Origin of the sequence: Hyphomicrobium album, from assembly GCF_009708035.1 — a bacterium.
Taxonomy (GTDB): Bacteria; Pseudomonadota; Alphaproteobacteria; order Rhizobiales; family Hyphomicrobiaceae; genus Hyphomicrobium_A; species Hyphomicrobium_A album.
This window is the reverse complement of record NZ_WMBQ01000001.1, coordinates 555,106-610,858: the sequence shown is the minus strand read 5'-3', so window position 1 is coordinate 610,858 and position 55,753 is coordinate 555,106. Positions and strand designations below refer to the sequence as shown.

Sequence of the window (55,753 nt, the reverse complement as noted above, 5' to 3'; positions counted from 1 at the left end):
GGCGCTCGCTATCGCGGCGCCGGCGCAGGCGGACGGATGGCAGCCGGGCGAGTACGGCCGGTGGGTACCCGGCACGCCCATGACCGATGGGCAGAACGTCAGCGACTGGAGCGGCATTTACGTCGGCGGCAAGCTCGGCGGCATCTGGAGCGACGTGCACTGGGAACAGGATCTCAGCGGCTTCAATACGGGCGGCGCGGTGCCTCCCGGCACGCAGACGAATTTTGGCCCGAGCAGTTTCGCCGGCGGCGTCATCACCGGCGGCAACCTGCAGATGGGCAATTGGATATTCGGCGCCGAGTTCTCGTTCTCGGGAACCGGCCTGTCGGAATCGGTCGCGAGCCCGTTCTTTCCCGCAACCGACACGTTCACCACCGACATCGACTGGCTGATGACGGTCGAGGGCCGCATTGGCTACGCGTGGGATCGCGTGATGGTGTTCGGCAAGGGCGGCTGGGCCGGCGGCAATGCTACGTTGACAATGGCGACCACGCGTGTGGCGGGCGGCCTGGTCGCGACGGACGAGGAGTTCGTCGACGGCTGGACGATCGGCGGCGGCATCGAGTACGCGGCCTGGCCGAGCGTCATCCTCGGCGTCGAGTACGACTACACCTACTTGAGCCTCAGCACCTCGCCGGATTGCCCGCTGTGCGCTGCAGGCATTCCGATCACCGCGCCCGGCCAGGTGTCTGGCGGCGCCAACATCAACGCGGTGATGGCGCGCGCGAGCTACCTGTTCAAGCCCGAGGACTGACGGGCGGACCATCTTGCGCCAGCGCGCCTGAGCCGACGCCACCCCATTGCCCGAGTATGGTCATGGCGACCACCGTCGCCACGACGAGGTCGGTGCTGCCGAGCGGCGGAACCGCGAAGAAGTACGACTGCATGATCTCGGTCGCCACGACCACGGCGGTGAGCGTCAGGCCTATGATTGCCGCGGGTATGGGGCTCATCTGACCGGTGCGGGCGAACGAGCGCAGCGACAGCGCGCTCACCAGGACGACGAGCACGGCCAGCACGATGAAGCGGAGCGGGCCGGACGTCATGAGCGTGACGGCGCCGTCGGCGCTCAGTGTCGCGATCAGGCCAATGGGGAAGAGCAGCCAGGGCAGCAGCGAATAGCTGAGCAACGGCGTCCATATACACGTCGAGGCCACGGCTTCGGCGCCCCGCGCGGCCATCAACAGCCGGACAACGCCGCCCACCGTCAAGACGGCGATCGCGAGTCCGGCGAGGATGAGTTCAAAGGAGTATTCGCCGCTCCGGTACAACACCGCCATACCGGCGATGGTTCGCGGCAGCTCCGCCAGCGCCGGGGCGAGGAACATGATCCAGATACCGCTGCCGAGCCCGGCACGATCGATGATGTTGGCGAATGCGATGACCAACGCCGTGCCGGCCATCAGCGTGGCGATGGCGACGGCGCGAAACGTGGTGCCTGGCTCGGGGACCAGCGCCGTCACCTGCTCCAGCGCCGAGGCGATGCCTGCGCTTTGCACGAGCGCCATGACGAGCGCGAGGCCGACGGCCACGTAGCCATAACGGCGCTGATTGCGCGGCGCGGCGCGCTCCCAGGTGCGCAGCTCCGGCGCGGCCAGCTTGACGAGCTCGAGAAGGATGAGGGCGCTGATGAGCGGCATGATGCCGAGCGCGAGCACCGACACGCGCGCCGTCGCCGTTCCGCCACCCTCGTACAGGAGCCCGATCTTCTGTGTGTCGAGGCCGGGTAGCGGCAGTTGACAGCCGACGCAGTAGGCGAGCAGCACGAGGAGCGTGACGCCGAGGCGCCCGTAGAGGCCCCGATCAGGTGTATGCATGCGGCGTTCCCCCGTCCTCGCGTGATGACCTTAGCATCACTTGGAGGACGACGGCTCGGCAAGTGCTGTTCCGCTGGTTACAGGGCGGCGGCTAGGCCTTGCCGAACACGCGCTTGAAGATCGTGTCGACCTGCTTGAAGTGGTAGCCGAGGTCGAACATAGCCTCGAGCTCGGCCGGCTTCAGCTTCGCCGTCACGTCCTTGTCGGCCTTGAGCTCGGCGAGGAAGTCCTTGCCCTGTTCCCAAGTCTTCATGGCGTTTCGCTGCACCAGCGCGTAGGCGTCCTCGCGCGAGGCGCCGGCCTGGGTGAGCGCAAGCAGCACGCGCTGTGAATTATGCAGGCCGCCGAGCTTGTCGAGGTTCTTCTGCATGTTCTCGGGATAGACGACGAGCTTGTCGATGACGCCCGTGAGGCGCGCCAGCGCGAAGTCGAGCGTGACGGTGGCGTCCGGCCCGATCATGCGCTCCACCGAGGAGTGCGAGATGTCGCGCTCGTGCCAGAGGGCGACATTCTCCATCGCCGGGATCGAATAGGCGCGGACCATGCGGGCAAGGCCGGTGAGGTTCTCGCTCAATACGGGATTGCGCTTGTGCGGCATGGCCGAGGAGCCCTTCTGGCCGGCGGAGAAGAACTCCTCCGCTTCCAACACCTCGGTGCGCTGCAGGTGGCGGATCTCGGTGGCGAGGCGCTCGATCGACGAGGCGACGACGGCCAGCGTGGCGAAATACATCGCGTGCCGGTCGCGGGGGATGACCTGCGTCGAGATCGGCTCCGGCTCGAGGCCCATCTTCTCGGCGACATAAACTTCGACGCGCGGGTCGATGTTGGCGAAGGTGCCGACGGCGCCCGATAGCGCACAGGTTGCCACCTCCCTGCGTGCCGCGACGATCCGCTGCTTGGCGCGGTCGAACTCGGCATAGGCGTAGGCGAGCTTCAAGCCGAAGGTCACCGGTTCGGCGTGGATGCCGTGGCTGCGGCCGATGGTCGGCGTCGTCTTGTGCTCGAAGGCGCGGCGCTTCAGCGCGGCCAGCAAGTGATCCAGATCAATGATCAAAAGGTCGGCGGCGCGCACGAGTTGCACGTTGAGGCAGGTATCGAGCACGTCGGAGGACGTCATGCCCTGGTGCACGAAGCGCGCCTCGGGGCCGACGATCTCGGCGAGGTGAGTGAGGAAAGCGATGACGTCGTGCTTGGTCTCGCGCTCGATGGCGTCGATGCGGGCGATGTCGAACTTGGCGTTGCGGCCCTTGTCCCAGATCTTTTTCGCCGCGTGATGCGGGATGACGCCGAGCTCGGCCATGGCGGAGGCGGCGTGCGCCTCGATCTCGAACCAGATGCGGAACCGCGTTTCGGGGTCCCAGATCGAAGTCATCTCGGGACGGCTGTAGCGCGGAATCATTGGGCGGCCTCGCGGAAGGGAAGGGGTGGCCTAGCAGACGCGGGCCATGTGCTTCAATTGCTGTCGGGAACAATGTTGCGAACGCCAATACTTGGTTGGTTCATTCGGGCGTAGTGAAAACGCAGAAAAAGTCCACACCGGCGTGTTTTCGCTGCAACGCACAATAGTCATTTGACGTCGAAATAGATGGCTCCACCTTCCAATCAAGATGTCGCCACAATTATTACAGGATTACGCTGCGCTGCATCAGTCGTGACTGTGGACAGATTGTCACGTTATCCAATGATATCGATGCTCTACTCTTGAAATAGCAGGAGTGAAACGAAAAGTTACTTAGAGAAAGCCAATTGAGTCTTATACCTCCACGTCGACGCCTGGGGTCACCGGGCGCCTCAAACAACAGGAAACACGAGGGCAAAAGCCGATTATGTCTTCCCAAATGCAAGGAGAGATTGCCCAGCTCAATATCGAGTTGGAGCAGACCGACGACCCCCGCGAGGGCTACGCTAAGGTTCAGGCCAAGATCCGTAGCTATCGCCAGGCGGGAACACGGGTGCCGGACGATCTCGCGCTGATCGAGAAGCGACTGGTTGCCGAGTGCATGGCCGCTTCGCAGGGCCGCGACTGACATTCACTTCAGCCGTCCCCCGGGTAGACCCAATTGCGGGCGCCGGGCGGCTCACGACTACCCCGACATGAATCGGCGGCGCGCGCTTGAGGGCACGCACCGCCGCAATTGTTTCCGGAGGCCGGCCGTCAGTTCTGCACGTAGGTGATGCGGCCGTCCGGCTGCTTGATCCACGTGTACATGACGTAGGCGACCTGCTTGATGTCGCCCTTGTCGTCGAACGCGATGTCGCCGATGACGGTGTTGAACACGACGCCGGTGCGCATGTAGGCGGCGACCGTCTTCGGATCCGTCGATTTCGTCGCCTCGATCGCCTGTTTCAGGATCTGCACTGCGGCGTAGCTGTAGAGCGTATAGGCCTCGGGCTTGTACTTGCGCGCCTCGAACCGGTCGATGATCTCCTTCGCCTCCGGGCGCTTCTGCGGATCGGGACCGAAGGTCATGAGCGTGCCCTCGGCGCCAGGCCCGGCGATGGCGGCGAACTCGTCGCTGGCGATGCCGTCGCCCGACATGAACACGGCATTGAGGCCCTGGTCGCGCATCTGCCGCAGCACCAGGCCGCCAGCGGTATGCACGCCGCCCCAGTAGAGCACCTCGACGCCGGCGTTCTTGAGCTTCGAGACCAGCGCGGTGAAGTCCTTCTCACCGGCGCCGACACCCTCGTAGAGGATCTCGGTGACGCCACCGTTGTTCATCGCCTTCTTGGTCTCGTCGGCGAGGCCCTTTCCGTAGGTCGTCTTGTCGTGGACGATGGCGACCTTCTTGTCCTTCAAGTTGTCGGCGATGTACTTGCCGGCGACGCCGCCCTGCTGGTCGTCGCGACCGCAGGTGCGGAACACGTTCCACAGCTTGCGCTCGGTGATCATCGGGTTCGTGGACGACGGCGTGATCATCAGGATGCCGTTGTCGACGTAGACTTCCGACGCCGGCATGGAGACGCCGGAGTTGAAGTGGCCGACGACGAAGCGCACGCCCTCGCCGAGGAAGTTGTTGGCGACGGATACGCCCTGGCGCGGATCGGCGGCGTCGTCGCCGACCGTCAGCTCGATCTGCTGGCCGTTGATGCCGCCCGCTGCGTTGATGTCGGCGACGGCCTGCTCGACACCGTTCTTCAACTGCGCGCCGAACGCGGCGTCGGTACCGGTCATGGGGCCCGCGACGCCCATCTTCAACCGTTCAGGACCGCTGTCGCAGCCGGTGAATAGGGCGGCGAATGCGATCGCCAATGCGGCGTAAACGGCTGCTGATTTCATGAGGTCCTCTTGAGATCACGACGGGCGCCTGACGCGCCGCGGAGACGGCGCGCATGTTCGTCCGAATTGGCTGAAATGTCATCCCCGCGGGTAGCTAGGCAACTCCTGGCGCCGGCGCCACCACAGCACACCGACGCGTTCGTAGGCCCATGGGTATTGCTCCACCATCTGGCGCACTCGGGTGATGCGATAGCCCCAGGCGCAGGCGGTGGCGACGACGATGTAATCGATGATGAAATTTCCCAGTGAAAGCAATGGCTCCTGAAACAGAGCGTAGTGGAAGAAGCGGACGGCGAAGGTGATCAGCAGGGCGGCGCCGAAAATCTGCCACGGTGGTCGCCAGGTCGAGGCAATGGCGCCCCCGGTGGCGCGCGCGGCCGATCCACCCATCAGCACCGTGACGAGGAAGAAGATCCAAAGGCCGTTGCTGCCGGTTTCGTAGATGCCCATGCTTCGGTCCCTGGCTCCTAGTGCCGCCCGCCTTCGAGGTACGCGGCGCGTACCTCGGGGCTCGCCAGAAGCTCTTGCCCGGTGCCACTCAGCGTGATCGCGCCATTGACCATGACATAGGCGCGGTGGGCAAGGCGCAGGGCGTGGAAGGCATTTTGCTCGACGAGGAACACGGTGAGGCCCTCGCGCGCATTGAGGTCGGCGATCACCTCGAAAATCTGCTTCACCACCAGCGGCGCCAGCCCGAGCGAGGGCTCGTCCAGAAGCAGCAGCTTCGGCCGGCTCATGATCGCCCGGCCGATAGCCAGCATCTGTTGCTCGCCACCCGAGAGCGTTCCGCCGCGCTGGTGCAGGCGTTCGCGCAGGCGCGGGAAGATCGCGGTCACGTGCGCGAGCTCGCGCTCGTAGTCGCGGTTGCCGGCGAACTCGGCGCCCATGCGCAGGTTCTCCTCCACCGTCATGCGCCCGAAGATGCGGCGTCCCTCGGGCGACTGGGCGAGACCGAGGCGGGCGATCTCGTGCGTCGGCATATCGGTGATGTCGCGGCCGTCGAAATGGATGCGGCCGTCGCGCGCGCGCGGGTTGCCGAAGATGGTCATCATCAGCGTCGACTTGCCGGCGCCGTTGGCGCCGATGAGCGTCACGATCTGGCCGGCAGGGACGTCGAGGCTCACGCCGTGCAGGGCGGTGATGTTGCCATAGCAGGCGGTGATCCCCTGCAGCGAGAGCAATGGAGTGTTCATAGGCCGACCTCCGCCTCGACGCGGGCGACGTCCTTGTCCTCGACGCCGAGGTAGGCGGCGATGACGCGCGGGTCGTTCCTCACGCTCTCGGGCGTACCGTCGGAGATGCGTATGCCGTACTCCAGCACGACGACGTGGTCGGAGACCTGCATCACCACAGACATGTCGTGCTCGATCAGCACGATCGACGTCGCGTGCTCGTCGCGAATGCCGCGCAACAGGCCGGTCAGCGCCGCGCTTTCGCGCGGGTTGAGGCCCGCGGCGGGCTCATCGAGGCACAAGAGCACCGGAGCGGTGCACATGGCGCGCGCGATCTCGAGGCGCCGCTGGTCGCCATAGGGCAGCGCGCCGGCCGCGTCGTCGGCGCGGCTCGTCAGGCCGATACGGTCGAGCCAGTAGCGGGCAACGTCGACCGCCGCCTTTTCCGCCTGCGCGTAGCTGGGCGCGCCGATGAGACCGAGCAGCGACCATCCCGACGCCCGCATCAGCGGATTGTGCTGGGCGATGATGAGGTTCTCCAGAACGGTCATGCCGGGGAACAGACGGATGTTCTGGAAGGTGCGGGCGACACGCGCGCGCCGCGCAATCTCGAAGTCCGGCATGCGCTCGAGCAGGAACAGCCCGTCGCTGCCCATGCGGTCGTCGCGGCACACGTAGCGGCGGCTCGAGGCGGTGAGGTCGGCGACGGCTTGCGCATCGATGGGACTGCCGGTCGACAGCGCCATCAGGCCGCTGGTCGGTTTGTAAAAGCCGGTGATGCAGTTGAAGACGGTCGTCTTGCCGGCGCCGTTGGGGCCGATGAGCGCGGTGATGTCGCCGCGGCCGACGGAGAAGGAGAGATCGCGCACGGCGACGAGCCCGCCGAAACGCATCGTCAGGCCCTCGACGACGAGCAGCGGGTCGCGCAACCAGCGCATCAGCCGTGCCCTTCCTTGACGTGCGCGCCCGAGACGGCCTTCGCCTCGTTGAGCGCGATCGACGGCTCGCGCGAGGCGATGAGGCCACGCGGCCGCCAGATCATCATAACGACCATGGCGAGACCGAAGATGAGCATGCGGTATTGGCCGGGATCGAAGTCGGGGCCGAAGATCGACTTCAGCCAGTCGAGCTCGCGCAGAAGCTCGATGCCGCCGATCACGGCGACCGCGGCGACGGCCACGCCAAACAGCGAGCCCATGCCGCCGAGCACGACGATGGCGAGGATCGTCGCCGACTCCATGAACTCGAACGAGCGCGGGTTGACGAAGCCCTGGCGCGCGCCGAAGAAGGCCCCCGCAAGCCCGCCGAACATGGCGCCCATGGCGAACGCCGTGAGCTTGGTGTTGACCGTGTTGATGCCGAGCGAGCGGCAGGCGATCTCGTCCTCGCGCAGCGCTTCCCAGGCCCGGCCGATCGGCAGCCGCCGCATCCGCTGGGTGACGAAGGCGACGAGCAACGCCAGCGCCAAGATCACGTAATAGAGGAAGATCGACCGGTGCACGGTGGGTGAGCCGGGCAGATGGAAGATGTCGGCGAAGGTCGTCTCGCCGGTGCGCGAGGTGAAGGGCAAGCCGAAGAAGGTGATGCGGGGTGTCTGGATGCCGACGTTGCCGTTGGTGAGCTGCACCCAGTTGATGAGGACGAGGCGGATGATCTCGCCGAACGCCAAGGTGACGATGGCGAGGTAGTCGCCGCGCAGCCGCAGCACCGGGAAGCCCAGCATCGTCCCCCAGAACGCCGCGAGGATGCCGGCGATGGGGAGGCAGATCCAAAACGCCCACGGCCCGAGGACGGGAACCGTGGCTGGTATCACGTACGCCGCGATGATCGCGTAGGCGTAGGCGCCGACCGCATAGAAGGCGACGTAGCCGAGGTCGAGGAGGCCGGCGAGGCCGACGACGATGTTCAGCCCCCAGGCGAGCATCACGTAGATGAGGATCTGCACGCCGAAGTTATCGATCCACTTCACCGCGCCGCCCTGGCCGGTGAACAGGAGCGCCAGAAAGGGGAACATGAGCAGCAGGCCGAGGCCGGCGCGCGGCAGCCAGGCCTTGTGGTGCTCGGACAGATCGAGCGGCGGGAACAGGACGCGCCTGGCACGCTTCGGGTGGGCGTAGAGCCGCCACAGCAACCGCCCGGCGAAGACGAGGGCGACGGTGATCGCGACGAGCAGCGGCCGCGCATCGATCACCGTCTGGTGCGAGATGTCTTGATCGGTGCGGAAGAAGATGAGCGGGAAGCATAGACCGAGGGTGACGAGCGCCCAGATGGCCGCGTCCTTGACGGCGTCCTGCACCGAGATCGATGCGGGCGGCAGCCCGCCCTGGCTGCCTGCGCTCATCGGTTAGACTTTCTCGACATCCGGACGGCCGAGGAGACCGGACGGCATGAAGATGAGGACGACGGCGAGGATCGAGAAGGCGGCGACGTCTTTATAGTCGATGGAGAAGTAGGCCGACCACATGGTCTCGATCAGGCCGATGAGCAGGCCGCCGATGACGGCGCCCGGTAGCGAGCCGATGCCGCCGAGCACGGCGGCGGTGAAGGCTTTGACGCCCGGCGTGAAACCGTCGCTGAAGTTCACCACTCCGTAGTAGCTCATGAACATCACGCCGGCGACCGCGGCGAGCGCGCCGCCGATGACGAAGGTGAGCGACACGGTGCGGTTGACGTCGATGCCGATCAGCGCCGCCATGCGGCGGTCCTGCTCGCAGGCGCGTTGCGCCCGGCCGAGCTTGGTCTTCTGCACCAGCGCCCAGAAGGCAATGAGCAGCACGCCCGTCACGACGAAGATGAGGAACTGCTTTTCCGAGATCGTGACCGTGCCGACGCCGACGGGAATGGTGATGACGTCGTTGAGCATCGGCGGCACCGGCTTGTTGCGCGGGCCCTGCGCCACCTGCACGAAGTTCGACAGGAAGATCGACATGCCGATCGCCGAGATGAGCGGCGCCAGGCGGAACGATCCGGCGAGCGGCCGGTAGGCGATGCGCTCGATCACCCAGCTCCACAGAGCGGTGAGCGCCATGCCGAGCACCAGCACGATCACCAGCGCCAGCCCGATCGCGGTGACGCCGAGGATCTGCGTGAGGATGAGAAAGAGGATGAGAGCAATAAAGGCCGACACCATGAACACGTCGCCGTGGGCGAAGTTCACCATGCCGATGATGCCGAACACCATCGTGTAACCGATGGCGATGAGGCCATAGATGGAGCCGAGTGTGACGCCGTTGACCAGCTGCTGAAGAAAATAATCCATGGGTCCCCCGGTCGCCGTGCCGTCTGCACGTTAGAGCAAAAGATGCGATCCGTCGCAGAAAGGCTCGTCGTCGGTCTGTTTGCAGCCACAGATGTTGAAGGTGCCGGTGTGGTCGACGACGAAGCGTAGCGGCTCGATGCCGGTGCCCGCGTGGGTACCGTCGCAGAACGGCTGCTTCTGCGAGCGGCCACAGCGGCAATAGAAATACGGCTTACCTTCGGTGAGCTCGACTTGGTAGGGACCCGCCTGGGCGACGATCGCCTCTTCTGCCATGCACACTTCTCCTTCCCACCCCGTTTCCGAGCTAGATGGCTAACGGCTTCGCTCCGGCGCGACAAGCCCGTTTGCCTGATGCAGGCCGCCTAGCCGGCCCCGAATCGGGATTGCTGCCTTCGGGAGCGAAAGTGTCACCGCTGCATCATCTGCAAATGCGAGTAGCCGAGAGAGCGGGCAGCCTGCTGCACATGCAGGCAACCGCAAGTCGAATCGTGCGAATTCTCGGCCGGTCCGGCCGCCAGCAGTGCTGGCAGGTGGATGGCGAAAATGGGGGATCGGATAGGGGACGATGGCTCGCGAGCGGCGTGGCGTCGTTGCGAAGCTAAGTGCATCCGCCGGCTTGCCGCCCGGCCGGTGCGCTCTTGTGTGCGCGCTGCTCGTCCTCGCTGGGGCGCCGGCGGTCGCGCAAACCATCGAGCAGGAAGGCGACCGGATCCCTGGGCTGCCGGAGACCTCTATTGCCGTCAATTTTCCGCCCGAGTTCCGTGACCCTGGAGGCGTGCGCGCCGCGCTCGCCGGCCGCGGTGTGACCTACGCCATCAACTACATCGGCGACGTGCTCGGCAATCCGGTCGGCGGCTTCGAGCAGGGCACGCGCTATATCGGGCGGCTAGACCTCGAGCTGTCCGTCGACCTCGAGAAGGCGATCGGCTGGAAGGGGCTAACGTTCTTCACCAACGCCTATCAGATCCACGGGGAGAGCATCACGGCGGAGAACCTCGGGGTGCTGATGCCCGCGAGCTTCATCGAAGCCATGCCCTCGACCCGCTTGTTCGAACTCTATCTGCAGCAAAGTCTCCTCGACGATCATCTCACTTTCCGCTTTGGGCAGATCTCGGCAGATTCCGAGTTCGCGATCAGCGAGGCGACTGCGGCGCTGCTCAACGGCACGTGGGGTTGGCCGTCGATCCTCGGCATCAACTTGCCCGATGGCGGTCCCTCCTATCCACTCGCCGCGCCGGGCGCGCGGGTTGCTTTCAATCCGAACGACAACCTCGGCTTTCTCGTCGGCGTCTTCAGCGATGATCCCGCCGGCAATTGTCCGGACGGTGAGCTCCCGCAGGAATGCAACCCCGACGGCCTCCTGTTCCCGTTCACCAAGCCGCTGCTGCTTTATGAAGCGTACGTCAAATACAATCAGGGCGAGGGAGAACTGGTCGGCACGCTGAAGCTCGGCGCCTGGCGCGACTTCGGCAATCACGTTCCGGCCAACGTCGGCAACAACGGCCTGCCGATCGGCCTCGTCGGAGTGCCCGACCTGCCCGCCGACAAGAACTACGGCTACTACGCGATCTGGGATCAGATGATCTATCGCGTGCCGGGGAAGGGCGATCCGCGCGGCATAACTCTCTTCGGCACCTACATTTGGGCGCCTCCCGAGGGCAACCTCATTCAGCACTACTTCGAGGCGGGCGCTGCAATCAACGGCCTGCTCGATGCGCGGCCCGCCGACATCTTCAGCGTCGGCTTTGCCTACACCGGCGTCTCCTCGCAGGTCATCGACTACTACAAGGATGCGGGCTTTCCGGTGATTCCGAGCTTCGAGGGCCTCTTCGAGGCGAGCTACACCGCGGAGATCATGAAGGGGTTCTACCTGCAGCCCGACTTCCAGTATTTCTGGAACCCCGGTGGCAATTCGGGCGATCCCGAGGATCCGACCATTCGCATCCCAAATGCAGCGGTCTTCGGGCTGCGCACGACGATCAACTATTAGCCGGGCGGGCGATGGCAGCGACGCGCCCGGTGCGCTAGTGCTCTGCCATGAGCGACATGCGTCCCATTCTCATTGCCGGCCCCACCGCCAGCGGCAAGTCCGGCTTGGCGCTGCGGCTCGCCGAGCACTTTGGCGGCGTCGTCATCAATGCCGACTCCATGCAGGTCTATCGGGAGCTCCGCATCCTGACCGCGCGTCCATCGGCGGCGGAGGAGGCGCGCGCGCCGCACGCGCTCTATGGGCACGTGCCGGGATGCGAAAGCTACTCGGCCGGCCGCTATGCAGCGGACGTAACGCTGGCACTCGACGAGGCGCGCCGGGCGGAGCGGCGGCCGATCATCGTCGGCGGCACCGGTCTCTATTTCAAGACGCTGACGGAGGGGCTGTCGCCGATCCCGGCGGTCCCCGATGACGTCCGTGCGCATTGGCGCAGCGAGGCGGCGCGGCAGGGACCGATGAAGTTGCACGCGGTGCTCGCCGCACGCGACCGGGAGATGGCCGAGCGCTTGCAGCCCACCGATACGCAGCGCGTGGTGCGGGCGCTGGAGGTGCTCGAGGCGACGGGGGCATCACTTGCCGAGTGGCAGCGCCAGCCGCGCCAGCCGATCCTCGACCTCAACGACACGATCCCGCTTTCGGTCTCGATCGACCGCGATGTGCTGGCCGAGCGCATCGACAAGCGGTTCGCCCAGATGGTGAAGGAGGGCGCGTTCGATGAGGTGCTACAACTCAAGGCACTGAACCTCGATCCGACCTTGCCGGTGATGCTGGCGCTCGGGGTGGGGCCGCTCATGCGCCATCTCGCCGGCGAACTGACGCTTGAGGACGCGATCGAGATGGGGGCGGCGGAGACCCGCCAGTACGCCAAACGCCAGCGAACATGGCTCCGGGGCAATATGATTGCGTGGCTTGAAGTATCTACGCAAGAAATGGAAACATCAGCCGCCAATTTCGCATCTTTTATTCAATCTGCACGTTGACCCGCTAGCCTCGGCGCCATAGGTTCCGCCGCAACAATTGCGGCCCGGCGGCCTCGCTGCCGGGCTGATCCTGTGGAGTGGGCAATGGCACGAACGATGACGGGCGCCGAAATGGTGCTCGCGGCACTCAACGACCAAGGCGTCGAGCATATCTTCGGCTATCCGGGCGGCGCCGTGTTGCCGATCTATGACGAACTGCATCAGCAGGACAAGATCAAGCACGTCCTGGTGCGCCAAGAGGGCGGCGCGTTGCACGCGGCTGAAGGCTATGCACGCTCGACCGGCAAGGTTGGCGTGGCGCTCGTCACCTCGGGCCCCGGCGCCACCAATTCGGTGACGGGCCTTACCGACGCGCTGATGGACTCCATTCCGCTGGTCTGCATCACCGGGCAGGTGCCGACGCACTTGATCGGCAATGACGCGTTCCAGGAGTGCGACACGGTCGGCATCACGCGTCCCTGCACCAAGCACAACTGGCTGGTGAAGAACGTCAACGACCTGGCGCGCATCCTCCACGAGGCGTTCTACATCGCCAAGGCGGGCCGTCCCGGTCCGGTGGTCGTGGACATCCCGAAGGACATACAGTTCGCCACCGGCAACTACGTCGGTCCCTCGAACATCGCTCACAAGACATACAAGCCGCGGGTGAAGCCGGACCAGAATGCCGTGCGCGAAGCCGTCGAGCTGATGACCCGCGCCAAACGTCCGCTCTTCTACACGGGCGGCGGAGTGATCAATTCCGGGCCGAAGGCGAGCCAGATCCTGCGCGAGCTGGTCCGTCTCTCCGGGTTCCCGATCACCTCGACGCTGATGGGCCTCGGCGCCTATCCGGCGTCCGACAAGCAGTGGCTCGGCATGCTCGGCATGCACGGGACGTATGAAGCAAACTTCGCCATGCACGATTGCGACGTGATGATCGCCGTGGGCGCGCGCTTCGACGACCGCATCACCGGCCGTATCGACGCCTTCTCGCCCGGCTCGCAAAAGATCCAGATCGACATCGATCCCTCGTCGATCAACAAGAACGTCAAGGTCGACATCCCCATCGTCGGCGACGTCGCCTACGCGCTGGAAGACATGCTGCGCATCTGGAAGTCGAAAGCGCCGCAGCTCGACAAGGCCGCGCACAAATCGTGGTGGAAGCAGATCGAGCAGTGGCGGAGCAAGAAGTCGCTCAGCTACAAGAAATCGCGCGACGTGATCATGCCGCAGTACGCCGTCGAGCGGCTCTACGAGCTGACCAAGAACCGCGACACCTACATCACCACCGAGGTCGGCCAGCATCAGATGTGGGCCGCGCAGTTCTACCACTTCGAGGAGCCGAACCGCTGGATGACCTCCGGCGGCCTCGGCACCATGGGCTACGGCTTGCCGGCGGCCATTGGCGCCCAGCTCGCCCACCCGAAGTCGCTCGTCATCGACATCGCCGGCGACGCGTCGATCCTGATGAACATCCAGGAGGCATCGACGGCGGTGCAGTACGAGCTGCCGGTGAAGGTGTTCATCCTCAACAACCAGTACATGGGCATGGTGCGCCAGTGGCAGCAGCTCTTGCACGGCAACCGCCTGTCGCACAGCTATACTGAAAGCCTGCCCGACTTCGTGAAGCTCGCCGAGGCCTACGGCTGGACCGGCATGCGCTGCGAGGACCCGGCTGAGCTCGACGACGCGATCACGGAGATGATCAACACCAAGGGACCGGTCATCTTCGACTGCCGTGTGGCCACGCTCGCCAACTGCTTCCCGATGATCCCGTCGGGCAAGGCGCACAACGAGATGCTGCTCGGCGAGGACATCTCCGACGAGGAGGTCGAGAAGGCGATCGGCGAAGAGGGTAAGGTGCTGGTCTGATGGCAGGCGCTGGCGGCGAGGCTTGGCAGCGGACGGCGCGCCCGACGTTTCGACGCGGCGTGCGCGCGTGTGCGCTCGCCGTTGTCGGCATCGTCGGCATGGGCCACGTCTGCGCCGCCGCCGAGCCCGACTGGGATCAGGCGGCGAACATCAAGGACGCTGCAATGCGGCTCGCGCAGATCCAGCGCACGCAGGGCGCGACCAAGGCGTTCCAATTCATCGACGCCTGCTACCGCACGCATCGGCTGTCCTCGACGTACACCAAGGCGTTCGAGGCTTGCATCGCACAGGACTACCTCGAGACGCAGATCCTGACGCTGATCTACGGCCGGCTGTCGCCAGATACTTTGAAGCGCATGGGGGCGCCCACCCCGCAGGTTCTGACGTCCACCATGCTGCAGCGCGTCGGCTCGAGCTTCGCTCAGTACAACGTCTCCAAGGAGCGCGTCGCCGAGTTCAAGAAGAACATCGACGAGCACGGCTTCCCGCTGTTCTTCAAGACGCTGTTTCCCGACGCCAAGATGCCCGTGCCGAACCTCGGGCCGGGCACGGGCGACAAGCTCCCGGTAGAACCGCCGCCCGCGGCGAAGCCCGACGACCCACCTGCCGACAACAAGAGCCCGGAACAGAAGAGCCCGGAAACGCCATGAGCACCGTCAAACCGCTTTCCAAGAGCCACTACGTCGGCCCCGGCGCCGCCCAGGCGGTCGTCTCGCGCACCCTGTCGGTCATCGTCGACAACGAGCCGGGCGTGCTCGCCCGGGTCATCGGCCTCTTCTCTGGTCGCGGCTACAACATCGACTCGCTGACGGTGACCGAGACCGAGCACGAGAAGCACATCTCGCGCATCACCATCGTCACCCGCGGGACGCCCGACGTCATCGAGCAGATCAAGCATCAGCTCGAGCGCTTGATCCCCGTACACCGGGTGCGCGATCTGACCGTCGAGGGCGTTGCCCTGGAGCGGGAGCTTGCCCTGATCAAGGTCGCCGGCAAGGGCGAGAAGCGCATCGAGGCCCTGCGGATCGCCGAGATTTTCCGGGCCAAGGTGGTCGACACCTCCACCGAGCACTTCGTGTTCGAGGTCACCGGCAAACCCTCCAAGCTGGAGGAGTTCATCCAGATCATGACCGAGCTCGGCCTTGTCGAAGTGTCGCGCACCGGTATCGCCGCCATTGGCCGCGGGGCCTCGAGCGGCTAAAGGAGCAGCCAGAATTCACTGCCGGCCCGACGACGAGGGCCGGTCCCGCCCATCCGCCGCTGCACCCTGCAGCGCCGTAACCGCACACAACTTCGAGCGAGAAGCACAGAGGAAGCCATGCGCGTTTATTACGATCGTGATGCCGACATCAATCTCATCAAGGGCAAGAAAGTCGCGATCGTCGGCTACGGCTCTCAGGGCCGCGCGCACGCGCTGAACCTGAAGGATTCGGGCGTCAAGGAGATCCGCGTCGCTCTCAGGCCCGGGTCGACGACCGCGAAAAAGGTCGAGGCCGACGGCCTGCAGGCGCTCTCGGTGGCCGAGGCCGCCAAGTGGGCCGACCTGATGATGATGGCGACCCCGGACGAGCTGCAGGCCGACATCTACAAGGCCGAGATCGCCGATAACATTCGCGACGGCGCCGCGATCGCCTTCGCGCACGGCCTCAATGTCCATTTCGGCCTGATCGAGCCGAAGAAGACCGTCGACGTCATCATGATCGCGCCGAAGGGCCCGGGCCACACCGTGCGCGGCGAGTACCAGAAGGGCGGCGGCGTGCCGTGCCTCATCGCCGTCCACCACGACGCCACCGGCAACGCCCATGACCTCGCGCTGTCCTATGCCTCGGGCGTCGGCGGCGGCCGCTCGGGCATCATCGAGACCAATTTCCGCGAGGAATGCGAGACGGATCTCTTCGGCGAGCAGGCCGTGCTGTGCGGCGGTCTTGTCGAGCTGATCCGCGCCGGCTTCGAGACGCTGGTGGAGGCCGGCTATGCGCCCGAGATGGCCTACTTCGAGTGCCTCCACGAGGTGAAGCTGATCGTCGACCTGATCTACCAGGGCGGCATCGCCAACATGAACTACTCGATCTCCAACACGGCCGAGTGGGGCGAGTACGTCACCGGCCCGCGCATCATCACGCCGCAGACCAAGGCCGAGATGAAGAAGGTGTTGCACGACATTCAGTCGGGCAAGTTCACCTCCGAATGGATGCAGGAGTACAAGGGCGGCGCGGCACGCTTCAAGGCATCTCGCCGCCTGGCCGACGAGCATCCCATCGAGGAGATCGGCGCCAAGCTGCGCGACATGATGCCGTGGATCAAGGCCGGCGCCCTCGTCGACAAGTCGCGCAACTGAGGCGCGGCTGCAACCAAAGCGCTTCCCGGCTGAAGCATACTGATGGTCCCCCGCGTGTGGGGGCCATCAGGGAGTATCAGCCATGTTGCGCATTCTGACGTCCATCGCGATCGCCGCCGTGCTGGCGGCCGCCCCGCTGACGCTGACAGCCGGCAGCGCCGATGCCGCCTCGGCCACCAAGATCTGCAAGCACAAGACGGCGAGCGGCAAGATCAAGACTTGGCGCTGCGGCAAGGATCAGCCCTGCTGCTCCGCCGAGATGATCAACTACTATACGTGCGGTTCGAAGACGTTCGGCTGCCTCTAAGGCAGAAAGCCAGAAGGCCCGCACAGCCACTTTGGGGAGGTAGCTTGGGCTACAGCCGCGCGAGCCTTCCAGGCGGTAGCTCCGGTGGCGGCAAGCCGGCCCATCAGAGCACGCAAAGAAACGGACGGCGGAGAAGCGGGGACCTCCACCGTCCGCTCCAGCGGCATCACGGTAATGACGCCGCCGGATTTCAAACTCGGGCACCCGCACGTGCGGTTTGCGGGTGCGCTTCGACACTGGACGGCGTGGCTCACACGGGTGAGCGAACGCAGCCTGGCCGTTTGAATTTCGATTGTGCAAGGTGCATGCAAAGTCCCCCTCGGCACCCCCTTGCCTTCGCACCTCGAATTCACTCCCTCATCGTGGAACGAGCGTGGTGCGTTCACGGCGAAACTAAGATTTCATATCCGCAACGCAGCGTGAGCAGCGTATTTCAGACGCGAAGGCGGCAGGATAGCGATGGCGTTGCAACCGTCTTCAGGCGAGACGCTGTGTGTGCGCACTAAAAGTTGCGTGCTGCGCGCGACCGATTGGGAATGGCCGTTGGCGCAGGCACACGCCGCCGAGATCGAGGCCGACTGGCGGCGCCGCCACGCCCAGATCCCGGCCATGTTCAATGGCGTGACCTACCTGACGTGCAGCCACACCCTTGATGGGGGCGCCTTCGCCGCCACCTTGTTCAAGTCGGATTTCAGGACGCTGCTCTATTGGCGCGCCCGTCCCGACGCGGAGCGCGAGCCGGTGCGCGAGACGTTCGGCTGCTCCCTCATCCGCTCGGCCGAAGGCTACCTCCTCATGGGTCAGCAGGGGCCTGGGCAACTCAACTCGGGGCGCATCTATCCGCCGGGCGGCCTGATCGATGGCGACGACGTGCGCGACGGCGTCATCGACATCGACGCCAGCATCGCGCGCGAGCTCGGCGAGGAGACAGGCCTGAGCGCCGCGGAGCTTGAGCGCGTGCCGGGGTACCTGCTGGTGTTCACCGGCTTGAAGATTGCGATCGCCATCGGGTGGCGCAGCGCCTTGCCTGCCGTGGAGCTGAGAGAGCGCATCCTGGGGTTCGTGCGCAGCCAAGCGGAGCCCGAGCTTGCCGACATCGTCACGGTCGCCAGCCACGCCGATATCGACGAGGTGCGCATGCCGCCCCACGCGCTGGCCTTCGCCCGTACTGTTTTGTCTGCTTGACCCCAGGGGATAATTGGGCAGAGTGCGCCGGCCTCAACGGGAAATTGCATCGCATGGCGTTACCGCTGTACACGCTCGACGTCTTCACGGATCGCCGCTTCACCGGCAACCCGCTCGCCGTCGTGCTCGACGCGGACGATCTCAGCACCGAGCAGATGCAAGCCATCGGCCGCGAGCTGAACCTGTCGGAAACAGTCTTCGTGCTGAAGCCGCAGAACCCGGCGCACTCGGCGCGGGTGCGCATCTTCACGCCCGAGCGCGAGCTTCCCTTCGCCGGCCACCCCACCATCGGCACGGCGATCCTGCTGGCACAGCTGCGCACCACGCCGGTCAACGGCGAGCAGGACGCCATCATCGTGCTCGAGCAGTCGATCGGCACCGTGCGCGTCGGCGTGCGGCTGCGGGCAGGACAGGCGCCGTTTGCCGAGTTCGACGCGCCGAAGCTGCCCGAAAACGGTGCCGCGCCTCCGTCGCGCGATCGCATCGCCGATGCGCTGGGTCTGCTGCCGCGCGAGATCGGCTTCGAGAACCACACGCCGCAATGCCTCACGGCTGGCAACACGTTCGTATTCGTCCCGGTGCCGACGCTCGAAGCAATCGCGCGGGCGCGCATCGAGCCCGGGCAGTGGGCCAGCGTGTTTCCCGGCCCGACCTTCGGCGGCGTCTACCTCTATACGCGCGAGTGCGTGCACAACGGCGCGTCGTTCCACGCCCGGATGTTCGCGCCGCAGCTCGGCGTACCGGAGGACCCGGCGACCGGCTCGGCGGCGGTCTGCTTCGCCGGGCTGGTGCACGATTTCGACGGACTCAAGGACGGGGCGCATCGCCGCGTCATCGAGCAGGGACATGAGATGGGACGCCCGAGCTCCATCGCGCTGACCCTGATCGTCGCCGGCGGCAAGCTGGAGACCGTCCGCATCGGCGGCAGCGCCGTGCGGGTCATCGACGGAACGCTGGCGACCGAGCCGCGGCCAACCTGCTGGAAATAGTCCGGTCGGCTCCTCCGCGCGTCCTGCTTTAGGCCAATGCTCTGGCGTGCGCGCCGGATTGTGCCGCCTCGCGCCGTTATAGTCGCAATGATCGCCGATCACGGAGGGGATATTGGGACTGACAAGGCAACGCCATCACGTTGACGATCACGATCTCGGCTTGCCGCACGATCTTGGCGTGCTGATCGAGCGGCGGCGTGCGCTCGCCTGGCTCGGCGCCACCGGCGTCGCCGCGCTGGTCGGCGCCTGTGGCGATCCGATCTTCGGGCGGGCCGAGGCCGAGGTCGTCGGCACGGCGGCGGATGGAAGCCAGTGCGTCGTCCATCCGCGCGAGACGGCCGGACCCTATCCGGCCGACGGCTCGAACCGGGCGCACGGAACCCTGGCCAACGTTCTCGACAAGAGCGGCATCGTGCGCGCCGACATGCGTCCTAGCCTCGTGGCGGGACAGCCGGTCGCCGCCGGCACGCCGCTCGAGCTGACGCTGAAGCTCGTCGACGTCGGCCGCGGCTGTGCGCCGCTCGGCGGTCACGCGATCTACCTCTGGCACTGCGATGCCGGGGGCCGCTATTCGATCTACGACCTGCCCGAGGCGAGCTACCTGCGCGCGGTCGGCGTGACGAACGACGCGGGCACGGTCACGTTCACGACCGTCTTCCCCGGCTGCTATCGCGGCCGCTTCCCCCATATGCACTTCGAGGTCTATCCGAGCCTCGCCAAGGCGACGACCTATGAGAACCGGATCCTGACGTCGCAATTGGCCATGCCGGAAGCGACCTGCCATGCGGTCTATGGAGGCTCAGGCGCCTACACCGAGAGCGTCGCCAACTTCGCGGACTCGCCGCTGTCGCGCGACGGCATCTTCGCCGACAACACGCCCTTGCAGCTCGCCGCCCAGACCCCGGCGCTGACGGGCGATGTCGCGAGCGGCTATCGGGGCAGCGTGGTGATCGGGGTCAAGGGCCGCAACGCCGCCCCGACCTGATTTCGCCTCAGCGGGCTAGGTCATACTCATAGCTCGCGCTACCGTTCCCCGTAATTGGGAGCGCGCTCATCCGTTGCCCCTGCCGCAACAAGCCTGAGGACCCGGTCGCTCAGCGCCGTGCCGAACGTCGCGCTGCCCCGGCGACGCTGACCGGCGTGAGTGGACGCCCGACTTCGGCCTTGGCAGTCGAGACGAAGCTGCTCACGGCAGCGATTGGCAGTTCCCTGCCAGACTCGAGCCCACCCGGCCCAACCGTGACCAACAGCAGCAAGAAGCCAATTCGCATCGCCATTGTCATTGGGTTTCTCCAATCACAAAGTTGCTCGGCATTTCATCCATGCCCTGAATGTTCTTGGGGTCGCTTACGTCCAGCTTCTTGGCATCCGCCGGAGCTTTGAAGCTGAAGTCGCTTGGGGCAACCTCACTCCCGGTTTTCCAGTTGCGGACCTGGATGCTGTACTGCGGACCGAAAGCAATCCGCTTGGAAGTGATGACGAACCGGCAGGGATAGGGCCGGTCCCCCTGGGCGATCCAGATTTGCCAATCGACATCGTCGTTTCGAAAGGCGAGATGATTGCATTCCGTGCCGCCGATCACACCGCTGCCGAGGTCTTTTGCGTCGATCACCCCCGGCATCAATTGATCGTAGGGGTTCGAGAGAAGCAAGTCCGCAGCAGGCAGGGGCCGGTCGTACTTATCCTTCAACTCGTCGACCAGATGATCGAGGCTGCCGGGTATCTCGACCTGGGCATAGACGTTCTTGTTCTTGCCGAAGAGCGTCAGCGTCTTGCCGTCGAACACAGTCTCTACATTGACAAAGCCGCCAGATCGCGTGGCGCGGATTTTGTCGGGGCGGGCGAGGGCGACGGTGCCCGAACTCGCCAGTGCGAGTTTCTGCTTGTCCTTGGTGACGACCTCGAAGTTGGCGTCATAGTCGAACGATATGACTTGCTGCGCCGCCATGTAATCGGACATGGCCTTCATCAATCGCTTGGCCTCTGCTTCGCCGGCTGTCGCGGCCGAGGGCGCCGCCACCCCGACCATCAAGGCCAAAGTCAGTGCTGATATCGCCGGCAGGATTTGAGTGATGTGGGAAACTAGATTTGTCGACATGGGACCCTCCCTTGAGGCTGTCCCCCCGCCGCACACTAGTTACGTATCAGCACCCTAGCACGCAGCGGCGCTGTCCGTCATTTAAACCCAGTTCACACCGAGCGACCTGGACCTGAAGTCAAGTGAACCTCAATGAGTGAAGTCATGCAAAGCCGCCCGGAGCCAAAACACTGGCGTCCCTCTCGCGACAGTTGGCGAACGTCCGCGCGTCGGTGCCATGCGGTTATGAACCCGGTAGATGTGATCGGCCCCGCTCTGACCGCCTCGACGTCCGCTTCCCTCTATGCGATGCGGACCTCACGGTGTTCCGAACAGGATTGACCACTCACATCAGCTCCCGGCCCTCCGGCAACCCGCTCGCCGGCCTTTTGATGAGCGCTTTTGGGCTTGGAGCAGAAGCTCACCGGTCACCGCTCACGAGTACACGGCCCAGTGGCCTCCCCGGCAGAGATATGGGCAGGCTAGCCTTAACTGCCGCGATGTACTAAGAGAGGGCGCATGCGCCAGTCCTTTGGCATCGACGGCTTTTTCTTTACCTGCGCGGGGCTGACCCGGCGCGGATCGTCGGCGCGTCTTCGCCTGCGCCTGAGCCTGCTCCTTACCAGCCCCTGAGTCGAACTGGTTCCGGCCGATCCGGAACGGGCGCTCAGGGGATGACAAGTCGAGCGAGCTGAAGGTTCAACGCCGCTCCCGAGGGAGCCGCTTCCGAGCGAAAGAAGAAGCCGATGACCACCGATCCGAATAGCACCGAGGTTCGAGTGAGCGACGCCGACCGCGTCGTCATCTTCGACACCACCTTGCGCGACGGCGAGCAATGCCCGGGCGCCACGATGACGTACGAGGAGAAGCTCGAGGTCGCCGAGTGCCTCGACCAGATGGGCGTCGACATTATCGAGGCCGGGTTCCCCATTGCCTCCGACGGCGACTTCGAGGCCGTCTCGGCCATCGCCGGGCGCGTGAAGAATGCCACCGTCGCCGGGCTGGCGCGGGCCGTGTTCGCCGACATCGATCGCGCCGGCGATGCCGTGAAGCACGCCAAGCGCGGGCGCATCCACACGTTCGTCTCCACCTCGCCTATCCACCTCGCGCATCAGATGCGCAAGACCGAGGCCGAGGTGCTGGAGATCATCACCGCTACGGTGACGCGCGCCCGCAACCTCGTCGAGGACGTCGAGTGGAGCGCCATGGATGCCACCCGCACCGGCATCGACTACCTGTGCCAGTGCGTCGACGCGGCGATCAAGGCCGGCGCCACCACCATCAACCTCCCCGATACCGTCGGCTACGCGACGCCGGAGGAATACGCCGCCATGTTCCGCATGGTGCGCGAGCGGGTGCCGAGCTCCGACAAGGTGCGGTTCTCGACCCACTGCCACAACGACCTCGGCCTCGCGGTCGCCAACTCGCTGGCGGCTTTGGACGGCGGCGCCCGGCAGATCGAGTGCACCATCAACGGCATCGGCGAGCGTGCGGGCAACGCTGCGCTGGAAGAGATCGTCATGGCAATCAAGACGCGGGCCGACCGCCTGCCCTACGCCACCGGCATCGACGCGACGATGCTGTCGCGCGCCTCGCGCCTCGTCTCGGCGGTGACCAACTTCCCCGTCCAGTACAACAAGGCCATCGTCGGGCGGAACGCGTTCGCGCACGAGAGCGGCATCCACCAGGACGGCATACTCAAGTACCAGCAGACCTACGAGATCATGACGCCGGAATCGGTCGGCGTCGGCAAGTCGTCGCTGGTCATGGGCAAGCACTCGGGCCGCAACGCCTTCCGCTCCAAGCTGAAGGAGCTCGGCTACGAGCTGGGCGAGAACGCTTTCGAGGACGCCTTCGTGCGCTTCAAGAGCCTCGCCGACCGCAAGAAGCACGTCTACGACGAGGACATCGAGGCGCTGGTCGACGAGGGCATCGCCCACATGCACGACCGCATGAAGGTCGTGTCGCTGACCGTCATCGCCGGCAACATGGGTCCGCAGTCGGCGACGCTGACGCTCGACATCGACGGCGTGCAGCACACGGTGCAGTCGGCCGGCAACGGTCCGGTCGACTCCATCTTCAACGCCATCAAGCTGCTGGTCCCGCACGAGGCCAAGCTCGACCTCTACCAGGTGCACGCGGTCACCGAGGGCACCGACGCGCAGGCGGAGGTCTCGGTGCGGCTCGAGGAGGGTGGGCGCGTGGTCACCGGGCGCGGCGCCGATACCGACACCATGGTCGCCTCGGCCCGTGCCTACGTTTCGGCGCTCAACAAGCTGCTGGTGAAGCGCCAGAAGACGGCCCGCGTGCAGCAGGCTCTCTAGCGCGCCGATAAGCTCGGGCGTCGCTGCAACCTTCGTTTGCCGCGACGCACCCGCCTCGCACGTGGCGTGGGCAGAGGAAACGCGGTAAATTTGCTATCTTCCGAGTGCCGGCGGCCGGCCCGGCGCCCCTGAGGTTGTGAGCGAGTTATGCTGCAGGGTGTGGCAAGCGCCTTTTCGGACGATATCGCGATCGACCTCGGCACGGCGAACACGCTCGTGCATGTCGTCGGCCGCGGCATCATCATCGACGAGCCGTCCGCCGTTGCCGTCCGCTCGCACCGCGGCACGCGCGAGATCCTCGCCGTCGGGCGCAAGGCCAAGGCCCTGATCGGCAATACACCCGAGAGCATGGAGCTGGTGCGGCCGCTGCGCGACGGCGTCATCGCCGACTTCGTCGCCACCGAGGAGATGCTGCGTCAGTTCATCAAGCGCACCAAGACGATGCTCGGCTTTCGCCGGCCGCGCATCCTGATCTGCGTGCCGGCGCAGGCGACTCCCGTGGAGCGGCGCGCCGTCTACGACACCGCCGTCTCGCTCGGCGCCCGCAAGGTGTATCTCATCGCCGAGCCCGTCGCGGCGTCCCTCGGCGCCGGGCTGCCGATCGGCGAGCCGGGCGGCGCCATGGTGCTCGACATCGGCGGTGGCACGGCGGACATCGCGGTATTGTCCGGCGGTGTCATCGTCTCGGCGCGCACGCTGCGGGTCGCCGGCAACGCCTTCGACGACGCGATCGTCCGCTACGTTCGCCGCACGCACCAATTGCTGATCGGTGAAGTCAACGCCGAGCGCATCAAGATCGAGGTGGGCACGGCGCTGGCAACCCCCAACGGCCGCAACTCGGAAGTCCACATCCGCGGCCGCGATCTGCGCCAGGGGAACGCCAAGGGCATCGTCCTGCGCGCCAAGGACATCGCCGAGGCGCTGGCCGAGCCGGTGCAGGCCATCGCCGACTTCGCCCAGCGGGCTCTCGAGGATCTCCCTCCGGACGTCCTGAGCGACATCGCCCGTCGCGGCGTGCACCTGACGGGCGGCGGCGCGCTGCTCGACAAGCTCGACCTTGCGCTGACGCGCCGCGTGGGGGTCAAGTTCCGCGTGCAGCAGAACCCGATGCACTGCGTGGTCAAGGGCTCGGCCGCGGTGCTCGCCGATCTCGGCGACTACGAGCACCTGCTCATGCACCCGTGACGGATCAGCTGAACTTCAGGCGTGCGTAGCGCTTGTTGGCGGCGTCGTGGATGCTCGTCGCGGGTCCCTCGAAGTGGACGCCGATGGAATTCGCCTGCCGCCAGGCGATCGAGCACGGGTAGAGCGTGCCGGAAGACTTCTCGTAGAGCTGGAAGCTGTCGGGCAGCCCCACCGTATTGGCGATCAGCAGCCGGGCGCCGTCCGGCGAGATGTCACGGATGGTGCAGTCGAGGACGCGCAGGCCGTCGGCGTAGACGATCTTCCCCTCCTTGAGGACGCGTTTGCGCGGGACCTTTCGTCTGTCGTCCATAGGTCACCGGCAAGGTGAGGGACAACGGCGCGCGTACTTCCCGCGCACCCGCTCTGGAATCACGCCCGACTCGTAGCCTCCCACGTATGTAGCAGAGGCCGTGCGCGCGCCATAGCGCGGGGGCCGCACCCGATCGGGCATTTTTAAGCCGCGGTAATCGCTGTTTTACGCAGGCCGGCGGGCCGCTCTGGCAGTGCGTCGGACGACCCGTCTCGGCGCGCTGGACAGCCGCTCCCCACGGTGCTACACGCCTCTGCATCGAGGGCTCGCGTGGCGGGCCCTTTTGCCGTCTTGGCCGCGCGGACCAGTACCGCGGCACCGGGGCGGGCCGTTTGCGAACGGCGCGGGTGATTAGCTCAGTTGGTAGAGCAGCTGACTCTTAATCAGCGGGTCGTAGGTTCGAATCCTACATCACCCACCATCGCTTCCCTTCATAGCGAAGCGGCTATTCAGCAGCTCTTGTCGGCGCTCGCCCGCTTCACCACGGCGAGCTGCCGCATGGCGGTGTCGCGCTCGGCCCGGTCGTCGACCAGAAGGTGCTCGCTTCTGTTCGTGGTCGCGCGCATCAGGCGGACGGCTTCCTGGCCGAGCTGCTCGCACGTATATCCGGCGTAGTCGCCATAGCCCAACGCCTGGCGCCCGGTGTCGGTAGCGCACCCGCTTAGTGCCAAGCCCACCACGATCCCTGCAATTACGCGCAACACGGCAGTCCTCCTCGCACGGATAATGGGCGCGGTTGGATGAGGTTCCGCCGGGGTTGGACGCTGAACGGGCGTTACGGCCCGCTATCGATGCATCGACGCATCCCAGTAGGGCGTCACACCATAGTGTCGGTGAGTGACGGTCTCCCAATTCCGGTCGGTCCAGGAATCGTCGCTGAACTCGGGTGCGTCGCGGAGCTGCTGCTCGGTGATGCCCGTTCTGAAACCGCTGAGCGACGTGTCATACTTGAGCGCCGCCCAGGGGACGGGATAGTGGCTGTGTCCGAGACCCAGGAAGCCGCCGAAGCTCATCACCGCGTAGATCACGCGCCCCGACAGCTTGTCGATGATCAGGTGGTCGATCTCGCCGACCTTATCGTCTCCGATGCCATAAACCTCGGTGCCTTCGACGTCCTCGCTCGATATGAGCCGATGATCTGGGTGTGCCGTTGCTGAAGCCATTGTTGCGTTCCTCCGCTTTGTTTTCGTTGAAGGAAGAACGCAAGCGACGTGGCGCTGTTCCGCCTTACGGCGTCAGCCCACTGCCCATCGGCAGGAAATTTTAGTGACGCGCTAGATCTTACCGCTCGCGGTGGCGATCTCGACATGGCCGCCGCCATTGGTCCGCGGCGGCCAGAGGTTGGCCAGCGCCCGGTTGCGCGCCGTGGACGCCTGCGGCTTGGCGAGCTTGGCATAGAGCTTGAGATAGTCCTCAGCCATGCGACGCGAGGTGAAGCGCTCCTCAAAGCGTTGACGCACGTCTGCGCGCGACAGCTTGCCGACGTTCGCCGTGGCGGCAGCGGCTTCATCCGCATTGTCGACGATGAAGCCGGTAAGGCCGTTCTCGATGATCTCGGGCACGGCGCCGCGCGGGTAGGCGATGACGGGCGTGCCGCACGCCATCGCCTCGATCATCACCAGGCCGAACGGCTCCGGCCAATCGATGAGCGTCAGCAGCGCGACGGCACCACTCAAGAACTCCGACTTTTGGGCGTCGCTGATCTCGCCGATGAACTCGATGCCGGGCTGATCGAGCAGCGGGCGGATTTCATCCTCGAAGTAGTCGACGTCGGCGCGATCGACCTTGGCGGCGATCTTCAGCGGGATGCCAGTGAGGCGCGATACGCAGATGGCGTCGGGAAGGCCCTTCTCGGGCGAAATGCGGCCCAGGAAGGCGAGGTATGATGGTGTCACGCTCAACGGCCGCAGGGATTGCGCTGGCAAGCCGTGGTGAACGGTACCGGCCCACGGCGCGGTCGGAAGCAGCTGCCGCTGCGACTGCGAGATCGAAACGAGCGGCGCCTTGGGGAAGGATTCGAACACCGGCCGATGCTCGGGAAGATCGAGCCGGCCATGCAACGTCGTCACGAACGGTGTCGGCAAACGCGAGAACAGCGACAGCGGGTAGTAGTCGAGATGGAAGTGGAGCAGGTCGAAGTCGCCGGCCTGCTGCGCGACGCTTTCCAGCATCGCCATGTGCAGGGCATTGGCGTCGCGCACCGATCCGTCGAGGCGCAGCGCCCGCGGCCAGCCAGCTACGAGCTTGGCGCTGGTGACGGAGTCGCCGCTCGCGAACAGCGTCACATCATGGCCGAGCTCCACCAGAGCTTCCGTGAGCCACGAGATTACCCGCTCGGTGCCACCGTATAGTTTTGGGGGTACGGCCTCGGTTAATGGAGCGACCTGGGCAATCCGCATACGTGCAACCCCTCCGCTAATCTACGCATGAAAGAACCCGCGGCTGTGCGCGGGTGGTTGATTAACGGGTTGCGGGTGCTGGGCGTTCCCCGCGACAATCACTCATTTTCGCAAATCGAACCGATGCCCGGGCGGCGCGTTCGTCCAGCATCCAAGGACATCGGCGAGGCCGCATGGACGATATCTGCAGCTACGCGAACCGTCCGTTCGGCTTCATGGTGCGCTATGTGCGCCGGAATCCGCTGGCGCACGGCTTCATTCTCGCATGCGTCATCGGCGCGGTCGCTTGTTCAGTCGGCACGCAGTACGGCGTCAAGAACCTCGTCGACACGTTGTCGCAGGGTGCCAACGCAGGGACCGCCGTTTGGATCGCTTTTGCGGTACTGTTTTTACTAATTGCCGCCGACAATCTTCTCTGGCGGGCGGCGAGCTATGTGGCGTCGGGCACCTTCGTTCGCGTCACCGGCGCGCTTCGCAAAGATCTATTCCGTCATCTTACGGGGCATTCGCCGGGCTTCTTCATTGACCGCGCGCCCGCATCGCTGACGAGCCGCGTGACGGCGACGTCGAACGCGCTCTTCACTATCGAGAATATGCTCGTCTGGAACGTCATCCCGCCCTGCGCCGCGACGATCGGCGCCGTGGTACTCGTCGCCACGGTGAGCTGGCAGATCGCGCTGGTGCTGCTCGGTGCCGGCGCCGTGGTGATGATCGCGATGTATCGCATCATGAAAGCCGGCCAGCCGCTGCACCACGAGTTCGCCGACAAGGCCGCGCGCGTGGATGGCGAGATGGTCGACGTCATCAGCAACATGTCGCTGGTGAATTCCTTTGGCGGGTTGCGCCGCGAGCACCGTCGGTTCGACGTCGCCGTGGCGCGGGAGATGACGGCGCGCAAGCGCAGCCTGATGCACCTCGAGCGGCTGCGGTTGCTGCATGCACTCACGACGCTGCTGTTGACGTTCGGCATTCTCGGTTGGGCGCTGAAGCTGTGGCAGAGCGGCGCGGCGACGACCGGCGAGGTCGTGCTCGTTTGTACGCTCGGCATCAGCGTGCTGAGCGCCACGCGCGACCTCGCCATCGCTCTCGTAGATGTCACGCAGCATATTGCGCGGCTGTCGGAGGCGCTGACGAACCTGCTCGTGCCGCACCAGATGCGCGATCATCCCCAGGCCGAGTCCCTGCGCCCAGCCGGCGCGACGGTCGAATTCGACAGCGTTGACTTCAGCTACCCGGACGGCCGCAAGGTATTCGACGACCTCAATCTTCGCATTCCGTCCGGGCAGCGCGTGGCGCTCATCGGCCGCTCCGGCGGCGGGAAATCGACGCTCATCGCCTTGTTGCAGCGGTTCTACGAAGTCGAGAACGGCCGCATCACGATTGATGACCAAGATGTGTCGCGGGTCACCCAGCACAGTCTGCGCAACGTCATCGCCGTGGTGCCGCAGGACATCTCGCTCTTCCATCGCACGGTGCGCGAGAACATCCGCTACGCGGCACCGCAGGCAACCGACCGGGACGTGTGGGACGCGGCGGTGGCGGCGCGCTGCGACGGCTTCATCCGCGAGTTGCCGCAGGGGCTCGACACGGTTCTCGGCACCCGCGGCGTCAAACTGTCGGGCGGCCAGCGGCAGCGCATCGCCATCGCCCGCGCCTTCCTGAAGGATGCGCCGCTTCTCGTTCTCGATGAGGCGACGTCGGCCCTCGACGTGCAGTCGGAGGAGGAGATCCGCCGGGCGCTGCGGGAGCTGATGGATGGGCGCACGGTCATTTCGGTGGCACACCGCCTGTCGACCGTGCGCAACTTCGACAGGATCGTCGTGCTGCAGTCGGGCGGTGTCGTGGAGGACGGAGCACCGGAAGACTTGCTGCGCCGGCGCGGCGTGTACCAAGGGATGGTGCACGGCGAGATCGCCCGCCTCATGCCGGCAGCGCAGGCGGCCTAAGCGGTAGTATGCGAGGCGGGCGCGATCTAAGCTAGGCGGTCGGTCGAGAGGGCAGGCAAGGTGTCGGAAGCGCGACCCAAGATCGAGATTGTCGACACCGCGAGCGGGCCGGACGCGCCGTTCGGGGTTTCCGCATCCGAGCGCGGTTCGCGCGAGCGCTACGCCTTGAAGGCAGAGGACACGTTCGCGGTCATCGACGCACACGGCGACATCAACGCCGACGGCGCCGGCTCCGACGGAGTCTTCCACGCCGATACACGCTACCTTTCCCACCTGCGCGTCACCGTCATGGGCGCCGATCCCCTGCTGCTCGGTTCGAGTCTGGCGCAGGACGGCACCTATGTGCATGCCGACCTCACCAATCCCGACATCGCGCGCGACGGGCGCATCGTCTTTGGCAAGGACCAGGTGCACATCGAGCGCACGGTCTATGTGCACGCCGGCGGTCTGCGCCAGCGCCTGATGCTCTCCAACTACAGCCAGGCGACGATCGACCTGCCGGTGACGGTCAGCTTCAACAACGACTTCGCCGACATCTTCGAGGTGCGCGGCACGGGGCGGGCGCGGCGCGGCACGCGCGCGGCAAGGACGCTCGACGATACGGAGGTCGAGATCGGCTATATGGGGCTCGACGGCGTCGCGCGCGCAACGAAGGTGTCTTTCTCTCAACCACCGGCGTCGCTGGGTCGAAGCGAGGCGAGCTACCAGTTCAAGCTGTCGAGCCGCGAGCGCGCGGTCATCGACATCAACGTCAGCATCGCCAACGTGCAACAGCCGCAGCCTAAGAGCTTCCTCGCCGGGCTGTTGCGCGCCCGCAAGGGCTTCGCCCGCAAGGTCGCCTGGTGCAGCGTCAGCACCGGCAGTAACGATCTCAATGCCGCGCTGGAGCGCTCGGCCGCCGATGTGTCGCTGCTGATGACCTCGACGCCAAGCGGCCTTTACCCCTACGCGGGCGTGCCTTGGTTCTCCACCGTCTTCGGCCGCGACGGTCTCATCACCGCACTCGAGCTGCTGTGGATCTACCCCGACATGGCGCGCGGCGTGCTGAAGTTCCTCGCCGCCCAGCAGGCTACGGCCAGCGACGCCCACTCCGACGCCGACCCCGGCAAGATCCTGCACGAGATGCGCGGCGGCGAGATGGCGGCGCGCAAGGAGGTGCCGTTCGGCGCCTACTACGGCAGCGTCGACTCCACGCCGCTGTTCATCGTTCTCGCCGGCCACTACTGGCAGCGCACCGGCGACGACATGCTGGTGCGCGAGCTGTGGCCCAACATCGAGGCGGCGCTGCGCTGGATGGATGTGTCGGGCGACCGCGACGGCGATGGGTTTATCGAGTACTACCGCGCCGCGTCCTCCGGCCTCGTGAACCAGGGCTGGAAGGATTCAGGCGATTCCATCTCCTACGCCGACGGCGCGCTCTGCCGCGGGCCCGTCGCGCTCGTCGAGGTGCAGGCCTACGCCTACGAGGCAAAGACGCTCGCCGCCCGGATGGCGCGGCATCTCGGGCACGCGCGGCGCGCCGACGAGCTGGAACGGCAGGCGGCGGAGCTGAAACGAAACTTCGCCGCCTCGTTCTGGTCGGACGAGTTCGAATGCTTCGCCATCGCCCTCGACGGGGACAAACACCCCTGCAACATCGTGACGAGCAATGCGGGCCAGGTGCTGCGCTCGGGCATCGCCGAAGACGCGCACGTGCGCAAGATCGCCCAGCACATGCTCTCGCCGCACCTGTTTTCGGGGTGGGGGGTGCGCACGCTGTCGGACGCGGCGGTGCGCTACAATCCGATGTCCTATCACAACGGTTCGATCTGGCCGCACGACAACGCGCTTATCGCGGCCGGTATCGCCCGCGTCGACCGTGTGGGCGCCGAGCGTATCTTCAAGGGGCTGCTCGACGCGGCCATGCGCATGGACCAGCAGCGCTTGCCCGAGCTGTTCTGCGGCTTCCCCCGCCGCCGCGGGCGGGCGCCCGTGCTCTATCCCGTTGCCTGCTCGCCGCAGGCGTGGGCGAGCGGCGCCCTGTTCTATCTGCTGCAGGCGATGCTTGGCATCGACATCGACGGCCGCAGCAACACGGTGCGGCTCGACAGGCCGCATATTCCCGCTTGGCTAGGGCATGTCGAGTTCGACGATCTCGCCGTCGGCGACGGGCGCGTGTCGCTACGGGTCTCGCGCGATACCAATGGTGCGGCGGCGGTGACGGTCATCGACAACTCGGCGGACGCCAGCATCGAGGCAGTCTAGCCCGCAGCGATGCGCAACTGGTCGTCGCGACCGGCGCCGAAAAGCCGACCATACAACGCGGTTGAACAGGCGGCTTCGCGGTGCACAACGGCCGGGGCAACCACCACTCTTTAATGCTTACCGGCGATCCTACGATTTGAACGATCTTGCCGCCGCCATTTGGCGTGCAGACTCAACTCGTTGAGGCGCGTTCCTGCGGGACCCACAATGCGGCCGGCAGGAGGCGAGGCAAGGGATTGTTCGTGGCGGGTATTTTCCGGTAACCAACCGGCTTCTTGCCACTTTCTCGTACCATCAAGGCTCCCCACGGAGCGCGTAGGAGTAAAGATGTTTCGTCTGGTTACGGTGGTCGGTGTGCTCGGTGGCGTCAGCGCTGCAATTGCCGAGCCCGTCCGCATGACCGGCGACGACATCCGGCGTGCCATGCCGGGCGCTCTGCTCGAGATCGATACCCCGCTGCGCATAGCCATCCCGGTGAAAGTCGGGACGGATGGCCTGATGTCGGCGGAGGCCGGTGCATTGGGTCTGACGCTCGGCGCCACCAAGGATCGCGGCCGGTGGTGGACCGCGGACGACAAGCTCTGCATGAAATGGTTCCGCTGGTTCGATGCTAGGGAGCGCTGCATGGTTCTGCACCGCGAGGGCAACCGGGTGCAGTGGGCCGAGGGCAGCGGCGAGAGCGGAACCGCCACCATCACCGAGGCACCCAAGACTGTCGTCGCCTCTGCGCCCGCCAAGCCGAAGAAAGAACACAAGGTCGTAGCGGCTCCGCCGGTGCAGCGCATCGATGACGTTGCTGCAGCGCCCGCTCCCGTCGTCGACGAGCCGGCGGTCGAGAGACCTGAGCGCAAACCGTTCGCGACTGCGGCGCTAGACGCTGCGGCACTAGACAAAGTGCTTCAGTCGGAGAAAGAGCCCGAGCCCGCGCGGCTCGGCATGAACGAGATCGAGACCACGCCTGATACTGCGCCGACCGCCGCGTCGCGCGACGAGGTTCCCGTGCAGCGCGCCGAGCCGCCGGCCGCGGCGAAGAAGTCGCGCCAGGCAAAGGCACCGGCTGCGACGCCGCCGGCGCGCAAGGTTGCACGCAAGGACCCGCAGGTCGCCAAAGTCGCCGCTCCGACCTTCCGTGTCTCTGGTGTCGGCTATGGCGACACCCTCAACATTCGCAAGGGGCCGTCGGAGTATCACGACGCCGTCGGCACCATTCCCTCCGAAGGGCGCGGCGTGCAGATCATCGGCGCGTGTCGCGATCTTTGGTGCCCAGTCCGCCACGGCCGCACGACCGGCTGGGTGAACCGCTTCTACCTGGCGGAAGAGGGTGTGCAGCAGACGTCGGCGCGGCGCTAAGCAAGTCGATCCATCGGCGGGCGACATGAACGGTGCAATGCCGGTTCATGCGACGGTTCATTCGGTACATGAAACGGTTCATGCTCCGCTAAGCATGTCTTTACATTTGCCGCTTTCGCGCAGCGCTCGCCGCGCTTGTCACAACCTTTGCGGCAGCTGTGACAAATGCCGATTTTCCTAATCAGAACACGGATTTGTACTGGGCGGCGCAGCCCTTGGCGCGGGCGAGACAGTTAATCTGCGTACTCAAATTATCAACACTCTGACGCTCCTCTCGGGGGTGCCGGGCGGCCGAACCTTTGGTCCGGCTCATGCATGTTGAGTGCATGTTGAGACTGTCCCGCCGTGTTCTGGCGCACGCAGGCGCGCCAAAGCGGGCGAGCGAGCGCCAAGTTGGGACGCTGTCCGCTCGGTGCGGCACACGTTGAGACGAGAGATTGCAAGGGGTCGCTATGGTTGAGACGGTTCGTGCGTGCCGGCGAGAGGACGTCCCGATCGTGGCCGGCATGTTCGCGCGCGTCTTCCAGCGGGGAAAGGGCGTCCCCGGTCGCGAGCTCCCGCGCTACTTCGAGAAAATCCTGTTTCCCGATGCGTCCCCCGATGCGTCCAATGAGTCGCCCTCGCGCGTGTTCCTCGATGCGCAGGGAGATGTGCGCGGCTTCATCGGCATCTGGCCGCGCCGCATGGTTCTGCACGGGCGGACGATCGAGGCGGCCATCGCCGGCTCGATGATGGTCGATCAGCCGGACGCGCACCCGACCGCTGGTGCGCGACTGTTGCGTGCCTATCTCTCAGGTCCGCAGGAGTTGTCGTTCAGCGAGACCGCGAACGATATCTCGCAACGCATGTGGGAGAAGGTCGGCGGCCAGCGCTTGCCGGCTGCCAGCCTCGACTGGCTGCGTGTTCTCCGCCCAGCCGGATTTGCCGTGGCGCTTGCCGGTATGGCCTTCCGTCCCGCCTCGATCTTCAGCCCCGCCGCTTCCGGCTTCGATCGCCTCGTCGAGGCACGCGGCCGCAATCCGCTGGCTGCGCCTCCAGACGCGTTCGGCTACCGTGACGCGGAAGTCACGAACGCGGAGCTGGCCGAGCTCATCCCAACCCTGAGCGACAGCTATGGCCTGCATCCCGACTGGCACTCGCCCGAGCTGTCGCTGCTGCTCGCGCATGCCGAGAGTAAGGAACGCTATGGAGACCTCTATCGGCGCGTCGTGCACGCGCCGGGTCGAGGCCCGGTCGGCTGCTATCTCTACTATGGGCGCCGCGGCCGGATCGCGCGCGTGCTGCAGGTCGTGGCACTGCCCGACGCCGTCGGCGCGACCCTCGACAGCCTATTCCGCCATGCGGCGTCGGCCGGATGCGTGGCGGTGCGCGGGCGCACCGATGCGACATTGCTCGACGCCCTGATCGCACGCCGCTGCGTGCTCTTCCATGGCGGGGCGATGGTGATCCATGCGCGCAACAAGGCGCTGCTCGAGGAAGTGCGCCAGGCGCGCTCGCTGCTCACCGGCCTCGCGGGAGAATCCTGGACACGCCTCATCGGCGGAAAATTTGCGTAACGGGGCGCCTCGCGCCGGGAGCTAGGTTATGTGCGGAATTGCCGGATACTACGGGCTGAGATTGGCGCCCGACGAACAGCGCGGGCTGCTCGGCCGCATGATCGGCCAGGTGGCACATCGGGGTCCCGACGGGCAGGGGGTCTACGTCGATGGCGACGTGGGTCTGGCGCATGCCCGTCTCAGCATCATCGACGTCGGCGGCGGCCGCCAGCCGATGTGCAACGAGGACGGCACCGTCTGGATCACCTTCAACGGCGAGATCTTCAACTACGTCGAGCTGCGCGCCGAGCTCATCGCCCGCGGCCACGTCTTCAAGACCACCTCGGACACGGAGGTCATCGTCCATCTCTATGAGGAGCGCGGGCCCGATTGCGTTTCCGCGCTCAACGGCGACTTTGCCTTCGCCATCTGGGACCAGCGGCAGCAGAGGCTTGTGCTGGCGCGTGACCGCGTGGGCGTGCGCCCGATCTACTATGCGGTGCGCGACGGAGGGATAGCCTTCGCCTCCGAGGTAAAAGCGCTGCTGCAGGTGCCGGGCATCGACGCGGCGCTCGATCCCATCGCGCTCGATCAGATGTTCACGTTCTGGTTTCCGCTGGCGCCGCGGACGCCCTTCAAGGATATCGCCGAGCTGCCGCCGGCCCACGTGCTCGTCGCGAACCGCGATGGCATCATGACCAAGCAGTACTGGCGCTTCGAGTATCCCGATGCGGCCGAGGATCGCCCCGTAACGCCGGCGGAAGAAGCGCGCCTGACCGAAGAGGTCCGCGAGCTGCTGCTCGACGCCGTGCGCATCCGGCTGCGCGCCGACGTGCCGATCGGCGCCTACCTGAGCGGCGGCCTCGATTCCTCGATCACCACGGCCGCTATCCGCAAGTTCATTCCCGACAACCTGCGCTCCTTCTCGGTCGCCTTCGAGTCCGCCGAGTTCGACGAGAGCATGTTCCAGGAGGAGATGGTCGCCGCACTGGGGCTCGCTCATTCGGTGACGCTCTGCCGCGAGAACGACATCGCCAGCGTGCTGCCGGAGCTCATCCACCATACCGAGCGGCCGATCATGCGCACGGCACCGGCGCCGATGCTGTTGCTGTCGCGGCTGGTGCGCGACAGCGGCTTCAAGGTGGTGATGACGGGCGAGGGCGCTGACGAAGTGTTCGCCGGCTACGATGTGTTCAAGGAGGCAAAGGTTCGCCGCTTCTGCGCCGCGCAGCCTACGTCGAAACGCCGCCCGCTACTTTTGCGCAAGCTCTACCCGTATCTGCCGCGCCTGAGGAACCAGTCACAGCGCTACCTCGAGGCGTTCTTCGGCGGCGAGCCGGGCAAGCTCGACGACCCGCTCTATTCGCATATGCCGCGCTTCCGCAGCAGCGCGGGGGCGAAGGCCTTCTTCTCCACGGACATGCGCGAGGCTATCGGCGACTACGATGCGCTTGCCGAGATGCGCGATCGGCTCCCGGCCGACTTCGCGCGCTGGCATCCGCTGTCGCAATCGCAATACCTGGAAAGCGCCTATCTGCTGCCGGGATATATCCTCTCGTCACAGGGGGACCGCGTCAGCATGGCGAACGCGGTGGAGGGCCGCTTCCCATTCCTCGACCACCGTCTGATCGAGCTTGCCGCGCGCATCCCGCCGCGCTTGAAGCTCAAGGGCCTCACCGAGAAGCACATCCTGCGGCAGAGCGTCAAAGACCTGCTGCCCGATATCATCGCCAAGCGGCCGAAGCAGCCCTACCGGGCGCCGGAGAGCCGGGCTTTCCTACGCTCGCGCGTGGGGGCAACGGTGCTCGACCACATGTCGCGCGCCAATGTCGCCAATGCCGGCTACTTCGATGCCGGTCTCGTCGGACGGCTGGTCGACAAGTGCGACAAGCTCGCGTCGACCGGTTTCCGCGACAACCTGGCCTTCGTCGGCATCCTTTCGACCCAGGTCTGGCACGAGGCGTTCGTTACCCCGGCCATTAAGGGTCGTGGCACAGCCATTGCTAGCTCCAACGATAATGTTCGGAGCAATCACAGCACCCCCGTATCCGCTGCGCCCAGCGGTCCATAGTTGAACCGAGAGAACGTCATGGCTAACGACCTGAAGCAATCGATCCGCACCTTTATCGAAACGAGCTTTCTCTTCCGCGAGGGTCGCGGAGGGCTGACCGACGGTGAATCACTGCTCGGCGCCGGTCTCATCGACTCGACCGGCATCCTCGAACTCGTCACCTATCTCGAGAGCGAGTTCGGCATCGTCGTTCTGGATGAGGAGATCGTCCCGGAAAACCTCGATTCCGTCGATCAAATCACCGCTTACGTCTTCCGCAAGCAGCCGCTTCCCCACGCGATCGCCGTCTGATCTTTCGAACCCACGGCGACCCCCAAGGAGCCCGCCCATGCGCTTTGAAACCTACCTGCGTCAGAGTGCTGAGCGCTTTCCCGACAAGCCAGCACTGATCGCTTCGGGCCGGCGCCTCACGTACAGCCAGATCGACGACATGTCCGACGAGCTGGCCCAGGGGCTTATCAACCGGGGCGTCGGCCGCGGTGACAGGGTCGTCCTATTCCTGGACAACAGCGCCGAGGCGGTTGTCTCAATATTCGCCGTTCTCAAAGCCGGCGCGGTGTTCAGCCCGGTCAATCCGTCGACCAAGGCAGACAAGCTCGCCTACATTCTCAACAACTGCCGGGCGCGGGCGCTCATCACCCAGCAGAAGATCGCCGCAGTTGCCGCCGATGCGGTGGAGGCCGCCCCGTCAGTCACCTTGACCGTCGTGGCGGACGGCGAGGTGGCACCGGACCGCGAAGGCTTCGCTCACTGGAACGACGTCGTCACTGCCCCGACGCTCCCGACGCTCAAGGGATCGGCTGGTATCGACCTCGACCTTGCCATGCTGATCTACACGTCGGGCTCCACGGGGTTCCCCAAGGGCGTGATGATGACGCATCAGAACGTCGTGGCGGCCGCCACCTCGATCACAACCTACCTCGAGAACACGGCCGACGACATCATCCTGAACGTCCTCCCTGTCGCGTTCGACTATGGCCTCTACCAAGTGCTGATGGCGGTGAAGGTCGGCGCCACGCTGGTTCTCGAGAAGTCGTTCGCCTTCCCGCAAGTCATCCTCAACCGCGTCGCCGAGGAGAAGGTCACCGGCCTGCCGCTGGTGCCCACCATGGCAGCGATCCTCATCGCACAGCGCAACCTCGAGCCCGGCGCCTTCCCGCACCTGCGCTACATCACCAACACCGCCGCCGCGCTGCCGCCCGCGCACATCACGCGGCTGCAGGCGCTGTTCCCGCATGTGGCGCTCTATTCCATGTACGGCCTCACCGAGTGCAAGCGCTGCACCTGGCTTCCCCCGCATGAGTTGAAGAACCGCATCGCCTCGGTCGGGGTCGCAATCCCCGGCACCGAGGCGTACGTCGTCGACGAGCAGGGCGAGAAGGTTGGTCCGGGCAGCGTCGGCGAGCTGGTGATCCGCGGCGCCCATGTCATGAAGGGCTACTGGGAGAACGCCGAGGCGACGGCGCGCGCACTCCGTCCCGGACCACATGCGTGGGAGCGCGTGCTGTACACGGGCGACCTCTTCCGCACCGACGATGAGGGCTTCCTCTACTTCGTCGGCCGCAAGGACGACATCATCAAGTCGCGCGGCGAGAAGGTCGCGCCGAAAGAGGTCGAGAACGTCATCTACGCGCTGCCCGGCGTGGCGGAGGTAGCCGTAATCGGCGTGCCGGATCCGATCCTCGGCAATGCCATCAAGGCCGTGGTCGCGCGCGAGTCCGGTGCCGACGTCGGTGAGGTCGATATCGTGCGCCACTGCGCCCGTTTTCTAGAAGACTACATGGTACCGAAATTCGTCGAGTTCCGCCCGTCGTTGCCCAAGACGGAGTCGGGAAAGATCAGTCGCCGCCTCGTTGCGGAAAGCCAGGTTGAGGCCTCGCCATGACGCAGCTCTCCGACAATCGGTCGATCGGACGTCTTGAAGCGTTCTCGGCAGCGGCGCTCCGCCTCGACCCGACGGCATCCGTGCGCGCCATCACCAAGGGGATTTCCGATCACGTGTTTCGCCGGCTGCGCCGGCGCGGCGCGGTCATCGGGCTGTCGGGCGGTATCGATTCAAGCGTCACCGCGGCCCTTTGCGCGGCGGCGCTCGGCTCGACCAACGTCATCGCCGTGCTCATGCCTGAGAAGGATTCCGATCCGGACAGCATGCGCTTGGGGCGCCTCGTTGCCGAGACCTACGGTATTCGCCACGTGGTGGAGGATATCGCGCCGGCACTGGATGCCTCGGGCTGCTACCTGCGTCGTGACGGCGCCATCCGCGAGCTGTTCCCCGATTACGGTCCCGACTGGAGCTGCAAGGTCGTGCTGTCGAACGCCCTGCACGGCAACAGCTATAGCCTGACCCGCCTCGTCGTTCAGACGCCCACCGGCGAGCGCAAGGAAGCGCGCATGCCGATCGCCGTCTATCAGGCGGTGGTGGCGGCAACCAACATGAAGCAGCGCACGCGCAAGCAGCTCGAGTATTACCACGCCGACCGGCTGAACTACGCGGTTGCGGGCACGCCCAACAAGCTCGAGTACGACCAGGGCTTCTTCGTCAAGAACGGCGACGGCGCCGCCGACTTCAAACCCATCGCGCACCTATACAAGTCGCAGGTCTATCAACTCGCCGAGGCGCTAGGCGTGCCGGCTGAGATCTGCGCGCGACCGCCCACGACCGACACGTGGTCGATGGCGCAGACGCAGGAAGAGTTCTACTTCGCGCTCCCCTATGCACAAATGGACCTGTGCCTCTACGGTCTGGAGAACGACATTCCGGCAGAGGAGGTGGCGCGCGCCGCCAACCTGACAGTGGAGCAGGTGTCGCTCGTCTGGCGCGATATCGCCGCCAAGCGCAAGGCGACGCGCTACCTGCATGAGCCACCGCTGCTCATCAGCGACGACGACATCGGTAGCGTGGCCTAGCAAGGCTCAGCCAGCGGCAAGCCGACGGCAGAGGTCGTCGCGCCGTGAGCGGCGTCGGGGCCGCGCCTATTCGTGGTGCGCCGAGCAGGCGGCCACGAGCTCTCCCGCCTGCCTCGCCGGCGCGGCATGCGATATGTCGCCGAAGCTGAGTATCCCGACCATGCGCTTGTTATCGTCGATGACGGGGAGGCGGCGGATCTGCTTGCTCTCCATGATGCCCAACGCTTCATCGAGGCTGTCGCGATCTCGACAGTAGACGATGCCCTTGGTCATCACATCACGGGCCGTCAACTTGCGGATGTCGCCGCCGTTGGCCAAACCGCGACAGATGATGTCGCGGTCGGTGATCATGCCGATGAGCCGATCGTCCTCGCCAACGGGAATTGAGCCCACGTCGAGCTCGCGCATTTTCTTGGCGACTTCGGTGACCGATGTTTGCGGTCCGACCCACTCGGCGCCGTTGTGCATGGCCGTTTTGACAGTGGATTTCATTTGCTTACCTCCCGGGTTGCGGTGGCTCTCCATCCCCGTTCAGCCGCTGCTTGTTTAGATGGCGGCAGCAGGGACCGCCGTCAACGCCACTGAATGGCGTGCATTTTCTAATTCGCATCGAGCAGCTTCGCCGCCCCAAGCAGGGCCGCGTGAGGCCGAACGACGACATACGTGGGGATGGCCGCGAGGTAGGGGCCGAAGCGGCCCTTGTCCTCGAAGCGGTCGCGGAACGGCGACTGCGTGAAGGCATCGCCGAGCTTCGGTACGATGCCGCCCGCGATATAGATGCCGCCGCGCGCGCCGAGGGTGAGCGCCAGATTGCCGGCGACGGTGCCGAGCATCGCGCAGAACATGGACACCGCGCGCGAGGCGCGGGTATCCTCGGCCATGGTCTTGGGATCGGTGATCTGCGCCGCGGTGAAGCCCGCCGATGGCTGCCCGCCGAGCTCGCACAAGGCATTGTAGAGATTGACGAGGCCGGGGCCGGAGAGCACGCGCTCAGCCGAGACGTGGTCGAAGCGGTGGCGCAACAGCGCGATCACGCCGGCTTCCTCGTCATTCCCTGCGGGCATAGTGACGTGGCCACCTTCGCCGGGAAGGGCGACATAGCCGGAATTCGAGGCGGCAACGGCGCTGACGCCGAGCCCGGAACCCGGGCCGATGACGCCCATGGGCGCGTCGGTGTCCGGTTCCCCGCCACCGACCTTGCGCACGTCGCTGCCCGTAAGGTGCGGAACAGCAAGGGCGTTGGCGTGGAAGTCGTTGATGACCGCGAGGCGCTGCAATCCGAGCTGCGTCTTCAACGCGGCGACGGAGAAGGTCCAGGGATTGTTGGTGAAGCTCACCTGGTCGGCTTGCGGGCTCGTCGCCACCGCGAGAACGGCGCGCAATGGCTTGGCACCGTCATGGTTGCGCAAGTAGGCGGCGAGCGCGTCGGCGAGCGAGGGGTGGTCCTCACAGAGGTAGGTCGCTGCGTGGGCGATGTCGCCGTTCGGCCCAACGAGCGCAAAACGCGCGTTGGTGGCGCCGATATCGCCGACAAGGGCGAGACTGCGTTCGATGATTGCCATGCCCAGAAGGGAATAAGGGTGGCAGCCCGATAAGACAACCGACTACGGCCAAGATTGGCGTTGGCGACGGCGTCAGAGGTTGGAGCAGAAGTGCAGGGGTGGCGGCAGCGCCGCGATTCGCGCGCACAAAGGAAAGCACCGCGGCATTGCTGCCGCGGTGCGAAGCCTAGAACACCGGTCGCAAGGATCAGTTGACGCGCGTGACCTCGACGAGATTGTCGGAGAAGGTCGGCGCGCGGCCGATGTTCGACCAGGCATCCGACGAGATCGAGTTCACCGATCCATCCGAGCGGTTGAGCTGGCGCCAGTAGCCGAGCGTCGCGACGACGATGCCGGGATTGACGTCGTCAGATACACGCGCGACGCCCTGGAAGTCGCCCCGGTCGTTCTGCACGCGCACCGGATCACCCTCGCGGATGTTGCGCTTGGCCGCATCGACCGGCGAGATCAGCACGAACTGCTCGCCCTGGACTTTGATCTTGTGCGGCTCGTTGGCGTAGCACGAGTTGAGGAACGCGTGGCTCTTGGGCGAGATGATGTTGAGCGGGTAGCGCTTCGCGAGGTCAGGATTGGTCTCCGGGGATTCACGCACCGGCTGGTAGCCGGGCAGCGGATCGAGCAGGGTGCCGTCCTGCTCGCCCTCGTACATCGCGCGGAACGGCGGCGCCACGAAGTTCCTTGCGTCCTTCAAGAGAATTTCGACCTTGCCGGACGGCGTCGGGAACTTGCCCTCGGCATGCGGCGTGCGCGTGTCGACCGGACCGACGTCGATGCGGTAGTAGCCGTGCTCCTTGAAGTAGTTCATGTCGATGCCGCCCATCTTGGGATCGCCCCAGTTGATGTAGGCTTCGCACAGCTCAGCGTCGGTCATTTTGAAGACCGGATCGTCGAAGCCCATCTCGGCGGCGAGCAGGCGCCACATGTCGCTCGTCGGCTTGCATTCGCCGGGCGGATCGACGGCCTTCTGATTGTACGTGAAGTAGAAGTGACCCCACGACCACATCATGTCCTCGGCCTCGCCGGCCATGGCCGCAGGCAGGACGATGTCGGCATATTTCGCCGTGTCATTGAGGAAATGCTCGGCGACGACGGTGAACAGGTCCTCGCGTTTCAGCCCCTCGACGATCTTGTTGGTCTCCGGCGACTGGCTGACCGGATTGGTGCAGAAGACGAACAGGCTCTTGATCGGCGGATCGAGCTGCATCTCGCCGTTGAGCGCCTGGCCGAGCCGCAGGTTATTGACCACCCGCGTGCCGGGCTTGATGAAGTCGGGACGCGCCGCCTTCACCCAATCGACGGGGAAGTCCCACAGCGGGAGCTGCAGCATGCCGCCGCCCACGTGCCGCCACGAGCCGGCGAGCGCGGGGATGGCGTAGACGGCGCGGGCCGCCTGGGCGCCGCCGGTGGACCGCTCGATGGCGACGCCGATGCGAATGGCCGAGGGCTGCGAGGTGGCGAACTCGCGCGCGAACTTTATGACGTCGGCCGCCTTCACGCCGGTGACCTTCTCGACGTACTCGGGCGTGAACTCCTTCGCTCGCTCCTTCAGCTCCGGGTAGCCGCCGACGTACTTGTCGACATAGTCCTGATCGACGAGACCCTGCTGGATCATCGAATTGATGACGCCCATGGCAAGCGCGCCGTCGGTGCCGGGCTTAGGGCAGATGTGCCAGTCGCCGGCCTTCGCCGTGCGCGACTTGTAGGCGTCGACGACCACGACCTTGGCGCCGCGCTTTTGGGCCTCGAGCACGAACGGCCAGTGGTGCAGGTTGGTCGAGATCGAATTGCACGCCCAGATGACGATGTACTTGCAGTGCACGAAGCTCTCGGGGTCGACGCCGCCGGTCGGACCGTACGTCAGCAGCCAGGCGGACGAGGAGCCCGACGTGCAGTAGGTCTTCTCGTTCACCGTCGAGCCGAGGCGGTTGAAGAAGGGGTCACCCGAATTGATGCCCTGCACCAGGCCCATGTTGCCGAGATAGCTTTGCGGCATGATCGCCTGGGCGCCGTACTCGGAGATGATGTCGCGCCAGCGCCGGCCGATCTCGCTGATCGCCTCTTCCCAGGTGATGCGCTCGAAATTGTTGCCGCCGTTGGGGCCGGTGCCCTTGGGCCCGACGCGGCGCATCGGGTACATCAGCCGGTCGGGATTGTGGTGGTGATCGTGGAAATCCTTGAGCTTCACGCACAGCGTGCCGCGGGTGATCGGATGCTCTTTGTTGCCCTTGACGTTGACGAGCTTGCCGTCCGCGACTTCGTAGACCATCGCGCACGTATCGGGGCAGTCGTGCGGACAGGCGCCGAAAAAGGTTTTGGTGGGGTTGAGCTGCTCGTTCATCGGTGTCCTCCCAAGGGCATTTCCGGCCTTGTTTCCCCAGCACCGGCCGATAGAGCCGCGCGATGAAGCGATTGACCATGTTATGCGACACTTTGGCATCGAAAGACGGCGGGGCGCAAGCCGGGTTGCCACTTAGCAAGGCCATGAGAGGAACGAGGATATGAGCTCGGCGCTTTTTCGCGGCCGTCGCGTTCTGTGGATGCCATTTGCGGCCGAGTGGCAGCCACCGAGCAGCGACGTGCGGCTATGCTGTGAGGGCATGCAGGCGGCGCTGGCGTTCGACTGCGAACAGCACGCTGATCCGTTCGCCTGCGCCGACGCGCTCGTCGTCTACAACGAGATCTTGGACGAATACGGAATACCGGTGCACGACGGCGGGCCGTCGTACGTGCTCATCACGCATTGTCCGTGGTGCGGAGCGATCCTGCCGGAGGGCCAGCGCGATCGCTGGTTCGACGAGACCGAAGCGCTGGGCCTGGCCAGTGATGCGAGCTTGCCGGCGAAGTATCTGACCCGCGCCTGGCGGACCCAGGGCTAGAACGGCGGCGCGCAGTCCGGGTAGCGATGGGCGGCACCGGCGCTATCCCTGACGATCGTTTCGAGCCCATGTGTCTCAATGTACTGCGGGCCGACGGGCACCTTTCCGTGGGCGCCGGGAATGTCGAGCACGTAGGTGGGCATCGCGAGTCCCGATAGGCGCGCCCGCAGCGCCCGCATCAGCGCCTGACCTTCGTCGATGGACGTGCGGAAATGGGCGGTACCCGGTGCGAGGTCTCCGTGGTGCAGATAGTAAGGCTTCACGCGCATCTCGACGAAGCGCCGCATAAGGGCTTCGAGCGTCGCGACATCGTCGTTCACGCCTCTGAGCAAGACACTCTGGCTCACCATGGCGATACCGGCATCGATCAGACGCTTGCAGGCATCGCGCACTGCGTCGGTCAATTCGCGCGGATGGTTGGCATGCAGCGCCACGTAGACGGTCTTTGAAGTGGAGTGCAGGGCGTCGACGAGCGCCGGTGTCACGCGCTCGGGCGCGACGGACGGCACGCGCGAATGCCAGCGGACGATCTTGACGTGGGCGATGCTGTCGAGCGCCTGCGTCACCTCGGCGATGCGCCGCGCAGAAAGGACCAACGGATCGCCGCCGGTCAGGATCACCTCCCAAATTTCGGGATGGGTGCGGATGTAGGCGATGGCGGCTGCGAGATCGGCCTCCGATAGGGCGGCGCTTTTGCCGGGTCCGACCGTCTCGCGGCGGAAGCAGAAGCGGCAATACACGGGACAGACGCTGACGAGCTTCAAGAGCACGCGATCAGGATAGCGGTGCACGATGCCGGCGCGGGGGCTCTTTATGTTGTCGCCGATGGGATCGCCATCCTCGACAGGCAAGCGGTCTAGCTCACGTGTATCAGGCACAAACTGGCGCGCGATCGGATCGTGGGGATCGGAGGGATCGATCAGCGCGGCCATGGCCGGCGTGATGGCCACCGCATAGCGGGCGCTAACCTCAGCGATCTCGGCGGCGCGCTGTTCGGAGATCAGGCCTGCGTCGGCGATATCGATGGCCGTCGTCAGCGTTCGACGGAATGCTGTCATGGCGCTCTCCGATCAAGCATCGCATGTGCAGGCGAGCATAGAGTGCCGCGCGCGCCACACCGAGCGAAGTTCCCATCCGGGCATGTTGATAGTGGGGACACACTGGGACAACTCGACCACAGACCGCCTCTTTTCGCGTAGGGATGGCGCCATCGAGTGCATGCGTCCCTTTAGTCCGAGGATTGTGAGGAGGCGTTTATGCGTCGTCATTTGCTTGCAGTTTTTGTTGCGTGCGCGTCGATCGCCGGGGTAGCCGAGCAGGCTTTGAGCGACGGGGCCCCTTACGAATACGCCGCACCGACGTACACCCCAGTCAACGATGGCTGGAGAGGCTTCTACCTGGGAGCCCATCTCGGCGGAACCTGGGGCAGCTCGTCCGCGAACGGGGAGACGGGCGTTACGCTCGACGATTCATGGAGTTCCTCGCCGAGTGGCCTCGTGGTAGGCGCCACCCTCGGCTACAATTGGCAGCTCGGTCCGATGATCTACGGTATCGAGGCCGATCTCGGCAATCTGGGGCTCGCAGGCAGCGGCGGATACTACGTGCCGTTCGGCTACGACGCTTCGACGAGCACGGATGCTGGCCTCTATCTGACGCTGCGGGGACGCCTCGGCGTTCTGATGAACGGTTGGATGCTGTATGCGACCGGCGGCTATCTCGGCTCGGAGACTGAGGTATCGGTGCTCGAAGCCTGCGACGTCTTCTGTTCGACGCCCGTGGTCAGCGCATCGAATTCCGGCTTCCGCAACGGGTGGACGATCGGCGGCGGTCTCGAGGCCACGATCGAAGGCCCGTGGACGGCAAAGATCGAATATCTCTATTACGACCTCGGGTCAGTGAACCTCACCACACCGGCCGGCACCGGCATCGGCGCCAATACCTGGAACGTCGAGACGGACGGATCGCTCGTGCGCGCGGGTATCAACTACCGGTTCAACAGCCTCAAGTGGGGGCAATAGCCCTTCGTCGAACGTGGGGGCTGGGGGGTGCCTGCTCCATGGCGGCTTGGTCTCGGCCGCCATGGAGCTTGGCGTTCTAGCGGAGGCCGCCCGAGGCGGTGAGGCGCTCGCCGGTCACCCAGGCGGAATCGTCCGAAGCGAGAAACACGGCCACCTTGGCGATGTCGTCCGGCTGGCCCATCCGCCCGAGTGGCGTCCGCCGGACGATGTCTTTCTCGAACTCGCTGCCGATGACGCCGATACTGTGCGTGCCTTCCGTCTCGACGCCGCCCGGGTTTAGTGAGTTGACGCGCACATTTCTCGCGCCGAGCTCGTGCGCAAGCACGAGGCTGATCGTATCGAGCGCGCCCTTGGTGCCAGAGTAGACGGCAGCGGTCGGTGTGGGGCTGAAAGCCGCGACCGAACTCACATTGATGATCGAGCCGCCCTCAGCCGGAAAGTGCTTGAGCGCCTCCTTGATCGTCAGCAGTGGTCCGAGAACGTTGATGTCGAAATGCCAGCGGTAGTCCGCCTCGGTGACGTCCTCAATGGGGGCGAATTTGTACACGCCGGCGTTGTTGACGAGCACGTCAACCTTGCCGAATGCCTTCTGCGTCGCGTCGAACAGCGACTTGACGTCAGCGGCCTTGGCGACGTCGCCGCCGACGGCGACGGCCTTGCCGCCCTTTGACGTGATATCGGCGACGACCTTGTCGGCGCCTTCACGGCTCGATGCATAGTTGACGACCACCGCGGCGCCTTCCGCCGCCAGCGCCTTGGCAATGCCGGCACCAATACCCTTGGACGCGCCGGTAACGACGGCGACCTTACCGCTAAGCTTTCCCATCACACCCGTCTCCCGATAATTAGACCATCATCTATTCGATGGGCATCTAAGGATCAGCTCGGACGGGATCAAGACCCGGGAGGGGTGCGGCGGATTGTTGGGGGTTAGATCTTCGCCAGGCGCGAGAGATACGCCCGCAAAATGAGGCGGTTGACGTTCATGCTCATGCACTTGCCGGAGCGGGTGACCTCGATCAAGCCTGCCGTCTCGAGCTCCTTCAAGTGATGCGACAGCGTCGCGGCGCTCACCTCGTGCGTATCGAGGAGGGCGGCGCAGGGGAGTGCATTCTCGGCCGCCCCGATCTGCTCGAGGATCTGATAGCGGCGCGGCTCGGCAAGCGCGCGGGCGATGAGGGCGAATTGCTTGTCGGAGAGGTGCTGGTCGCGCGAGTTCGGCATAGGCGGAAATATGGCGCTTCGTCAGCCAAAGTCCAGTTTGGGAAGGTTGCGTCAAGTGTCGCGCGGCGGCGGCGTCCATAGGACCTGGTCGATGCGCGTGGCGCCGACAGCGAGCATGACAAGCCGGTCGAAGCCGAGTGCGCACCCCGACGTCGGCGGCATGTGTGACAACGCGGCGATGAAGTCGTCGTCAATCGGGTAGCGCTCGCCGTAGCGCTCCTCTTTCTTGTCCATCTCGGCTTCGAGGCGGCGGCGCTGCAACTCGGGATCGGTGAGCTCGCCGAAACCGTTGGCCAGCTCGACCCCGCAGCAATAGAGCTCGAAACGCTCGGCGACGCGCGCATCGTGCGCGCTCGGTCGCGCGAGCGGCGCCTCGCTCGCCGGATATTCGGTGAGCAACGTCGCGCGGCCGTTGCCGAGTTTCGGTTCGATCAGCGCCGTGAGCAACTTTGAGAAAATGTCGGCCCAGGTGTCGTCGCCGCGCACGGTGATGCCGGCCGCATCCGCCGCGGCTGCCAGCGCGTTGCGATCATCGATGGTGGCGAGAAGATCGATGCCGGCATAGCGGTTGAATGCGTCTGCCACGGTGAGCCGCTCAGGCGTGGTGCGTGGATTGCACGTTACGCCATGCCAGGAGACGAAGCGGTTGTCGGCCGTCTCCGTCGCGAGCTTCAAGAGGGCGGCGCAATCCTCCATCACCGCCTCGTAGGGTGCATCGGCGCGATACCATTCGAGCATGGTGAACTCGGGCGCGTGCAGCGCGCCGCGCTCGCGATTGCGGAAGACCGGAGCGAAGGTGAAGATCTGCCGTTCGCCGGCAGCAAGCAGCTTCTTGCAGGCGATCTCGGGCGAGGTGTGCAGGTAGAGGCGACGCCGGGAAAGATCGGGCGCGATCTGCTCGGTGGCGAACGCGTGCAGGTGCGCTTCGTTGCCGGGCGAGACCTGCAGGCAAGCGGTCTCCACCTCGATAAAGCCCTGTGCCTCGAACCAGCGGCGGATCGCCGCCTTAATCCTAGCCCGCGCGGCGAGCAGGGGTCTGCGATCGGCATAGACGTCCGGGGTCCACCAGGGGCGATCAGCGCTCATGGCGTCTGTCTAAACCAACTCACCCCATCTCGCCCACCGTCGTCATCCCGGGGTTTGTCCCCTGGATCCATCGTGCCGCAGGCTCCGTCCCAGACGCGAGATGGAACCCGGCAACAAGTGCCGGGATGACGGTATTGCACCCCGGAGGGCACCGCCTTGGCCTTTGCCACCGGAAAGGGTATGAGAGCCCGCAAGTTTCCCCTATCGGCCGATCGCGAACGCGCCTAAGCGCCGGCGCCGGCCCTCTGCAATGGAGCATTTCGTGGCTAAGGTCATCGCCTCATCGGTGCGCAAGGGCAATGTGCTCGATCTCGACGGCAAGCTCGCCGTCGTCATCCACGCCGAGAACATTCATCCCGGCAAGGGCACGCCCGTCACGCATCTCGAGATGCGGCGCATCGCCGACGGCGTGAAGGTCACCGAGCGCTACCGCACGACCGACCAGGTGGAGCGCGCCTACCTCGACGAGAAGGATTACAACTACCTGTTCGAGGATGACCACGGCTACACGTTCATGCATCCGGAGACCTACGACCAGATCATCGTCTCGAAGGATGTGGTCGGCGATCAGGCGCAGTGGCTGCAGGAAGGCATGACCTGCTCGGTGTCCCTGCACGAGAGCGTGCCGATCGCCATCGAGCTGCCGGCGCGCGTGACGCTGGAGATCGTCGAGGCCGATCCGGTGGTGAAGGGCCAGACGGCATCGTCTTCCTACAAGCCCGCGAAGCTGGCAAACGGGGCGCGCATCATGGTTCCCCCGCACATCGGCACCGGTACGCGCGTCGTCATCATGACGGTCGATGGCTCCTACGTGGAGCGCGCCAAGGACTGACGCGCCTCAGCGTCAATTGTTGTCTTCCGGCTGCACCATCATGCGCCAGGCGCGCACCTGCAGCATGCGCTCAGCCGTATTGGCCATCAGGCAGTTGGCGCCGATCGGCTGCGCCATGGTGCCGCCGTCGAACAGCTCATAGGAGATGGCACAGTCGGCGTCGCGCAGGCCGATCCACTGGCGCTGCGCCTTGACGATGTCGTCCTTCGCCTTCCCCTCGACGGCGCCGAGCAGCCGCTGATACTCGGTGTTGAGCAGGCTGTCCCAGATCTCCGCCTCCCTGTTGGAGCAGGCGCTCATCGCGTGGGTGGACTGGTTTTCCGGCTTGTCGAGGCAGGCGTCGGCGATGCGGCCGATGCAGTCGTGCGGCTTACCGTTGTCGGCGTCGGCGCTTTTCAGGCACGCCTCGATGACGGCGGCATCATCCGCGGCGGCGGGAAGCGTGCACGCGACGAGAAGCGCGAGGCAACAGACTGCCAGTCTCCAAAGCGGCAGCCGCGAAGTCGATGACATTCGTAATCCCTACTGGTCGTCGCCCTGCGCCATCTCGCGCCAGCTCTTGATGAGGATCGCCCGATCGGCCGTGTGGTTGCGCTCGCACTCGGCGCCGAGGATCTTCACGATGGTTCCGCCGTCGTAGAAATAATAGGGCACACGACAATCGGCGTCACGCGCTTCGATCCACAACCGCTGCGCCTTCTTCACGTCGCCGGCGGCCTCGTCCTTCAACAGCGGCAGGAGGCGCTTGTACTCCGCATTGAGGATGTCATCCCACGCCTTGGTCTCGCCCATGATGCAATCGACCATGCCGGGAGTCGACTGACCCTCCGGCTTCTTCATGCATGGACCGGCGACGGTATCGATGCAGGCGCGTTCGCGCCCGGCGTCTCCCTTCGCCCCTTCGAGGCAAACGGAAATCTCCTTGCTGTCGTCGGTGGGTGTGGCTTCGGCAGCGGCGGTGGCGCTGACGAGCACTGCAAGGCTGACTATGACGGTGCGGAGACGGTTCATTGGGCCCTCCATCGAGGCGTGGCGCGCGGCCCCGAATGTGTGCCGGACACGTTCCCAATTCATTGATCTGGCGCGGCGAATTTGCACGAGCCGGCCCGATACTCGGGAGCCTCACCGGCTAGCCGAGCGACTTCCGCACTTCGAAAATTTCCATGATGCGGGCGCCGCGGTGCGGGCCGTCGCACACGAATGTCCAGCGCCCCTCCGTGTAGGTGTCGCACATCTTGACCCCCTTCACGAGGATCCAGTGGCCCTCCTTGCCCTTGTGGACGGCGAGGATGTAGTGCGCCCAGACGTTGCGCGGCTTCTGCATCCACGCCCATAACGTCGGCCGCTCCTTGCGCGGCTTGGCCATGTAGGTCTCTTTCAGCGTCATGTCGTAGCCGAACTGGGCAAGGGCGGCGGCGACCTCGTCTGAGCCGGTCCCTTTGACGACCGTCTTGCGCGTGCAATTGCGGTCCGTCCGGATGATTTCCTCGATCTTGGAGATCGGGTAGCCGGTGATCGCCGACAGAACGTAGGGGCCGCAGAAGGCCGTACGGCCTGTGTCGTTGTTGGCCTCTGAGAGGCTCGACGTCATCCGCTCGATGCCGGGGAAAGCTTCCATGTCCGATCCGTGACGCTGGGGCCTTGGTTAATGAAATGTCATCGCAATAGGTTTACGAATAGTTAACGGGCGTCCGAAGGCGACGAGGGGAAGCTGCATGTTCGTGGTTGTCGTATTTCTCGAGGCCGAGGGCGGGCGGCAGGACGAATTGGCGGGTGCGTTGCGCGTTCATGCCCGCACCTGCCGGGAGCGCGAGGCCGGATGTCAGAGATATGACATCAGTGTCGACCCGCTCGAGGGCGCGGCGTTCCTTCTTTATCAGATCTATGACGACGAGGCGGCGCACCTCGCGCACCGGGAGATGCCGCACTACGCAGACTTCCGCGTGCTCACCGATCCGTGGACGAAATCGCGGCGTGTGCTCACGTACCGTGCAGTCGATCTGACGGACGACACTTGAGCCGTAGTAAAGCCACCACCACGTCCCACGTGTGCCGCTGTGCTGCAGTCCTCTTAGCTCATGGGTGCGCTAATGTCCGCATCAGGCCCTCAGGCGAAGGACCAGGCTTTGAACGTCTCGTTTCTCCAGGAGCTGCTGAGCTCGGTCGCCGAGCAAGGCCGCTCGCTACTCCCCAAGTCACTATTCGGGATCGACGCGGGTGAGAATGTCGAGGAACTGTCACGCGCCCTCGTCTCCGGACGGGGCGAGGCGTCGGGGGTCGCGATCGCACGCGAGCTCCTCGACCAGTACGCAAGACTTGATGGCGCCGCGCGGCTGACGTTCTTCCGCTTCCTGGCGACGCAGATGCAACCCGACCCTGTGCGCGTCGCCGAGGCGGCGCGGACGCACCTCGACGATCCGACGCCAGACTCGCTCGCCAAGCTGCAGAAGGCGCTGGAGAGCCCGCGTACCGAGTTCTTCCGACGCTTGAATCTCGCACCCGGTGCCACGCCCGAGATCGTGGGAATGCGGCGTGACCTCTTGGGCCTGCTGCCGGCAGAGACCGATCTCGCGGCCGTCGACGCCGACCTGCGCCGGCTCCTCTACGTGTGGTTCAACCGCGGCTTCCTGGTACTGCGCCGCATCGACTGGAACACGCCGGCAGCGATCCTCGATAAAATAATCCGCTACGAGGCGGTGCACGAGATCCAGGGCTGGGACGACCTGCGCCGCCGCCTCGATCCCGCCGATCGACGCTGCTTCGCGTTCTTCCATCCCTCCCTGGTGGACGAGCCGTTGGTGTTCGTCGAGGTGGCCTTGTTGCGGGAGATGCCCGACGCCATCGGCCAGGTCCTGGAAGAGCCGCATGCCGAAGCGATCGACAAGCCGCCGACCACGGCCGTGTTCTATTCGATCTCCAACTGCCAGGAGGGCCTCAAGGGAATCAGCTTCGGCAATTTCCTCTTGAAGCAGGTCGTCGAGGAGCTGGCGCGCGAGGTGCCGAGCCTCAAGAATTTCGTGACCTTGTCGCCGGTACCCCAGTTTGCCGCGTGGCTCGATAAGGTAGCTCAGAAGGACAATCACCCGGTTGCCGAGGAGGCACGGGCACTTATCAAGCTCATCCGCCGCGCCGGCTGGCCGAACGGCGAGGACGATTCCGAGTTCGCGGCGATCGAGACGGCGATGATGGCGCTCGCGGCACACTATTTCCTTCTCGCCAAGGGCTTCGACGGCCGCCCCGTCGATCCCGTATCCCGCTTCCATCTTGGTAACGGAGCGCGGCTCGAGCGCATCAACTTCCTCGCCGACACCTCGCAAAAGAGCATGCGGGAAGCCCACGGGCTGATGGTCAACTACCGCTATGAACCCAAGGAGATCGAGCGCAACCACGAGGCGTACGCGAACGAGGGCATCGTCGTCGCGTCGCGAACGGTCCGCGGACTTCTGAAGCTCAAGGGAAAGGCGCGGGCGACTGCCGCCGACCAGGAAACACCGGCCCTCCCACCGCCGCTGCCGGAATCAGCGAAAACCTGACCAGTGCCCCGGTTCCAGGGTCTTGCCGGCGGTCTCTTTGGCGGAGCTGCTGTCCAGCACTTGTCACTCGTCGGCCTCCCCGGGCACAATGTGCTTCGCGGTGACGCCGACGGACGTCGCAGCGCCCAACCGAGGCTCCGTTCAACCGTCGGAGATCAGCCATGCGCTACGGTGACGATGATCGCGAGAGCCAGAACGTCGAGGACCGGCGCAGCGAGCGTGGTCCGATGTTCCGTTTTCCGGGCGGGGGTGCCGAAGGGCCGCGCATCCAGATCCCCTTGACCGGCGGCGGACTGACGACGCTGCTGATCATCGGCGCGATCATGCTGTTCCTTGGCATCAATCCGCTGGAGCTGCTGACGCAACAGTACCCCGACGTGCCGCAGCTGCCGCAGACGGAGGTGCCGAAGTCACCCGGGCGGCAGGCGCAGCGCGGTCCCGACATTCCCGGTCTCCCGGGCGGGACAAGCGTGCGGAGCGAGGATGACATGAAGCGGTTCGTGTCGCAGGTGCTCGCCGATACTGAAGACGTGTGGACACAGGTCTTTGGCGGTTTCGGCAAGCGCTACTCCGAGCCGCAGATGGTTCTCTTCGCGGGAGCGACGCGCACGGCATGCGGCACGGGCGTGGCGCAGATGGGTCCGTTCTACTGTCCGCTTGATCGCAAGATCTATATCGACCTCTCATTCTACGACATGCTGAAGCGTAAGTTCGAGGCGCCCGGCGACTTCGCGCAAGCCTACGTCATCGCGCACGAGGTCGGGCATCACGTGCAGAAACTGCTCGGCATTGCCGACAAAGTGCAGGAACTGAAGGAGCAGTCGGGTGAGTCTGACGCCAATGCGCTGCAGGTGCGCATGGAGCTGCAGGCCGACTGCCTCGCCGGCGTGTGGGCGAACTTGAACGATCAGGTGAAGAACCGTCTGCAGCCCGGCGATGTCGAGGAAGGACTGAACGCGGCGAGCCAGATCGGTGACGACATGATCCAGCGCCGCACGCAGGGCCAGGTAGTGCCCGACGCGTTCACGCACGGAAGCTCAGCCCAACGGGTCCGCTGGTTCAAGAAAGGTCTGGAATCGGGTGAGATCGCCCAGTGCGACACCTTCAATACGAACAGTCTTTGAAGGGATACAAAGTCGCAGGATCTGGAGGGTGCCTTAGCAACCGTGGCGCCCATATAGGAGTTATGCCGCCGGAAAGGCTTACGCCATGGAGCTACGTCACCGGGTCGTAATTCCCCTCGCCGCCGCCCTCGCAGGTCTGGCGGGTAGTTTCGTTGCCCTGCGCCCGGCCGCGGCTACACCCACCGTCGTCATCGAAGTCCCTTCCGGCCGTCAGCTGCCCAAATCCGGCGAGCCCCCGCCCGAGATGCGGCTGCAGGCCATCGTGGCGCGCGCGCTCGATGACTCTATCGCTACCTGGAGCCGGTTGATGAGCTCGCGCGCCGTCGAGGTCGCGGCCGTCAGCGTGCGCTTCGTGTCGCGTCTTGCGCCGGACAACTGCTACGGCCTCTATACCGGCGACGGGCCGGCCTACTGTAGCGGCAATCGCACGGTTTTCGTCGGCACTGATTTCGCGAACGGCCTGATGAGCAAGTTCGGGCGGCAGGCCGAAGCCGGCATCGCCTTTCTCATCGGTCATGAGGTCGGCCACCACATCCAGAACTTGAACGGCCGCTTCCACGTGCTGAGCCAGGCGCTGTATTCCTCGCCCGAGAATGGACCCGACTACGTGCGGCGTTTCGAATTGCAGGCTGACTGCCTTGCGGGTGTGTGGATCCACGACAGTCCGGCCTGGGCCAGCTCGGATCAGTTCCGCGCCGACCTCCTAGCCGTGCTCACCGATATTGGCGACGACACGCTGCTGACCGGTCAGCCGGAGGCAAAGGTGCGCCGCGTCGGCCTGCATGGAACGGCGGAGCAGCGCAAGCGCTGGTTTCTACGGGGGGCTCAGTCCGGGAACCCCGAGGCTTGCGACACGTTCGGCGTGCCGCAGCCCTAGGGTTCGGCGCGCTTAGAAAGCGTTGCCGCGATACTGGCTGACTTCGCACGGCATGCCGTTATCCGTCATCGTCTTGCACACCGCCTTTGCCGCGGCGACCGTCTCGAGCGGACCGGCGACGAGGCCGTAGGTGCGCTCGTCCGCCTTGCCGCTTACCACGTAGCGCGGCTGCAGCGACTTAACCGTCGTCGAGTGGCGATCGTTGAGGATCGTCCAGCTCAGCCTCAGTGCGTCGAGCGACGGGCCCGTCGCGAGCAGCACGCCGACCGGCGCCGGCTTGGGTGGCGCAGCCGCCTTCTTCTCGATGCTGCCGGTTTCGATCGCCGGAACGGCCGCTGGCTTCGGTGCGGCGCTGGCAACTGCAGTGGGCACCACATCGGGCGCCTTGGCGACGACCTGCTTCTTCGCAGCAGCCGGCTGCGCAGGCGCGGCCGCGACCTTGTCGGGTGCGTGCGCTGAGCGCTCCAGCGTCTCGACCTTCTCCAGCAGGATGCGGTCGCGCTCCACCGCTTCCTGCATGCCCGCCTTCACGTTGGCGACATCCATCTTCATCTCGCCGAGGCCCTGCTTGAGCGGGTCGATGTCGGCCAGCGCGCGCTCGACGGTTCTTTGCGTCTCGACGATGGCCGTCTGCGACTCGCTCGGCTTGTCCCGCCACAAGGCGACGAGATCGGGTCTCGCGCCGAGGAAGGTGAGATAAGCCACGGCCAAGCTGGCCGCGAGCAGGTAGAGCAGCACGTAAGGGGTGAAGGTGCGGCGCCGCGCCGGGGCGATGGGCGAGTGGAGGGACATTCTTCTTCTTCCACGGGTTCTGACGCGGCACAGGGTCTGAGCTGGGAGCTGGCGGCAACGAGGGCGCGCCTGCCCTGGAATCATGCAAGCGAAGTTCGGTGAGTCGCCTCCTAGGGGCAACGGAGCGTCCCAATGGCGCCACGCGCCGCCTGTGGAAGGAATCGAGCGCGTTGGCAACCCATTGGAATTGCCCGTCATTCGTCCGCGCATGTGCCCGGCCGGCCACATGATGTGCAAGTGGACGGGTCACAGCCCCGGACACATTCCCGCCGCCTTGTTGGGTGCTGGGGACGCCCGGTATAGAACTCGTGGA

The 55,753-nt window shown here is 65.4% G+C and carries 54 protein-coding genes and 1 tRNA gene (1 of these 55 cut by a window edge); 30 read left to right on the top strand and 25 right to left on the bottom strand.

Going from position 1 to position 55,753, the window contains the following annotated elements:
• Positions 1-754: the 3' portion of an outer membrane protein gene (locus GIW81_RS02960; RefSeq protein ID WP_154737846.1), read on the top strand. The gene continues 53 nt to the left of window position 1, outside the view; the window shows 754 of its 807 coding nt (coding positions 54-807); the start codon falls outside the window, past its left edge; its stop codon occupies positions 752-754.
• On the opposite strand, the gene GIW81_RS02955 is transcribed toward GIW81_RS02960, so the two are convergent.
• Positions 738-1,817 (bottom strand): hypothetical protein, encoded by a 1,080-nt coding sequence (locus tag GIW81_RS02955; RefSeq protein WP_154737845.1) that lies wholly within the window; start codon positions 1,815-1,817, stop codon positions 738-740. The genes GIW81_RS02960 and GIW81_RS02955 overlap by 17 nt on opposite strands.
• A gap of 91 nt (positions 1,818-1,908) precedes the next feature.
• Complete coding sequence (gene purB, locus GIW81_RS02950; RefSeq protein WP_154737844.1) at positions 1,909-3,216, bottom strand: adenylosuccinate lyase; 1,308 nt, start codon at positions 3,214-3,216, stop codon at positions 1,909-1,911.
• Positions 3,217-3,643: 427 nt separating this feature from the next.
• Between purB and GIW81_RS02945 the strand changes: the two genes are divergently transcribed.
• Positions 3,644-3,844 carry a hypothetical protein gene (locus GIW81_RS02945; RefSeq protein ID WP_154737843.1) on the top strand — a complete coding sequence of 67 codons (201 nt, stop codon included), beginning with the start codon at positions 3,644-3,646 and terminating at the stop codon, positions 3,842-3,844.
• 128 nt (positions 3,845-3,972) lie between these two features.
• Here the strand turns inward: GIW81_RS02945 and GIW81_RS02940 are convergent, their stop codons facing one another.
• The 7 genes from GIW81_RS02940 to GIW81_RS02910 all read right to left on the bottom strand — a co-directional run bounded on the left by GIW81_RS02940 (position 3,973) and on the right by GIW81_RS02910 (position 9,801).
• Positions 3,973-5,097 carry a branched-chain amino acid ABC transporter substrate-binding protein gene (locus GIW81_RS02940; RefSeq protein ID WP_154737842.1) on the bottom strand — a complete coding sequence of 375 codons (1,125 nt, stop codon included), beginning with the start codon at positions 5,095-5,097 and terminating at the stop codon, positions 3,973-3,975.
• A gap of 78 nt (positions 5,098-5,175) precedes the next feature.
• Positions 5,176-5,547: a DUF6867 family protein gene (locus GIW81_RS02935; RefSeq protein WP_154737841.1), complete on the bottom strand. Its 372-nt coding sequence runs from the start codon at positions 5,545-5,547 to the stop codon at positions 5,176-5,178.
• 17 nt (positions 5,548-5,564) lie between these two features.
• Entirely contained in the window at positions 5,565-6,290 is a 726-nt protein-coding gene (locus GIW81_RS02930) for an ABC transporter ATP-binding protein (RefSeq protein WP_154737840.1), read from the bottom strand.
• Positions 6,287-7,207 carry an ABC transporter ATP-binding protein gene (locus GIW81_RS02925; RefSeq protein ID WP_154737839.1) on the bottom strand — a complete coding sequence of 307 codons (921 nt, stop codon included), beginning with the start codon at positions 7,205-7,207 and terminating at the stop codon, positions 6,287-6,289. Before GIW81_RS02925 ends, GIW81_RS02930 begins: the two co-directional genes overlap by 4 nt.
• The gene (gene livM / locus GIW81_RS02920; protein ID WP_154737838.1) at positions 7,207-8,610 is read right to left on the bottom strand and encodes a high-affinity branched-chain amino acid ABC transporter permease LivM; all 1,404 of its coding nucleotides are present in this window, start codon (positions 8,608-8,610) and stop codon (positions 7,207-7,209) included. Before livM ends, GIW81_RS02925 begins: the two co-directional genes overlap by 1 nt.
• A gap of 3 nt (positions 8,611-8,613) precedes the next feature.
• Positions 8,614-9,528, bottom strand: coding sequence for a branched-chain amino acid ABC transporter permease (locus GIW81_RS02915; protein ID WP_154737837.1), 915 nt, complete (start codon positions 9,526-9,528; stop codon positions 8,614-8,616).
• A 30-nt stretch (positions 9,529-9,558) separates the two neighbouring features.
• On the bottom strand, positions 9,559-9,801 hold the full coding sequence (locus GIW81_RS02910; RefSeq protein WP_154737836.1) for a CDGSH iron-sulfur domain-containing protein: 243 nt from the start codon (positions 9,799-9,801) through the stop codon (positions 9,559-9,561).
• Between the two features lie 292 nt (positions 9,802-10,093).
• Between GIW81_RS02910 and GIW81_RS02905 the strand changes: the two genes are divergently transcribed.
• From GIW81_RS02905 to GIW81_RS02860, 10 genes are all read left to right on the top strand, one after another.
• Positions 10,094-11,518: a carbohydrate porin gene (locus GIW81_RS02905; protein WP_154737835.1), complete on the top strand. Its 1,425-nt coding sequence runs from the start codon at positions 10,094-10,096 to the stop codon at positions 11,516-11,518.
• A gap of 47 nt (positions 11,519-11,565) precedes the next feature.
• Positions 11,566-12,498 (top strand): tRNA (adenosine(37)-N6)-dimethylallyltransferase MiaA, encoded by a 933-nt coding sequence (gene miaA / locus GIW81_RS02900; protein WP_154737834.1) that lies wholly within the window; start codon positions 11,566-11,568, stop codon positions 12,496-12,498.
• A gap of 84 nt (positions 12,499-12,582) precedes the next feature.
• A complete protein-coding gene (locus GIW81_RS02895) occupies positions 12,583-14,349 on the top strand; it encodes an acetolactate synthase 3 large subunit (protein WP_154737833.1) in 1,767 nt (588 codons plus the stop codon).
• Entirely contained in the window at positions 14,349-14,999 is a 651-nt protein-coding gene (locus tag GIW81_RS02890; RefSeq protein ID WP_154737832.1) for a hypothetical protein, read from the top strand. The genes GIW81_RS02895 and GIW81_RS02890 overlap by 1 nt, the downstream gene beginning before the upstream one ends.
• The gene (ilvN, locus tag GIW81_RS02885; RefSeq protein ID WP_154737831.1) at positions 14,996-15,550 is read left to right on the top strand and encodes an acetolactate synthase small subunit; all 555 of its coding nucleotides are present in this window, start codon (positions 14,996-14,998) and stop codon (positions 15,548-15,550) included. Before GIW81_RS02890 ends, ilvN begins: the two co-directional genes overlap by 4 nt.
• A gap of 117 nt (positions 15,551-15,667) precedes the next feature.
• Entirely contained in the window at positions 15,668-16,687 is a 1,020-nt protein-coding gene (gene ilvC, locus GIW81_RS02880; RefSeq protein WP_154737830.1) for a ketol-acid reductoisomerase, read from the top strand.
• A gap of 82 nt (positions 16,688-16,769) precedes the next feature.
• Positions 16,770-16,994: a hypothetical protein gene (locus tag GIW81_RS02875; RefSeq protein ID WP_154737829.1), complete on the top strand. Its 225-nt coding sequence runs from the start codon at positions 16,770-16,772 to the stop codon at positions 16,992-16,994.
• A 495-nt stretch (positions 16,995-17,489) separates the two neighbouring features.
• Positions 17,490-18,179: an NUDIX hydrolase gene (locus tag GIW81_RS02870; RefSeq protein WP_154737828.1), complete on the top strand. Its 690-nt coding sequence runs from the start codon at positions 17,490-17,492 to the stop codon at positions 18,177-18,179.
• Positions 18,180-18,232: 53 nt separating this feature from the next.
• On the top strand, positions 18,233-19,168 hold the full coding sequence (locus GIW81_RS02865) for a PhzF family phenazine biosynthesis protein (protein ID WP_154737827.1): 936 nt from the start codon (positions 18,233-18,235) through the stop codon (positions 19,166-19,168).
• Between the two features lie 160 nt (positions 19,169-19,328).
• Positions 19,329-20,153: a peptidase associated/transthyretin-like domain-containing protein gene (locus GIW81_RS02860; protein ID WP_210251898.1), complete on the top strand. Its 825-nt coding sequence runs from the start codon at positions 19,329-19,331 to the stop codon at positions 20,151-20,153.
• A gap of 294 nt (positions 20,154-20,447) precedes the next feature.
• Here the strand turns inward: GIW81_RS02860 and GIW81_RS02855 are convergent, their stop codons facing one another.
• Positions 20,448-21,266 (bottom strand): DUF2092 domain-containing protein, encoded by an 819-nt coding sequence (locus GIW81_RS02855; RefSeq protein ID WP_154737826.1) that lies wholly within the window; start codon positions 21,264-21,266, stop codon positions 20,448-20,450.
• 725 nt (positions 21,267-21,991) lie between these two features.
• Here GIW81_RS02855 and GIW81_RS02850 point away from each other — a divergent pair.
• Together GIW81_RS02850 and mreB are read left to right on the top strand one after the other, a co-directional pair.
• Positions 21,992-23,569, top strand: coding sequence for a 2-isopropylmalate synthase (locus tag GIW81_RS02850; protein WP_154737825.1), 1,578 nt, complete (start codon positions 21,992-21,994; stop codon positions 23,567-23,569).
• Between the two features lie 147 nt (positions 23,570-23,716).
• Positions 23,717-24,754 (top strand): rod shape-determining protein, encoded by a 1,038-nt coding sequence (mreB, locus tag GIW81_RS02845; RefSeq protein ID WP_154737824.1) that lies wholly within the window; start codon positions 23,717-23,719, stop codon positions 24,752-24,754.
• A 4-nt stretch (positions 24,755-24,758) separates the two neighbouring features.
• Here the strand turns inward: mreB and GIW81_RS02840 are convergent, their stop codons facing one another.
• Positions 24,759-25,064 (bottom strand): PilZ domain-containing protein, encoded by a 306-nt coding sequence (locus tag GIW81_RS02840; RefSeq protein WP_154737823.1) that lies wholly within the window; start codon positions 25,062-25,064, stop codon positions 24,759-24,761.
• Between the two features lie 345 nt (positions 25,065-25,409).
• Between GIW81_RS02840 and GIW81_RS02835 the strand changes: the two genes are divergently transcribed.
• Positions 25,410-25,485 (top strand) — tRNA-Lys (locus tag GIW81_RS02835).
• Between the two features lie 28 nt (positions 25,486-25,513).
• Here the strand turns inward: GIW81_RS02835 and GIW81_RS02830 are convergent.
• From GIW81_RS02830 to GIW81_RS02820, 3 genes are all read right to left on the bottom strand, one after another.
• Entirely contained in the window at positions 25,514-25,768 is a 255-nt protein-coding gene (locus GIW81_RS02830; RefSeq protein ID WP_154737822.1) for a hypothetical protein, read from the bottom strand.
• Positions 25,769-25,849: 81 nt separating this feature from the next.
• Positions 25,850-26,227, bottom strand: a complete 378-nt coding sequence (locus GIW81_RS02825) for a PRC-barrel domain-containing protein (protein ID WP_154737821.1) — start codon at positions 26,225-26,227, stop codon at positions 25,850-25,852.
• Positions 26,228-26,338: 111 nt separating this feature from the next.
• Complete coding sequence (locus tag GIW81_RS02820; protein ID WP_154737820.1) at positions 26,339-27,463, bottom strand: glycosyltransferase family 4 protein; 1,125 nt, start codon at positions 27,461-27,463, stop codon at positions 26,339-26,341.
• A 173-nt stretch (positions 27,464-27,636) separates the two neighbouring features.
• Between GIW81_RS02820 and GIW81_RS02815 the strand changes: the two genes are divergently transcribed.
• The 8 genes from GIW81_RS02815 (at position 27,637) to nadE (ending at position 39,516) form a co-directional block, all read left to right on the top strand.
• On the top strand, positions 27,637-29,409 hold the full coding sequence (locus GIW81_RS02815) for an ABC transporter ATP-binding protein (RefSeq protein ID WP_154737819.1): 1,773 nt from the start codon (positions 27,637-27,639) through the stop codon (positions 29,407-29,409).
• A 60-nt stretch (positions 29,410-29,469) separates the two neighbouring features.
• Positions 29,470-31,653, top strand: a complete 2,184-nt coding sequence (locus GIW81_RS02810) for an amylo-alpha-1,6-glucosidase (RefSeq protein WP_154737818.1) — start codon at positions 29,470-29,472, stop codon at positions 31,651-31,653.
• Positions 31,654-31,980: 327 nt separating this feature from the next.
• Positions 31,981-33,003: an SH3 domain-containing protein gene (locus GIW81_RS02805; RefSeq protein ID WP_154737817.1), complete on the top strand. Its 1,023-nt coding sequence runs from the start codon at positions 31,981-31,983 to the stop codon at positions 33,001-33,003.
• A 452-nt stretch (positions 33,004-33,455) separates the two neighbouring features.
• Positions 33,456-34,559, top strand: a complete 1,104-nt coding sequence (locus GIW81_RS02800; protein WP_154737816.1) for a hypothetical protein — start codon at positions 33,456-33,458, stop codon at positions 34,557-34,559.
• A gap of 28 nt (positions 34,560-34,587) precedes the next feature.
• Positions 34,588-36,609, top strand: a complete 2,022-nt coding sequence (gene asnB, locus GIW81_RS02795; RefSeq protein WP_154737815.1) for an asparagine synthase (glutamine-hydrolyzing) — start codon at positions 34,588-34,590, stop codon at positions 36,607-36,609.
• Positions 36,610-36,627: 18 nt separating this feature from the next.
• A complete protein-coding gene (locus GIW81_RS02790) occupies positions 36,628-36,900 on the top strand; it encodes an acyl carrier protein (RefSeq protein ID WP_154737814.1) in 273 nt (90 codons plus the stop codon).
• Positions 36,901-36,937: 37 nt separating this feature from the next.
• Complete coding sequence (locus tag GIW81_RS02785; protein WP_154737813.1) at positions 36,938-38,494, top strand: class I adenylate-forming enzyme family protein; 1,557 nt, start codon at positions 36,938-36,940, stop codon at positions 38,492-38,494.
• On the top strand, positions 38,491-39,516 hold the full coding sequence (gene nadE, locus GIW81_RS02780) for an NAD(+) synthase (RefSeq protein WP_154737812.1): 1,026 nt from the start codon (positions 38,491-38,493) through the stop codon (positions 39,514-39,516). The genes GIW81_RS02785 and nadE overlap by 4 nt, the downstream gene beginning before the upstream one ends.
• Positions 39,517-39,582: 66 nt before the next feature.
• Here nadE and GIW81_RS02775 read toward each other — a convergent pair whose 3' ends face one another.
• The 3 genes from GIW81_RS02775 to GIW81_RS02765 form a co-directional block, all read right to left on the bottom strand.
• Positions 39,583-40,008, bottom strand: coding sequence for a CBS domain-containing protein (locus GIW81_RS02775; protein WP_210251897.1), 426 nt, complete (start codon positions 40,006-40,008; stop codon positions 39,583-39,585).
• Positions 40,009-40,115: 107 nt separating this feature from the next.
• A complete protein-coding gene (gene glk, locus GIW81_RS02770) occupies positions 40,116-41,078 on the bottom strand; it encodes a glucokinase (RefSeq protein WP_154737811.1) in 963 nt (320 codons plus the stop codon).
• A gap of 187 nt (positions 41,079-41,265) precedes the next feature.
• Positions 41,266-43,416: a molybdopterin-containing oxidoreductase family protein gene (locus GIW81_RS02765; RefSeq protein ID WP_154737810.1), complete on the bottom strand. Its 2,151-nt coding sequence runs from the start codon at positions 43,414-43,416 to the stop codon at positions 41,266-41,268.
• Between the two features lie 160 nt (positions 43,417-43,576).
• Between GIW81_RS02765 and GIW81_RS02760 the strand changes: the two genes are divergently transcribed.
• The gene (locus GIW81_RS02760) at positions 43,577-43,954 is read left to right on the top strand and encodes a DUF6980 family protein (protein WP_210251896.1); all 378 of its coding nucleotides are present in this window, start codon (positions 43,577-43,579) and stop codon (positions 43,952-43,954) included.
• Here GIW81_RS02760 and GIW81_RS02755 read toward each other — a convergent pair.
• Positions 43,951-45,012 (bottom strand): lysine-2,3-aminomutase-like protein, encoded by a 1,062-nt coding sequence (locus GIW81_RS02755; protein ID WP_154737809.1) that lies wholly within the window; start codon positions 45,010-45,012, stop codon positions 43,951-43,953. The genes GIW81_RS02760 and GIW81_RS02755 overlap by 4 nt on opposite strands.
• Positions 45,013-45,210: 198 nt before the next feature.
• Here GIW81_RS02755 and GIW81_RS02750 point away from each other — a divergent pair, with 198 nt between their 5' ends.
• A complete protein-coding gene (locus GIW81_RS02750; RefSeq protein ID WP_154737808.1) occupies positions 45,211-45,972 on the top strand; it encodes an outer membrane protein in 762 nt (253 codons plus the stop codon).
• Positions 45,973-46,048: 76 nt separating this feature from the next.
• Here the strand turns inward: GIW81_RS02750 and GIW81_RS02745 are convergent, their stop codons facing one another.
• The 3 genes from GIW81_RS02745 to epmA form a co-directional block, all read right to left on the bottom strand.
• Positions 46,049-46,798 carry an SDR family NAD(P)-dependent oxidoreductase gene (locus GIW81_RS02745; RefSeq protein ID WP_154737807.1) on the bottom strand — a complete coding sequence of 250 codons (750 nt, stop codon included), beginning with the start codon at positions 46,796-46,798 and terminating at the stop codon, positions 46,049-46,051.
• Positions 46,799-46,902: 104 nt separating this feature from the next.
• Positions 46,903-47,196 (bottom strand): winged helix-turn-helix domain-containing protein, encoded by a 294-nt coding sequence (locus GIW81_RS02740; RefSeq protein WP_154737806.1) that lies wholly within the window; start codon positions 47,194-47,196, stop codon positions 46,903-46,905.
• A gap of 51 nt (positions 47,197-47,247) precedes the next feature.
• Entirely contained in the window at positions 47,248-48,282 is a 1,035-nt protein-coding gene (epmA, locus tag GIW81_RS02735) for an EF-P lysine aminoacylase EpmA (RefSeq protein WP_154737805.1), read from the bottom strand.
• 262 nt (positions 48,283-48,544) lie between these two features.
• On the opposite strand from epmA, the gene efp reads away from it, so the two are divergent.
• Positions 48,545-49,114, top strand: coding sequence for an elongation factor P (efp, locus tag GIW81_RS02730; protein WP_324614872.1), 570 nt, complete (start codon positions 48,545-48,547; stop codon positions 49,112-49,114).
• A gap of 12 nt (positions 49,115-49,126) precedes the next feature.
• On the opposite strand, the gene GIW81_RS02725 is transcribed toward efp, so the two are convergent.
• From GIW81_RS02725 to GIW81_RS02715, 3 genes are all read right to left on the bottom strand, one after another.
• Positions 49,127-49,627 carry a lysozyme inhibitor LprI family protein gene (locus GIW81_RS02725; RefSeq protein WP_154737803.1) on the bottom strand — a complete coding sequence of 167 codons (501 nt, stop codon included), beginning with the start codon at positions 49,625-49,627 and terminating at the stop codon, positions 49,127-49,129.
• A gap of 9 nt (positions 49,628-49,636) precedes the next feature.
• Positions 49,637-50,125: a lysozyme inhibitor LprI family protein gene (locus tag GIW81_RS02720; RefSeq protein ID WP_195930325.1), complete on the bottom strand. Its 489-nt coding sequence runs from the start codon at positions 50,123-50,125 to the stop codon at positions 49,637-49,639.
• 118 nt (positions 50,126-50,243) lie between these two features.
• Positions 50,244-50,732 (bottom strand): hypothetical protein, encoded by a 489-nt coding sequence (locus GIW81_RS02715; RefSeq protein WP_154737801.1) that lies wholly within the window; start codon positions 50,730-50,732, stop codon positions 50,244-50,246.
• A gap of 97 nt (positions 50,733-50,829) precedes the next feature.
• Between GIW81_RS02715 and GIW81_RS02710 the strand changes: the two genes are divergently transcribed.
• From GIW81_RS02710 to GIW81_RS02695, 4 genes are all read left to right on the top strand, one after another.
• Positions 50,830-51,132, top strand: a complete 303-nt coding sequence (locus tag GIW81_RS02710) for a putative quinol monooxygenase (RefSeq protein ID WP_154737800.1) — start codon at positions 50,830-50,832, stop codon at positions 51,130-51,132.
• Positions 51,133-51,204: 72 nt separating this feature from the next.
• A complete protein-coding gene (locus GIW81_RS02705) occupies positions 51,205-52,647 on the top strand; it encodes a malonyl-CoA decarboxylase (RefSeq protein WP_154737799.1) in 1,443 nt (480 codons plus the stop codon).
• A 161-nt stretch (positions 52,648-52,808) separates the two neighbouring features.
• Entirely contained in the window at positions 52,809-53,771 is a 963-nt protein-coding gene (gene ypfJ, locus GIW81_RS02700; protein ID WP_154737798.1) for a KPN_02809 family neutral zinc metallopeptidase, read from the top strand.
• Between the two features lie 85 nt (positions 53,772-53,856).
• Positions 53,857-54,648: a neutral zinc metallopeptidase gene (locus GIW81_RS02695; protein ID WP_154737797.1), complete on the top strand. Its 792-nt coding sequence runs from the start codon at positions 53,857-53,859 to the stop codon at positions 54,646-54,648.
• Positions 54,649-54,660: 12 nt separating this feature from the next.
• Here GIW81_RS02695 and GIW81_RS02690 read toward each other — a convergent pair whose 3' ends face one another.
• On the bottom strand, positions 54,661-55,440 hold the full coding sequence (locus GIW81_RS02690; protein ID WP_154737796.1) for a hypothetical protein: 780 nt from the start codon (positions 55,438-55,440) through the stop codon (positions 54,661-54,663).
• Positions 55,441-55,753 lie beyond the last annotated feature (313 nt).

Coding starts and splice junctions, on each gene's coding strand:
- GIW81_RS02955 (WP_154737845.1), bottom strand. CDS start 1,817: ATGCATACACCTGATCGGGGCCTCTACGGGCGCCTCGGCGTCACGCTC.
- purB (WP_154737844.1), bottom strand. CDS start 3,216: ATGATTCCGCGCTACAGCCGTCCCGAGATGACTTCGATCTGGGACCCC.
- GIW81_RS02945 (WP_154737843.1), top strand. CDS start 3,644: ATGTCTTCCCAAATGCAAGGAGAGATTGCCCAGCTCAATATCGAGTTG.
- GIW81_RS02940 (WP_154737842.1), bottom strand. CDS start 5,097: ATGAAATCAGCAGCCGTTTACGCCGCATTGGCGATCGCATTCGCCGCC.
- GIW81_RS02935 (WP_154737841.1), bottom strand. CDS start 5,547: ATGGGCATCTACGAAACCGGCAGCAACGGCCTTTGGATCTTCTTCCTC.
- GIW81_RS02930 (WP_154737840.1), bottom strand. CDS start 6,290: ATGAACACTCCATTGCTCTCGCTGCAGGGGATCACCGCCTGCTATGGC.
- GIW81_RS02925 (WP_154737839.1), bottom strand. CDS start 7,207: ATGCGCTGGTTGCGCGACCCGCTGCTCGTCGTCGAGGGCCTGACGATG.
- livM (WP_154737838.1), bottom strand. CDS start 8,610: ATGAGCGCAGGCAGCCAGGGCGGGCTGCCGCCCGCATCGATCTCGGTG.
- GIW81_RS02915 (WP_154737837.1), bottom strand. CDS start 9,528: ATGGATTATTTTCTTCAGCAGCTGGTCAACGGCGTCACACTCGGCTCC.
- GIW81_RS02910 (WP_154737836.1), bottom strand. CDS start 9,801: ATGGCAGAAGAGGCGATCGTCGCCCAGGCGGGTCCCTACCAAGTCGAG.
- GIW81_RS02905 (WP_154737835.1), top strand. CDS start 10,094: ATGGCTCGCGAGCGGCGTGGCGTCGTTGCGAAGCTAAGTGCATCCGCC.
- miaA (WP_154737834.1), top strand. CDS start 11,566: ATGAGCGACATGCGTCCCATTCTCATTGCCGGCCCCACCGCCAGCGGC.
- GIW81_RS02895 (WP_154737833.1), top strand. CDS start 12,583: ATGGCACGAACGATGACGGGCGCCGAAATGGTGCTCGCGGCACTCAAC.
- GIW81_RS02890 (WP_154737832.1), top strand. CDS start 14,349: ATGGCAGGCGCTGGCGGCGAGGCTTGGCAGCGGACGGCGCGCCCGACG.
- ilvN (WP_154737831.1), top strand. CDS start 14,996: ATGAGCACCGTCAAACCGCTTTCCAAGAGCCACTACGTCGGCCCCGGC.
- ilvC (WP_154737830.1), top strand. CDS start 15,668: ATGCGCGTTTATTACGATCGTGATGCCGACATCAATCTCATCAAGGGC.
- GIW81_RS02875 (WP_154737829.1), top strand. CDS start 16,770: ATGTTGCGCATTCTGACGTCCATCGCGATCGCCGCCGTGCTGGCGGCC.
- GIW81_RS02865 (WP_154737827.1), top strand. CDS start 18,233: ATGGCGTTACCGCTGTACACGCTCGACGTCTTCACGGATCGCCGCTTC.
- GIW81_RS02855 (WP_154737826.1), bottom strand. CDS start 21,266: ATGTCGACAAATCTAGTTTCCCACATCACTCAAATCCTGCCGGCGATA.
- GIW81_RS02850 (WP_154737825.1), top strand. CDS start 21,992: ATGACCACCGATCCGAATAGCACCGAGGTTCGAGTGAGCGACGCCGAC.
- mreB (WP_154737824.1), top strand. CDS start 23,717: ATGCTGCAGGGTGTGGCAAGCGCCTTTTCGGACGATATCGCGATCGAC.
- GIW81_RS02840 (WP_154737823.1), bottom strand. CDS start 25,064: ATGGACGACAGACGAAAGGTCCCGCGCAAACGCGTCCTCAAGGAGGGG.
- GIW81_RS02825 (WP_154737821.1), bottom strand. CDS start 26,227: ATGGCTTCAGCAACGGCACACCCAGATCATCGGCTCATATCGAGCGAG.
- GIW81_RS02820 (WP_154737820.1), bottom strand. CDS start 27,463: ATGCGGATTGCCCAGGTCGCTCCATTAACCGAGGCCGTACCCCCAAAA.
- GIW81_RS02815 (WP_154737819.1), top strand. CDS start 27,637: ATGGACGATATCTGCAGCTACGCGAACCGTCCGTTCGGCTTCATGGTG.
- GIW81_RS02805 (WP_154737817.1), top strand. CDS start 31,981: ATGTTTCGTCTGGTTACGGTGGTCGGTGTGCTCGGTGGCGTCAGCGCT.
- GIW81_RS02800 (WP_154737816.1), top strand. CDS start 33,456: ATGGTTGAGACGGTTCGTGCGTGCCGGCGAGAGGACGTCCCGATCGTG.
- asnB (WP_154737815.1), top strand. CDS start 34,588: ATGTGCGGAATTGCCGGATACTACGGGCTGAGATTGGCGCCCGACGAA.
- GIW81_RS02790 (WP_154737814.1), top strand. CDS start 36,628: ATGGCTAACGACCTGAAGCAATCGATCCGCACCTTTATCGAAACGAGC.
- GIW81_RS02785 (WP_154737813.1), top strand. CDS start 36,938: ATGCGCTTTGAAACCTACCTGCGTCAGAGTGCTGAGCGCTTTCCCGAC.
- nadE (WP_154737812.1), top strand. CDS start 38,491: ATGACGCAGCTCTCCGACAATCGGTCGATCGGACGTCTTGAAGCGTTC.
- GIW81_RS02775 (WP_210251897.1), bottom strand. CDS start 40,008: ATGAAATCCACTGTCAAAACGGCCATGCACAACGGCGCCGAGTGGGTC.
- glk (WP_154737811.1), bottom strand. CDS start 41,078: ATGGCAATCATCGAACGCAGTCTCGCCCTTGTCGGCGATATCGGCGCC.
- GIW81_RS02765 (WP_154737810.1), bottom strand. CDS start 43,416: ATGAACGAGCAGCTCAACCCCACCAAAACCTTTTTCGGCGCCTGTCCG.
- GIW81_RS02760 (WP_210251896.1), top strand. CDS start 43,577: ATGAGCTCGGCGCTTTTTCGCGGCCGTCGCGTTCTGTGGATGCCATTT.
- GIW81_RS02755 (WP_154737809.1), bottom strand. CDS start 45,012: ATGACAGCATTCCGTCGAACGCTGACGACGGCCATCGATATCGCCGAC.
- GIW81_RS02750 (WP_154737808.1), top strand. CDS start 45,211: ATGCGTCGTCATTTGCTTGCAGTTTTTGTTGCGTGCGCGTCGATCGCC.
- GIW81_RS02745 (WP_154737807.1), bottom strand. CDS start 46,798: ATGGGAAAGCTTAGCGGTAAGGTCGCCGTCGTTACCGGCGCGTCCAAG.
- GIW81_RS02740 (WP_154737806.1), bottom strand. CDS start 47,196: ATGCCGAACTCGCGCGACCAGCACCTCTCCGACAAGCAATTCGCCCTC.
- epmA (WP_154737805.1), bottom strand. CDS start 48,282: ATGAGCGCTGATCGCCCCTGGTGGACCCCGGACGTCTATGCCGATCGC.
- GIW81_RS02725 (WP_154737803.1), bottom strand. CDS start 49,627: ATGTCATCGACTTCGCGGCTGCCGCTTTGGAGACTGGCAGTCTGTTGC.
- GIW81_RS02720 (WP_195930325.1), bottom strand. CDS start 50,125: ATGAACCGTCTCCGCACCGTCATAGTCAGCCTTGCAGTGCTCGTCAGC.
- GIW81_RS02715 (WP_154737801.1), bottom strand. CDS start 50,732: ATGGAAGCTTTCCCCGGCATCGAGCGGATGACGTCGAGCCTCTCAGAG.
- GIW81_RS02710 (WP_154737800.1), top strand. CDS start 50,830: ATGTTCGTGGTTGTCGTATTTCTCGAGGCCGAGGGCGGGCGGCAGGAC.
- GIW81_RS02705 (WP_154737799.1), top strand. CDS start 51,205: ATGTCCGCATCAGGCCCTCAGGCGAAGGACCAGGCTTTGAACGTCTCG.
- ypfJ (WP_154737798.1), top strand. CDS start 52,809: ATGCGCTACGGTGACGATGATCGCGAGAGCCAGAACGTCGAGGACCGG.
- GIW81_RS02695 (WP_154737797.1), top strand. CDS start 53,857: ATGGAGCTACGTCACCGGGTCGTAATTCCCCTCGCCGCCGCCCTCGCA.
- GIW81_RS02690 (WP_154737796.1), bottom strand. CDS start 55,440: ATGTCCCTCCACTCGCCCATCGCCCCGGCGCGGCGCCGCACCTTCACC.